This is a genomic window from Nocardia cyriacigeorgica NBRC 100375 (assembly GCF_000308555.1).
Classification (GTDB): Bacteria; Actinomycetota; Actinomycetes; order Mycobacteriales; family Mycobacteriaceae; genus Nocardia; species Nocardia cyriacigeorgica.
In genome coordinates this window covers 1-57,671 of record NZ_BAFY01000117.1, presented here as the reverse complement: position 1 = coordinate 57,671, position 57,671 = coordinate 1, and the positions used below count along the sequence as shown (strand labels likewise).

Annotated in this window: 51 protein-coding genes, 2 pseudogenes and 1 riboswitch (1 of these 54 running past the window's edge); of the genes and pseudogenes, 28 read left to right on the top strand and 25 right to left on the bottom strand. The window is 68.4% G+C overall.

Annotated elements, in window-relative coordinates:
* Nucleotides 1-440, top strand: the 3' portion of a protein-coding gene (locus RJ05_RS11050) for a TetR/AcrR family transcriptional regulator (RefSeq protein WP_036536460.1). The gene continues 208 nt to the left of window position 1, outside the view; only the last 440 of its 648 coding nucleotides appear in the window; its start codon lies off the left edge, out of view; its stop codon occupies nucleotides 438-440.
* A gap of 77 nt (nucleotides 441-517) precedes the next feature.
* On the opposite strand, the gene RJ05_RS11045 is transcribed toward RJ05_RS11050, so the two are convergent.
* From RJ05_RS11045 to RJ05_RS11025, 5 genes and pseudogenes are all read right to left on the bottom strand, one after another.
* Nucleotides 518-1,273, bottom strand: a complete 756-nt coding sequence (locus tag RJ05_RS11045) for a type 1 glutamine amidotransferase domain-containing protein (protein ID WP_051016425.1) — start codon at nucleotides 1,271-1,273, stop codon at nucleotides 518-520.
* A 326-nt stretch (nucleotides 1,274-1,599) separates the two neighbouring features.
* A pseudogene (locus RJ05_RS11040) lies at nucleotides 1,600-1,917 on the bottom strand (acyl-CoA dehydrogenase family protein); the annotation flags it as partial.
* 1 nt (nucleotide 1,918) lies between these two features.
* Nucleotides 1,919-3,517: a succinic semialdehyde dehydrogenase gene (locus tag RJ05_RS11035; RefSeq protein WP_036536457.1), complete on the bottom strand. Its 1,599-nt coding sequence runs from the start codon at nucleotides 3,515-3,517 to the stop codon at nucleotides 1,919-1,921.
* Nucleotides 3,518-3,553: 36 nt separating this feature from the next.
* The gene (locus tag RJ05_RS11030) at nucleotides 3,554-4,474 is read right to left on the bottom strand and encodes an acetoacetate decarboxylase family protein (RefSeq protein WP_036536456.1); all 921 of its coding nucleotides are present in this window, start codon (nucleotides 4,472-4,474) and stop codon (nucleotides 3,554-3,556) included.
* 87 nt (nucleotides 4,475-4,561) lie between these two features.
* Entirely contained in the window at nucleotides 4,562-5,656 is a 1,095-nt protein-coding gene (locus RJ05_RS11025) for a saccharopine dehydrogenase family protein (protein WP_036536454.1), read from the bottom strand.
* A gap of 113 nt (nucleotides 5,657-5,769) precedes the next feature.
* On the opposite strand from RJ05_RS11025, the gene RJ05_RS11020 reads away from it, so the two are divergent.
* From RJ05_RS11020 to RJ05_RS11005, 3 genes are all read left to right on the top strand, one after another.
* Nucleotides 5,770-6,471: a TetR/AcrR family transcriptional regulator gene (locus RJ05_RS11020; protein WP_217999000.1), complete on the top strand. Its 702-nt coding sequence runs from the start codon at nucleotides 5,770-5,772 to the stop codon at nucleotides 6,469-6,471.
* Nucleotides 6,472-6,722: 251 nt separating this feature from the next.
* Entirely contained in the window at nucleotides 6,723-7,685 is a 963-nt protein-coding gene (locus tag RJ05_RS11015) for an alpha/beta hydrolase (RefSeq protein ID WP_081597276.1), read from the top strand.
* Nucleotides 7,686-8,133: 448 nt separating this feature from the next.
* Complete coding sequence (locus RJ05_RS11005; RefSeq protein WP_036536445.1) at nucleotides 8,134-9,126, top strand: NAD(P)H-quinone oxidoreductase; 993 nt, start codon at nucleotides 8,134-8,136, stop codon at nucleotides 9,124-9,126.
* Here RJ05_RS11005 and RJ05_RS11000 read toward each other — a convergent pair whose 3' ends face one another.
* Nucleotides 9,127-9,747, bottom strand: a complete 621-nt coding sequence (locus RJ05_RS11000; RefSeq protein WP_036536442.1) for a TetR/AcrR family transcriptional regulator — start codon at nucleotides 9,745-9,747, stop codon at nucleotides 9,127-9,129. It lies immediately after the preceding gene.
* Nucleotides 9,748-9,977: 230 nt separating this feature from the next.
* Between RJ05_RS11000 and RJ05_RS10995 the strand changes: the two genes are divergently transcribed.
* The 3 genes from RJ05_RS10995 to RJ05_RS10985 all read left to right on the top strand — a co-directional run bounded on the left by RJ05_RS10995 (nucleotide 9,978) and on the right by RJ05_RS10985 (nucleotide 13,372).
* Complete coding sequence (locus RJ05_RS10995) at nucleotides 9,978-10,862, top strand: hypothetical protein (RefSeq protein ID WP_036536492.1); 885 nt, start codon at nucleotides 9,978-9,980, stop codon at nucleotides 10,860-10,862.
* 282 nt (nucleotides 10,863-11,144) lie between these two features.
* Nucleotides 11,145-12,719, top strand: a complete 1,575-nt coding sequence (locus RJ05_RS10990) for an LVIVD repeat-containing protein (protein ID WP_051016424.1) — start codon at nucleotides 11,145-11,147, stop codon at nucleotides 12,717-12,719.
* The gene (locus RJ05_RS10985) at nucleotides 12,716-13,372 is read left to right on the top strand and encodes a DUF305 domain-containing protein (RefSeq protein WP_036536438.1); all 657 of its coding nucleotides are present in this window, start codon (nucleotides 12,716-12,718) and stop codon (nucleotides 13,370-13,372) included. The genes RJ05_RS10990 and RJ05_RS10985 overlap by 4 nt, the downstream gene beginning before the upstream one ends.
* A gap of 10 nt (nucleotides 13,373-13,382) precedes the next feature.
* Here the strand turns inward: RJ05_RS10985 and RJ05_RS10980 are convergent, their stop codons facing one another.
* Together RJ05_RS10980 and RJ05_RS10975 are read right to left on the bottom strand one after the other, a co-directional pair.
* Complete coding sequence (locus tag RJ05_RS10980) at nucleotides 13,383-14,225, bottom strand: MHYT domain-containing protein (protein WP_036536437.1); 843 nt, start codon at nucleotides 14,223-14,225, stop codon at nucleotides 13,383-13,385.
* 155 nt (nucleotides 14,226-14,380) lie between these two features.
* Complete coding sequence (locus tag RJ05_RS10975; RefSeq protein WP_036536436.1) at nucleotides 14,381-16,072, bottom strand: hydrogenase maturation protein; 1,692 nt, start codon at nucleotides 16,070-16,072, stop codon at nucleotides 14,381-14,383.
* Between the two features lie 284 nt (nucleotides 16,073-16,356).
* Here RJ05_RS10975 and RJ05_RS30840 point away from each other — a divergent pair, with 284 nt between their 5' ends.
* Both RJ05_RS30840 and RJ05_RS32885 read left to right on the top strand, forming a co-directional pair.
* Nucleotides 16,357-16,497, top strand: a complete 141-nt coding sequence (locus RJ05_RS30840) for a hypothetical protein (protein ID WP_156090818.1) — start codon at nucleotides 16,357-16,359, stop codon at nucleotides 16,495-16,497.
* A 27-nt stretch (nucleotides 16,498-16,524) separates the two neighbouring features.
* Complete coding sequence (locus tag RJ05_RS32885) at nucleotides 16,525-16,677, top strand: helix-turn-helix domain-containing protein (protein WP_162140631.1); 153 nt, start codon at nucleotides 16,525-16,527, stop codon at nucleotides 16,675-16,677.
* A gap of 491 nt (nucleotides 16,678-17,168) precedes the next feature.
* Here the strand turns inward: RJ05_RS32885 and RJ05_RS10965 are convergent, their stop codons facing one another.
* Entirely contained in the window at nucleotides 17,169-17,495 is a 327-nt protein-coding gene (locus RJ05_RS10965; RefSeq protein ID WP_138445544.1) for a hypothetical protein, read from the bottom strand.
* A 520-nt stretch (nucleotides 17,496-18,015) separates the two neighbouring features.
* Between RJ05_RS10965 and RJ05_RS10960 the strand changes: the two are divergent.
* A pseudogene (locus RJ05_RS10960) lies at nucleotides 18,016-18,309 on the top strand (MarR family transcriptional regulator); the annotation flags it as partial.
* Between the two features lie 134 nt (nucleotides 18,310-18,443).
* Here the strand turns inward: RJ05_RS10960 and RJ05_RS10955 are convergent.
* Nucleotides 18,444-19,460 (bottom strand): helix-turn-helix transcriptional regulator, encoded by a 1,017-nt coding sequence (locus RJ05_RS10955; protein ID WP_036536430.1) that lies wholly within the window; start codon nucleotides 19,458-19,460, stop codon nucleotides 18,444-18,446.
* Between the two features lie 62 nt (nucleotides 19,461-19,522).
* Between RJ05_RS10955 and RJ05_RS10950 the strand changes: the two genes are divergently transcribed.
* A complete protein-coding gene (locus RJ05_RS10950) occupies nucleotides 19,523-20,098 on the top strand; it encodes a DinB family protein (protein ID WP_036536428.1) in 576 nt (191 codons plus the stop codon).
* Nucleotides 20,099-20,338: 240 nt separating this feature from the next.
* Here RJ05_RS10950 and RJ05_RS10945 read toward each other — a convergent pair whose 3' ends face one another.
* The gene (locus RJ05_RS10945) at nucleotides 20,339-22,519 is read right to left on the bottom strand and encodes a malate synthase G (protein WP_036536426.1); all 2,181 of its coding nucleotides are present in this window, start codon (nucleotides 22,517-22,519) and stop codon (nucleotides 20,339-20,341) included.
* A gap of 272 nt (nucleotides 22,520-22,791) precedes the next feature.
* On the opposite strand from RJ05_RS10945, the gene RJ05_RS10940 reads away from it, so the two are divergent.
* The 6 genes from RJ05_RS10940 (at nucleotide 22,792) to RJ05_RS10915 (ending at nucleotide 29,096) form a co-directional block, all read left to right on the top strand.
* Nucleotides 22,792-24,084, top strand: coding sequence for an acyl-CoA dehydrogenase family protein (locus RJ05_RS10940; protein ID WP_036536424.1), 1,293 nt, complete (start codon nucleotides 22,792-22,794; stop codon nucleotides 24,082-24,084).
* A gap of 184 nt (nucleotides 24,085-24,268) precedes the next feature.
* On the top strand, nucleotides 24,269-25,402 hold the full coding sequence (locus tag RJ05_RS10935; protein ID WP_036536420.1) for an acyl-CoA dehydrogenase family protein: 1,134 nt from the start codon (nucleotides 24,269-24,271) through the stop codon (nucleotides 25,400-25,402).
* A gap of 255 nt (nucleotides 25,403-25,657) precedes the next feature.
* Entirely contained in the window at nucleotides 25,658-26,191 is a 534-nt protein-coding gene (locus tag RJ05_RS10930) for a DM13 domain-containing protein (RefSeq protein WP_036536418.1), read from the top strand.
* 320 nt (nucleotides 26,192-26,511) lie between these two features.
* A complete protein-coding gene (locus tag RJ05_RS10925; RefSeq protein WP_036536487.1) occupies nucleotides 26,512-27,060 on the top strand; it encodes an HNH endonuclease in 549 nt (182 codons plus the stop codon).
* A gap of 28 nt (nucleotides 27,061-27,088) precedes the next feature.
* Entirely contained in the window at nucleotides 27,089-27,337 is a 249-nt protein-coding gene (locus tag RJ05_RS10920) for a WhiB family transcriptional regulator (RefSeq protein ID WP_036536416.1), read from the top strand.
* 88 nt (nucleotides 27,338-27,425) lie between these two features.
* Entirely contained in the window at nucleotides 27,426-29,096 is a 1,671-nt protein-coding gene (locus RJ05_RS10915; RefSeq protein WP_194985576.1) for a substrate-binding domain-containing protein, read from the top strand.
* A gap of 250 nt (nucleotides 29,097-29,346) precedes the next feature.
* Here RJ05_RS10915 and RJ05_RS10910 read toward each other — a convergent pair whose 3' ends face one another.
* On the bottom strand, nucleotides 29,347-30,204 hold the full coding sequence (locus RJ05_RS10910) for a Vgb family protein (protein WP_051016423.1): 858 nt from the start codon (nucleotides 30,202-30,204) through the stop codon (nucleotides 29,347-29,349).
* Between the two features lie 126 nt (nucleotides 30,205-30,330).
* Here RJ05_RS10910 and RJ05_RS10905 point away from each other — a divergent pair, with 126 nt between their 5' ends.
* Entirely contained in the window at nucleotides 30,331-30,918 is a 588-nt protein-coding gene (locus RJ05_RS10905; RefSeq protein WP_036536411.1) for a TetR/AcrR family transcriptional regulator, read from the top strand.
* A gap of 176 nt (nucleotides 30,919-31,094) precedes the next feature.
* On the opposite strand, the gene gcvP is transcribed toward RJ05_RS10905, so the two are convergent.
* The 7 genes from gcvP to RJ05_RS10870 form a co-directional block, all read right to left on the bottom strand.
* A complete protein-coding gene (gcvP, locus tag RJ05_RS10900; RefSeq protein WP_036536409.1) occupies nucleotides 31,095-33,902 on the bottom strand; it encodes an aminomethyl-transferring glycine dehydrogenase in 2,808 nt (935 codons plus the stop codon).
* Between the two features lie 157 nt (nucleotides 33,903-34,059).
* Nucleotides 34,060-34,156, bottom strand: a riboswitch (glycine riboswitch).
* A gap of 313 nt (nucleotides 34,157-34,469) precedes the next feature.
* Complete coding sequence (locus RJ05_RS10895; RefSeq protein ID WP_014350797.1) at nucleotides 34,470-35,027, bottom strand: MerR family transcriptional regulator; 558 nt, start codon at nucleotides 35,025-35,027, stop codon at nucleotides 34,470-34,472.
* 228 nt (nucleotides 35,028-35,255) lie between these two features.
* Nucleotides 35,256-35,729, bottom strand: a complete 474-nt coding sequence (locus tag RJ05_RS10890) for a bifunctional nuclease family protein (RefSeq protein ID WP_036536407.1) — start codon at nucleotides 35,727-35,729, stop codon at nucleotides 35,256-35,258.
* A gap of 158 nt (nucleotides 35,730-35,887) precedes the next feature.
* Nucleotides 35,888-36,700 carry a transcriptional regulator FtsR gene (ftsR, locus tag RJ05_RS10885; RefSeq protein WP_036536405.1) on the bottom strand — a complete coding sequence of 271 codons (813 nt, stop codon included), beginning with the start codon at nucleotides 36,698-36,700 and terminating at the stop codon, nucleotides 35,888-35,890.
* Between the two features lie 54 nt (nucleotides 36,701-36,754).
* Nucleotides 36,755-37,240, bottom strand: a complete 486-nt coding sequence (gene odhI, locus RJ05_RS10880; protein ID WP_036536402.1) for an oxoglutarate dehydrogenase inhibitor Odhl — start codon at nucleotides 37,238-37,240, stop codon at nucleotides 36,755-36,757.
* Between the two features lie 166 nt (nucleotides 37,241-37,406).
* Nucleotides 37,407-37,805 carry a glycine cleavage system protein GcvH gene (gcvH, locus tag RJ05_RS10875; RefSeq protein ID WP_014350793.1) on the bottom strand — a complete coding sequence of 133 codons (399 nt, stop codon included), beginning with the start codon at nucleotides 37,803-37,805 and terminating at the stop codon, nucleotides 37,407-37,409.
* Between the two features lie 63 nt (nucleotides 37,806-37,868).
* Nucleotides 37,869-38,459: a CDP-alcohol phosphatidyltransferase family protein gene (locus RJ05_RS10870; RefSeq protein ID WP_036536484.1), complete on the bottom strand. Its 591-nt coding sequence runs from the start codon at nucleotides 38,457-38,459 to the stop codon at nucleotides 37,869-37,871.
* A 196-nt stretch (nucleotides 38,460-38,655) separates the two neighbouring features.
* On the opposite strand from RJ05_RS10870, the gene RJ05_RS10865 reads away from it, so the two are divergent.
* From RJ05_RS10865 to RJ05_RS10855, 3 genes are all read left to right on the top strand, one after another.
* On the top strand, nucleotides 38,656-40,065 hold the full coding sequence (locus RJ05_RS10865) for a DUF2252 domain-containing protein (protein ID WP_036536398.1): 1,410 nt from the start codon (nucleotides 38,656-38,658) through the stop codon (nucleotides 40,063-40,065).
* A gap of 134 nt (nucleotides 40,066-40,199) precedes the next feature.
* Nucleotides 40,200-41,081, top strand: coding sequence for a nuclease-related domain-containing protein (locus RJ05_RS10860; protein ID WP_249040457.1), 882 nt, complete (start codon nucleotides 40,200-40,202; stop codon nucleotides 41,079-41,081).
* 34 nt (nucleotides 41,082-41,115) lie between these two features.
* Nucleotides 41,116-41,784 (top strand): phosphatase PAP2 family protein, encoded by a 669-nt coding sequence (locus RJ05_RS10855; RefSeq protein WP_036536393.1) that lies wholly within the window; start codon nucleotides 41,116-41,118, stop codon nucleotides 41,782-41,784.
* A 150-nt stretch (nucleotides 41,785-41,934) separates the two neighbouring features.
* Here the strand turns inward: RJ05_RS10855 and RJ05_RS10850 are convergent, their stop codons facing one another.
* Nucleotides 41,935-43,866: an acyl-CoA dehydrogenase family protein gene (locus RJ05_RS10850; protein ID WP_036536391.1), complete on the bottom strand. Its 1,932-nt coding sequence runs from the start codon at nucleotides 43,864-43,866 to the stop codon at nucleotides 41,935-41,937.
* A 179-nt stretch (nucleotides 43,867-44,045) separates the two neighbouring features.
* Between RJ05_RS10850 and RJ05_RS10845 the strand changes: the two genes are divergently transcribed.
* From RJ05_RS10845 to RJ05_RS10835, 3 genes are all read left to right on the top strand, one after another.
* On the top strand, nucleotides 44,046-45,608 hold the full coding sequence (locus RJ05_RS10845) for a threonine/serine exporter family protein (RefSeq protein WP_211357597.1): 1,563 nt from the start codon (nucleotides 44,046-44,048) through the stop codon (nucleotides 45,606-45,608).
* 148 nt (nucleotides 45,609-45,756) lie between these two features.
* The gene (locus RJ05_RS10840) at nucleotides 45,757-46,440 is read left to right on the top strand and encodes a biliverdin-producing heme oxygenase (protein ID WP_036536478.1); all 684 of its coding nucleotides are present in this window, start codon (nucleotides 45,757-45,759) and stop codon (nucleotides 46,438-46,440) included.
* A gap of 341 nt (nucleotides 46,441-46,781) precedes the next feature.
* Nucleotides 46,782-48,812, top strand: coding sequence for an SDR family oxidoreductase (locus tag RJ05_RS10835; RefSeq protein WP_036536388.1), 2,031 nt, complete (start codon nucleotides 46,782-46,784; stop codon nucleotides 48,810-48,812).
* An 18-nt stretch (nucleotides 48,813-48,830) separates the two neighbouring features.
* Here RJ05_RS10835 and RJ05_RS10830 read toward each other — a convergent pair whose 3' ends face one another.
* From RJ05_RS10830 to RJ05_RS10815, 4 genes are all read right to left on the bottom strand, one after another.
* The gene (locus RJ05_RS10830) at nucleotides 48,831-49,484 is read right to left on the bottom strand and encodes a cutinase family protein (protein WP_051016426.1); all 654 of its coding nucleotides are present in this window, start codon (nucleotides 49,482-49,484) and stop codon (nucleotides 48,831-48,833) included.
* Between the two features lie 240 nt (nucleotides 49,485-49,724).
* Nucleotides 49,725-50,555, bottom strand: a complete 831-nt coding sequence (locus RJ05_RS10825) for an IclR family transcriptional regulator (protein WP_036536473.1) — start codon at nucleotides 50,553-50,555, stop codon at nucleotides 49,725-49,727.
* A gap of 118 nt (nucleotides 50,556-50,673) precedes the next feature.
* Entirely contained in the window at nucleotides 50,674-52,137 is a 1,464-nt protein-coding gene (locus RJ05_RS10820) for a serine/threonine-protein kinase (protein WP_249040456.1), read from the bottom strand.
* 123 nt (nucleotides 52,138-52,260) lie between these two features.
* A complete protein-coding gene (locus RJ05_RS10815) occupies nucleotides 52,261-52,722 on the bottom strand; it encodes a thioredoxin family protein (RefSeq protein ID WP_036536385.1) in 462 nt (153 codons plus the stop codon).
* A gap of 297 nt (nucleotides 52,723-53,019) precedes the next feature.
* Here RJ05_RS10815 and RJ05_RS10810 point away from each other — a divergent pair, with 297 nt between their 5' ends.
* Both RJ05_RS10810 and RJ05_RS10805 read left to right on the top strand, forming a co-directional pair.
* Nucleotides 53,020-53,649, top strand: coding sequence for a maleylpyruvate isomerase family mycothiol-dependent enzyme (locus RJ05_RS10810; protein ID WP_036536382.1), 630 nt, complete (start codon nucleotides 53,020-53,022; stop codon nucleotides 53,647-53,649).
* A gap of 173 nt (nucleotides 53,650-53,822) precedes the next feature.
* Nucleotides 53,823-54,344, top strand: a complete 522-nt coding sequence (locus RJ05_RS10805; RefSeq protein WP_036536379.1) for a DinB family protein — start codon at nucleotides 53,823-53,825, stop codon at nucleotides 54,342-54,344.
* A 173-nt stretch (nucleotides 54,345-54,517) separates the two neighbouring features.
* Here RJ05_RS10805 and RJ05_RS10800 read toward each other — a convergent pair whose 3' ends face one another.
* Nucleotides 54,518-56,284, bottom strand: coding sequence for a 2-isopropylmalate synthase (locus tag RJ05_RS10800; RefSeq protein WP_036536377.1), 1,767 nt, complete (start codon nucleotides 56,282-56,284; stop codon nucleotides 54,518-54,520).
* A 175-nt stretch (nucleotides 56,285-56,459) separates the two neighbouring features.
* Here RJ05_RS10800 and RJ05_RS10795 point away from each other — a divergent pair, with 175 nt between their 5' ends.
* Together RJ05_RS10795 and RJ05_RS10790 are read left to right on the top strand one after the other, a co-directional pair.
* Nucleotides 56,460-57,131: a FadR/GntR family transcriptional regulator gene (locus RJ05_RS10795; protein WP_036536374.1), complete on the top strand. Its 672-nt coding sequence runs from the start codon at nucleotides 56,460-56,462 to the stop codon at nucleotides 57,129-57,131.
* Nucleotides 57,128-57,671 (top strand): ABC transporter ATP-binding protein (locus RJ05_RS10790; protein WP_036536372.1); only part of this gene is annotated, 544 nt, incomplete at its 3' end. The genes RJ05_RS10795 and RJ05_RS10790, both read left to right, overlap by 4 nt.

Sequence of the window (57,671 nt, the reverse complement as noted above, 5' to 3'; positions counted from 1 at the left end):
GCGAGCTGTGGGCGGCCTTCATCGCCGACCTGTCGCTGCGCGAACCAGGTACCGGACCGCTACTTCGAACATTGCAGGCCGGCCTGCTGGCGGCACTGGATCAGATGCCCACCGATGGTTGGGCCGACCGAGCCGCGCGCTGTCACCATCTCGCGCAATCCACCCCGTCGATGGCCGCCAACAACCTGCAATTCTGCGACCGGACCATCCGCGACGCCCTCGAGATCCTGCGCGACCGCTTCGCCATCGACTCGCGCACCGATCGTCGCCCGCGCCTCGCCCTGGACATCATCGTCGCCGCCTTCCATTGCGCCCTCGACACCTGGAGCGCCGGCCCCGAGTCACCCGACACCGCCACGCTCACACTCCATGTCCGTGACGCGTTCGCCGCCATCCCCGCGGCGCTCACGATGGCTCCGCCGGCGCACCCGAAGCGCTGAGCCGGCTTCGGGCCGTATCCATGGTCCAACGGAGCGACCAATCCGTTGCACTCATGCGGATCCGGTCTTCTGATCGCTCACATGAGTACGGAACGCTCGATCCCTTTTATGCGGGGTTCTTTCGGGAATCGACCGTCGCCGATTTCGTCGACGAGCCTACGTGCCAATTTCTCCGACGATTGCGGATTCTGCCCGGAATACACATTCCGGTCGACAACCACATGGGGCCGCAAGGGAATCCACCCTTTGGAGTAGTCGACACCGGCTTCCTTCAGCCTGTCTTCGAGCAGCCACGGCGCTTTCCTCGCGAACCGGTTGAGCAGTTCCTCACGATTGGACAATCCGGTCATCCGGTAACCGGCGAAAGGAGAGGTGCCGTCCGGCCCGGAAGCGGCGAGAATGGCCGCCGGGGCATGGCACAGCAGGGCGAGCTTCTTACCGGAGGCCAGCCGGTGCGCGAGCAGCGCGCCGGAGGTCTCGTCGTAGGCGAGATCTTCCATCGGACCGTGCCCACCCGGGTAGAACACCAGGTCGAAATCATCGGCGTCGACCGAGTCGAGCGGAACCGGCGTGGCCAGCACACTCTTGATACCGTCCAGATACCGCTCGACCTCGCGCCGTTTCCAGGGCATCCCACCGGCGATGCCGAGGCTGAGACGATCCAGGGTCGGCGCCTTGCCGCCCGGAGTGGCGACGGTGATGTCCCATCCGGCTTCGGAGAAGATCCGGTGCGGAAGCGCCACTTCCTCGGCCCAGAAGCCCGAGGGATGCACTTCGCCGTCGTTCAGCGTCCAGCGGTCGGCGGCCGATATCACGAATAGCACCTTCGTCATTTCTGCGCCCCGCTTCCCAGTGGTATGGATCTCGGATTCGCCCGGCTCACATTCGTCACGTCCACGATAGGACCGGATCTGGTGCGGGGGCGAGAAAACCGCTCCGGCACCCAATGTTTCTGCCGCTTACATTAACGGCCGAGTCGCCCCGCGTCAATGGCCGGTTGCCAGGAAGATGCGTGGTGGCGAGCCATTTCGCGAAAGCGCTTCGAACACTTCTTCTCGGCTACGCTCCCCTGCCGATTCCCGCCAACCGTGCCAGCGGTGTCGGCAGGCGCGAAGGCGTGCCCTCGACTCGGCGTGCGGATCGCGCTCGGTCCGGCCACTCATGCGTCGGCCTTCTGACGGTACTTGCCGAGTTCCAGCCGGGCGACGACGCCGCGGTGCACGTCGTCGGGGCCGTCGGCGAACCTGATCGCGCGCGCTTGCAGCCAGGCCGCCGCCAACGGCAGGTCTTCGGACAAGGCGGCGCCACCGTGCAATTGCATGGCCATGTCGATGACCTGCTGCGCCATCATGGGGACGGCTACCTTGATCTCGCTGACGGCGCCGTAGACTGCCATGTCGCCGGTGTCGAGCAGCCAGGCCGCGTGCAGCACCAGCAGACGAGCCTGGTTGATGGCGACCCGCGCGTCGGCGAGCTGGTTACCGGGCACCCACCGCTTTCAGCGACCGCAGCGCGAAGGTCAGAGCCGCAGCCCAGGCGCGATGCGGCACGCCTGCCGGTGCGTTGAATCCTTGAAGTCGCTGGTGGGCAACCGTTTGCGGTTCGGTGTATTTCAGGATGCCGTCGGCGCCGTGGCGTCGGCCGAGGCCGGAGTCACCCATGCCGCCCATCGGCGAGTCGATGCTCCCCCATGCCGCGGCGTAGGCGTCGTTCACATTCACCGTGCCCGCGTGCAGGCGCGCCGCGACCGCTCGGCCCTTGGCGCCGTTGCGGGTCCAGACGCTGGCGTTCAGGCCGTAGGGGGTGGCGTTGGCACGGGCGATGGCGTCGTCGAGATCGTCGAAGGAGTAGATAGACACGACCGGACCGAAGGTCTCCTGGTCGTAGAGCGTCATGTCGGGCGTGACGTCGGTCAGGATGGTCGGTTCGTAGAACAGCGGCCCGAGATCCGGCCGGGCCCGGCCCCCGGCCAGAACGGTGGCGCCCTTGGCGACGGCGTCCTCGACGTGCGCGGCGACCGTCTCCAGCTGGGACCTGTTGGTCAGGCAGCCGACATCGACGCTGTAGTCGTAGGCCGCACCGATCCGTAGGTTCTTGGTGCGGGAAACGAATTCGGAGACGAACTCCGCACGGATCGACTCCGCGACATACATGCGCTCGATCGACACACACAGCTGGCCGGTCGAGGGAAAGCAGGCGTTGACGGCGCCGTCGGCGGCGCGGCCGATATCGGCGTCGTCGAGCACCAGCATGGCGTTCTTGCCGCCGAGCTCCAGGGAGGATCCGATGAGCCGCTGCCCCGCCTCGCGCGCGATCGTGCGTCCGCTGGCGGTGGAACCGGTGAACATCAGGTAGTCGGCGTTGTCCATCAACGCGCCGCCGATGGAGCTGCCCCGGCCCACCACCATCTGCCACACCCCGGCGGGCAAACCCGCCTCGTGCATGAGATCCAGCGCCCACAGCGCCGTCAGCGCGGTCTGCGTATCCGGTTTCTGCACCACCGCGTTGCCGGCCATGAGTGCCGGAATGGCATCGCCTGCCGCCATGCTCAACGGACAATTCCACGGCGAGATCACGGCAACGACGCCCTTGGGATGGCGCAACTCGGTGGTGTGGGTCAGCAACGGGATCGCGCCGCGGCGACGTGTGGGCGCAAGGAGTTTCGCGGCAGTGCGCCCGTAGTACCGAGCGGTGATCGCGATATCGCTGACCTCGAGAAACGCGTCGCGACGGGTTTTTCCGCTCTCGGCCTGCATCAGATCGAGCACTTCGTTCTGCCGCGCCAGCACCAGATCATGGAAGCGGAGCATGATCTCCTTGCGCTCGCGCAGCGACCGCTCGGCCCACGCGGCCTGCGCTCCGCGGGCGCGGGCGAACGCGGTCTCCACATCGGCCGGCGTGGAGACCGGGAGGCCGGTCAGCGGGGCGCCGGTGTACGGCGCGGTCGTCGTCACGCGGTCGGCGTCCGGCGCTGCGGTGACGCGGGCGATCAGACATTCGAGTAGCGCGGAGCCGATCGAGGCCGGCAGGCCGAAGCCGGCAGCGGTGGTGGGCCGGGTGGTGTGGTCGGTTGTCATAGCGGCTCCGTGAATGTCTCGGTCGGCGGATTATGGCTACTGGCTGGGTACCGGCATCGAGATCGGGACCGGCATGTGCAGGGCGAGTTGGGCTTCGGCGGTGACGTCGAGGCGGATGGTCTTGATCGGGTCGAGCGCGGTGAGGTCGTCGGCCATGCGCCCCTGCCCGACTTGAAGATCGACGGCGCGCGGAAAGCTCGCGGTTCCCGTCGAAAGCACGTTGGTCTGACTCAGCGTCGAATGCCATACGCCGTCGATGCAGGTGTAGGAGGTGAGACTCGACACGCGCTCGCCCGAGGGAAACCTGGACTGGACGGGGGTTGCCACCGACAGCGCCAGATCCAGACCGCCGGTGTCGTTGGCGACGCGCGCCGTGGTTCGATCCTCGCCGATTTCGACGTCGAGGTCGGTCACCCATTTCGGGAAGCCGTAACCGTCGTGGCCGCGGACCTGGGCGATGTCGGAACTGACCGGCAGCGACAGCACATAGGAATCGAGATGATCGTTGGCGAGACCGGTGACGAGATCGAAGAATCCGAGCCGCCCGTGCCGCGCCGGCCGCACCGCCACACCGACCGCGGCCTCGGTGTAGAAGTCGATATCGCAGACGTCGTACCGGAAGAACATCACCGACACCAGACCGAGGCCGGGCGCGACCTGCAGCGGCGCCAGTTCCCGCGGCAGCCGCTCGCGGATCGCCCCGGTGCGGGCGAGCATCGTGAGCCGCGCGGTCGAGATCCGGTAGTAGAAGTTCGGGGTGAGCGTCTCCCCGATCGGCGAATCCACCCTGGTCTTACGCAGGTTCCGGAAGAAGTCCACGCTGCTCACCCGCGGGTCACGAGCCACCTCGTCGAGATCGGTGTTCATCCGGAACCGGTCGTACAGGCCGCCTTTCGGCACCGCGACGGTGCGGCCACCCAGGTCGACCTCGACTGTTTCCTGGTGAATCGGTGACATCGGCACAGCTCCCTCGCCTCTTATGTACTCAGTGCTTACATCAGGCTAACGGGGTATGTTATCGGTGTCAACATACCCCGGGGTCGGTTACACCGGAATCAGGCCGGCGTCCGCGCAACCGTCGCGCAGCGTCTCGAATCCGAACGCGCCCACCGGCCCGACCACCCCAGCGGTGCGGACGGGGGCCGATGCCAGCCGCTGCGCCGCCCAGGCCATCAGCTCGCCGGTCAAGCTGTACGCACTGGGACCTTCGACGTGCACTTCGGACGACTGCCCGGAGGCGTCCGTCGCGACCGCGACGACATGCGAGCGCGTGCTCGCGCGCTCGGCGGCATCGGGCCCGCCGGCCGGACCGATCATGGGACGAGAGACTATATCGATCAGCTTGCGGCCCACGGCAATTCGCGATAGTTGGGCGGTCATGGCCGACATGACCACCATCGGACGGGCGAGCGCAGGAAACCAGCCGTTGTAGACGGTAACCGCATCGACCGTGGGCAGATCCTCGGGCAGGAACAGCACCTCGGTCCCCGAGACGAGGGTGGCGTTCTTGCGCTTGCCGCGCACATCGAAGGCACGGACCTTCGATCCCGTGCGCGCGTCGACGAGCCGGCCACCGGACCACCGCGGCGAGGGCAGGGGGAGGCCGTCGCGCATGGTGATGCGGGTGCCTTGACTCAGACCCTTACTCAGCGGGCCGGTGGCGAGGTAGCCGACGTCGATCGACCGCACCGGCGCCTCGGCCTGCCGCGCGGCGAGGTGTGCGGCGAGAATGCCGGGCACGTAGTCGTAGCCGAAGGCAGGCACCATCAGCGACCCGGTCTCACGGGCCCGCTCGTGCAGCCGACGGCGCAGCTCACGCACGAATCCGACTTCGCCGGTGGAATCGATGTAGTGGGCGCCGGCCTCGGCAGCCGCACACGCCACCGGATATCCATAGCGCTCGAACGGGCCGACGGTGCTGATGAGCACATCCCCGCTGTCCACGAGGTTCGCGACGCTCTCGGGATCGGTGACGTCGGCGATCCGGTAGTCGAGACCGCCACCGCGCCCGGCCAGAGCCGCCAGGGCGTCGCGATTGCGGCCCGCCAGAACCGGCGCGAGCCCCCGCCGCAGCAGGGCGTCGAGGACGATTCCGCCGGTATAGCCGGTGGCTCCGAGTAGAACGATACGTCCGGACATCGAGGGATTCTCCTTCGGGAAATGGTGCCCGGCGGATGGCGCGCACGCTGGGCAACCAGGGAGATGACCAGTGGTCATATGACTGGTGGTCACTGTAGGATCGGATCGACACCATGTCAATCGCCCACCGGACAGGAGGCCGGCGCTTGCCGACAGGAACATGGCAGCGGCTACCCGAAGGCCGCCGCGCGGCCGTGGTCGCCGCGGCGGAAGCGGAGTTCGCCGCACGCGGGTTCAGCGGCGGCAGCCTGAACACGATCGCGCGTGAAGCCGGGGTTGCCAAAGGCAGCCTGTTCCAGTACTTCACCGACAAGGCTGATATGTACGTCCACCTCGCGCGGCTGTCGAGCCACCGCATCCGCACCGCGATGGAGTCGGCGGCGAGCGAACTCGACTGGGACGCCGACTTTTTCGCTGCCCTGCGGACGCTGACCGCGGCGTGGGTGCGTTACTTCTACGATCATCCCCTCGAGCGCGCAATGACCGCGGCCGCCAATCTCGAACACGATCCCGTCGCACGGACCGCGGTTCGCGAGGTCGTCAACGACGACTACCTCGCAGTGCTACGCCCGTTGATCGAGCGCGCGGTCGACACCGGACAACTATCGCGCGAGACCGATACCGACGCATTGCTGTCGCTCCTGCTGGTGACACTCCCCCACATCGCCCTGGCGCCGCATATCCACGGCCTGGATCCGCTGCTGGGATTGGCGGACGGCGATGCCAACCATGCCGTCGAGAACGCACAGCGGCTCATCACGTCTCTGCTACAGCCGCACCGCACCGATGAGCAAGACCTTCGAACCGTCATATAGCGCACCGCTCAAGTCCGGAAAACCTAGCGCCCAATTGGTGAATTACTTTGCCAGTTTCCTCCGTCTGGCAAACCATTCCGCCACGCGGAAGAACCTATGCATCGACATGACTATTTAGTTGATCAATAAACTGCGTGGTCGTCGAATACATTCGCGCACAGCGATTTTCGCCGACGTGTTGCCAGCGTTAACATTGCCGGGCTAGCGTGATTGCGGCACCGCACACATTCTCGTGATGGGAGCTGATGTCCATGGCAACGAACGAGCACATCCAACCTGTTCTCGAACCCGAGGCCGCCGAATTCTGCAAGGCCACCGATACGCCGCCCTTCCTGTACCAACTGCCGCCGGAAGAAGGCCGCAAGGCCGTGGACGAGGTCCAGTCCGGCGATATCGACAAACCCGAGATCGACGAAGAATGGATCACCGTCGAGGGCGGGCCGACCGGATCGGTACCCGTGCGCATCGTCAAACCCGCAGGTGCCACCGGGCCATTGCCGGTGGTCTTCTACATTCACGGCGCCGGGTGGGTGTTCGGCAATGCCCACACCCACGACCGCCTCGTCCGTGAACTCGCGGTCGGCGCCGAGGCCGCGGCGGTCTTCCCGGAATACACCTTGTCGCCGGAGGCCAAATACCCCACCGCGATCGAACAGAATTATGCGGCCGCGCAGTGGGTTGTCGCGCACGGCGCCGAGAAGGGGCTCGACGCACCGCGTTTCGCGGTCACGGGCGACTCTGTCGGTGGCAATATGTCCGCGGTATTCACATTGATGGCCAAGGACCGTGGCGATATCAGCATCGCCCAGCAGGTGCTGCTGTACCCGGTGACCAATGCCGACTTCGACACCGGTTCCTACCATCAGTTCGCCGAGCACTACTTCCTCGCACGCGAGGGCATGAAGTGGTTCTGGGACCAGTACACCGAAAACGAGGCCCAGCGCGAGGAGATCTACGCCTGCCCGCTACGCGCATCGGTCGAACAACCTTCGGGGCTGCCGCCCGCGCTGGTGATCACCGCCGAGGCCGACGTCCTGCGCGACGAAGGCGAGGCGTACGCGGCGAAACTGCGTCAAGCCGGCGTTCCGGTCACCCAGGTGCGCTTCGGCGGGATCATCCACGACTTCATGATGATCAACTCGATGCGCTCCACCCATGCCGCAACCGCCGCCATCAAGCTGGCACAAGACACACTGCGGTCCGCACTGCACTGACATCGGGGCTGTTGATCGTCAACGCAGTGACGCCGACGGCCGTCATGGCGAACGTGCTGTAGAGGAACAGGGCAAGAGGCCGGTCGATGTGCACGTCCAGGACCGCGCTGACGCCGATCAGCGCGCCCGAGCACGCTGCGGCGGCCACCGCCATGGCGCCCTCGGCGAACTACTCACCGTGGACCCGGAGACGCTCACCGTTCTGCGCCTCTACATCCATCATCCGCCGCCTCGCCCGCGCCGACGAGCTGCTACCGAAACCCATGGCCGACAACATTGTTGCGATCGCCGCCGCCTTGGCGGTGCTCCACTGGCGCGGAGAGCCCCTCGGCCGTCGAGACAGCCAGGCCGGCGGGTGCGATGAGTGTGACATCGGCTCCATCTCGTTGACCACACCGTCACGCCGAGTAATGTAAGCGTTGTTTACATCGTCGACGGAAGGAACGCCATGCATGCGGTGACGCTGAACGGTTACGGAGGGCCGGAGGTCATGACCTGGGGCGAGGTCGACGACCTGCCCGCCCCCGGACCGGGAGAGGTGGCGATCGAGGTGGTCGCCGCCGGGGTCAACCGGGCCGACATCATGCAGCGGTGGGGCGTCTATCCGCCGCCGCCGGGTGCCAGCGAGGTCCTCGGCCTCGAGGTGTCGGGGGTTGTGGCCGACGTCGGGGCCGGCGTCACGCAATGGCGATCCGGTGATGCCGTGTGCGCGCTGCTGGCCGGTGGCGGCTACGCCGAGCGGGTGAATGTGCCTGCCACCCAAGTGCTGCCCGTTCCCGAAGGAGTGGACCTGACGGCCGCTGCTGCCCTGCCCGAAGCGGCCGCCACCGTCTGGTCGACCGTGGTGATGGCCGGTGGCCTGCGGCAGGGACAGACCTTGCTGATCCACGGTGGCGGCAGCGGCATCGGTACGCACGCGATCCAGGTGGGTAAGGCGCTGGGGGCGCGGGTCGCGGTGACCGCCGGCTCGCAGTTCAAGCTCGACCGCTGCCGTGAGCTGGGCGCGGACACGCTGATCAACTACCGGGAACAGGATTTCGTCTCCGTCGTCACCGACGAGTACGGGGGCGCCGACGTGATCCTCGACATCATGGGCGCGGGCTACCTCGCCCGCAATGTCGACGCGCTGGCCGAAGACGGCGACCTGACCATCATCGGATTGCAGGACGGCGCGGTCGCCGAGCTGAACCTCGCGACGCTACTGAGCAAGCGTGGATCGGTGCACGTGACCAACCTGCGCCGCCGCCCGGAACAGGGTCACGGCTCCAAGGCCGACATCATCGCCGAACTGCGGCGGGAACTGTGGCCGCGCATCGCCGAAGGTGCGGTGCGGCCGGTCGTGTCCGCCGAGATCCCGATCGCCGACGTCGCCGATGCGCACCCACTGCTGGATTCAGCGCAGACGGTCGGCAAGGTGCTGCTCACGGTGCGCAAGCCCTGATCAGGGGTGTGGCCGAACAGCCGCGCGCGCGGTTCGCCGTGGCCGTGGGCGCACCGCGGGGCCGAGCACCGAACCGACCGCCGCGCGCACCGTCTCCCCGGGCTCCCCCGGCGCGTCGGCGTCGAACTTGCCGTGCAGGAACAGGAATGCCAGGCCGTGCACCATCGACCACATCGCGGTGGCCAGCGCTTCGGCGTCGGCATCCGGAAACGCCTGGCGCACGATCTCGCGTACGTATTCATGAATCGCGGCGGTGGCGGCGACACGGTCGGGACTGGTGGGATCACACGGCTCGGAGAACATGGCCCGGAACAGGCCCGGACGCGCGAGAGCGAATCGGACGTAGGCGATCGCGATATCGGAAAAGTCCTCGGCCGTTTTCGGCGCCGGGTTCGCAGCGGCGAGCGCGGACGCCAGCTCGCGATAACCCACCGCGGCCACCGCCGACACCAACGCTTCCCGGTCGGCGAAATGCCGGTATGGCGCGGCCGTGGAGACACCGGCCCGCCGGGCAGCCGCACGCAGCGACAACTCGCCGTTCTCCTCGAGGAGTTCCATCGCCGCGCGAACCAGCGCGGCGGGAAGATCGCCGTGATGGTACGGCGTATTCGACGTTGCCATGGCACCACCTAGCAATAGTTAACGGCGCTAATATTATCGCTGCTCACGATAATAGCTGCGCTTGGCGGTACCGATGCCCGGCCTTACACGTGGGAGACGGCCGCGCCACCAGCGGCCGGATTGCGCTACCACGCGTCGAGCATTCTCGCCGAGCTCGTCTCGGTCCCCGCGAATCGGTGCGGGACAATGGCGGGGTGAGTACGCGCGCCAACCTCGAACACGTCATCGACCTGCGGGTATTGTCGCCGGTCGAGTGGCGGAAGCGGGCGCGGGCGCATCGGGAGCGCATCGATGAGCTGGTCGGGCCGTACCTTCGGCGCCGGGCCGACGGGGCCGCTCATCCGGTGATCGATTTCCTGTTCACCTATTACGGACACAAGCCCGCACAGTTGCGGCGCTGGCATCCCGGTTTCGGGGTGGGATTGGCCGGCGCCGCCGAGTACGACGGGGCTCGCGGCTATCACCAGGTGAGCGTCGACGGCGCCGGGGTGATCGTCACGGCCGATCCGGCGTTTCTGGCGAAGCGACGGGACACGGTGACGTTCGTGGCTCGGCTGCTGCGCGCGACGGCGGCGCGGCCCGCCCAGCTGTCATGTTTCGGGTTGCACGAATGGGCCATGGTGTATCGCTCCGATGAGGTGCGCCACGGTGCGGTGCCGTTGCGTCTGGGCCGGACCGAGACCGATGCGGTGGTCGAGTCGATGTCGTTGCGCTGCACGCACTTCGACGCTTTCCGGTTCTTCACCCCCGATGCCGTCGGCCGCAACGCACAGGTGCTCACCCGCGACGATCAGCCGCTCCGGGAACAGCCGGGGTGCCTGCACGCGAATATGGACCTGTACAAGTGGGGTTTCAAATTGGTCCCGCTCATCGGTTCGGACCTGCTGCAGGAGTGCTTCGAACTCGCCTGCGTCGCACGAGAACTCGATATGCGGGCCAGCCCATACGATCTCAGCGAGTACGGCTACGACCCCGTTGCCATCGAGACGCCTGCCGGGCGCGCCGAATACGCACGCGCTCAAGCCGCGCTCGCTGAGCGGGCCGCACCGTTGCGGGCGCAGCTGCTCGCGGCGTGCGACGAATTGCTCGACTTCGCCGACCGACGCAACTCCTGAGCCCGACGACCCAGACAGAACCACGCCGGGCAATTCATAGCGCACCGCTACCGACGCCCGTCGCCGCCCGCTGTCATCGGGCCCGAATCCGGCCACATTGCCAGGCATTTCGCTGGTCACCGACCCGCTGCGACTGTGTCGGCCGACAATTCCGCGAAAACACTCCCGAAGCACCGCCCGCTTATTAAACTCCGGTCAGCAACGTCCGCCCAGGTGTCTGAGACGCAAGTCCCGCCCCCTGTGCGCCGGCGTGCCACGACAACAAGGAAGTTGGGGGATGCGATGAGGCGTCCGTTGATGCTGCGCCGTGCCAGGCCGTTCGCCCTTGCCGCGGCGGCACTGATCGCCACGATGATGTTGCCCGCGGGCGCGTCGGCCGACCTGCAATCCGATATCGCCAATGGCGTGCGCGAATTCCTCGACGTCGGCCGCACGTCGGTGCCGCGCGCGGACTGCGGGCCCGGCTCGATGCCCGAACCCGGCCTCCAGGGCGATGTTCCGGCGGCCGATCGCGACAGCGGGCGCAGCACCCAGGGCTATCGCTGCAATATGTCGATGGTCGGCCAGTTCGCCGGGCGCGGCGCGGGCATCACCTCCACCAGCTTCGAGCATTGCGCGTACATGGGCTCGTTCTTCCCCGGCAATCTGCTCGGTGAGGGCCGCGGCGTGCAGGTGCTCGACGTCTCCGATCCGGCGAACCCGCGCCCGACCGCCACCCTCACCGAACCGGCGATGCTCGCGGGCACGTGGGAGAGCCTGAAGGTCAACAAGGAACGCAAACTGCTGGTCGGCACCGGTGTTCCGGTGGGCATCGGGGTCGGCTATCTGTCGGTCTACGACATCTCCGACTGCGCGCATCCGCGCCTGCTGAACCCGGGGCCCGGCACGAATCTGGCCATGCCGCTGCCGATCACCACCCATGAGGGCGGGTTCTCCCCCGACGGGCGCACCTACTGGGCCTCGGGCATCGCTCCCGGATTCGTCAGCGCCGTCGACCTCACCGATCCGTCGAATCCGCATGTGGTGTGGCAGGGCCTCACCGGCATCGAGGCGCACGGGTTCGGCATCAGCCCCGACGGCAACCGCATGTACATCTCCGCGCTCGGCGGCTTCACCGTGCTCGACATCAGCGCGGTGCAGCGGCGCGACCCGAACCCGCAGGTCCATCACATCGGGCGGGTGTTCTGGACCGACGGCTGGGCGACCCAGCACAGTGTCCCGGTCAGCTACGACGGCAAGCCCTACCTCTACACCGTCGACGAGGGCGGATCCGGCGGCGTCAAGCTGATCGATATCTCCGATGACACCGCACCGAAGGTGGCGGCCAAGCTCAAGCTCGAGATCAATCTGCCCCAGCACGTCGACAGCAATATCGGTTCCTCGATGGGCGGTTCGGCCTTCGCCTACGAATCCCACTACTGCGCCGCCGACCGGCAGGCGAACCCCACCGCCCTGGCCTGCGGCTGGATCTCCTCGGGCATCCGGGTCTTCGACGTACGGGACCCCGGAAACATCCGCGAGATCGCCTACTTCAATCCACCCGCCCGCACCGGACGCAACCTCGAGCTGTGGAACTCACCGCACGCGCTGGCGTCCATCATCGGCGTGCCATTGATGAGCGCGCCGAACGCCGTCCGCGCGGTGCTCGAGGGCCAGTTCAACCCGATGGACGCGCTCACCCCGCGCACCGGGCGACTCGCCTTCGGCGACGTCTCCACCGACTGGTGTTTCTCCCCGCCGGAATGGCGTGGCGACAAGCTGTATGTGGCGTGTTCGGACAACGGCTTCATGGTGCTGGAGCTGAACAACGGCGTGTACACGCCGCCGCCGAATCAGTCCTCCATCGTCGGATCGTGAGCATGCCACGCGGAATGCGGATCGCCGGGTACACGGCGGTCGCGGTGCTGCTCCTCGTCCTCGGGGCGGCGCTGCGTCCACTGTTCATCGATGACGACCGGTCGGCGGATCCGATCCTCGGTGAGGCCGAAATCGGCTTCGTCCAGGACATGACCGCCCACCACCAGCAGGCGCTGATCATGGTGCAACGACTCGATCCCGCGGTCGATCCCGCGATCACGCGGCTGGCCCAGCAGATGGCCGACACCCAGCGCATCGAGATCGGCACCATGCTCGGCTGGCTGCGCCTGGCGAACGCGTCGCCGTTGTCCCCACAGCCGATGGCGTGGATGCACGCAGCCGCCGAACCAGAGCATCGGCATTCGGGAGCGGCGGAGGCACATACCCCGGCCGGCCACAGCATGCCCGGCATGGCGACCATGGCCGAGCTCGATGCCTTGTCCGCCGCCCGGGGCCGCGCCGCCGAGGTCCTGTTCCTGCAGCTCATGCTGCGCCACCACCAGGGCGGGGTGGCGATGGCGCAGGCGGCCGATCAGCTCATCGAGTCCGGCCCGGTCAAGGAAACCGCGCGGTCGATGATCCACTCCCAATCTCAGGAGTCGGGGGTGATGGCCGCTCTGCTCGGCCAGCGCGACGCCCGGCCGCTGCCATGAGCGACGACGATCAGTGGTCGATCGGCTGACGCGGCCATTCCCGGGCGCTGCTCACCAGCGTCGTCGGATCGGTGGTGGCCAAGGTGGTGGCGACGGGGCGGTCCGATTCCAGTGACGCCGCGGCGGCGGCCGTACTGCGGACCTCCAACTCGGCGACGCCGACCAGCACGACCAGGCCCACGACGACCAGCGCGACAGTCGTGATCAGCGGGGTCAGCAGATCCACCGGCGTAAGGCCCTCCGGTGCCGCCTGGTGCTCACCATGGTGTGCACTCATCGCCATCATGCCGGTGTAGTGCATACCGCAGACCGCCAGACCCATGATCACCGCCGCGCCGACCGTGTTGGCCCAGCCGCGCACATGCACCATGAACCAGAACGCGGCGGTGGCGGCGACGACCGCGATAACAATGGACAGGGCCACCAGACCCGCGTCGTACTCCATCGCGGCGCCGCTGTTCATCGCCGCCATGCCCAGGTAGTGCATGGCCGCGACACCGAAACCGGTGATCGCGCCGCCCAGTGGCAGGGCGATCGCCTCTCGATGTCCACGCACCACGATCGCCAGCCCGACCAGCACCACGACGATCGCGATGGCGGCGCTGAACAGCGTCAGCGGGACGTCATAACGGATGTCCACGCCGTCGATGGCGAACCCGAGCATCGCCGTGAAGTGCATGACCCAGATTCCCGCACCACCAAGCGCCACCGCCGCCGCGACCAGCCAACCGGCCGGCGACTTCGCGGCGCGCGCGTGCGCGGCGCAGCGTAGACCGAGGACCGACCCGATGAAGGACATGAGGTAGGCCAGGGCAGGGGTTACCCATCCATTGCTGAAGTGCTCGAGATGCACGTCTACTCCGATGTTGCTAGTCGATTTCCGATCCGCGATCGGGTGCACGAGTGTGCGAACCACCGAAATGAGGATTTCAAGGTGAGAAGTTCACCACGGATGCGCTGGGCGTCGCCAATCGGTGTCTCTACTGCGCCACCGGGTGGCCCGCCCGGTCAGCCGAGTAGATACGCAGGCGTAGCGGCGGGGACGACACCGTAGACGAACTCACGCCGCAGCCGGTGATAGGGCTCGCCCTCGCCGTAGAAGTTGCGGCGCATTTCGGTCAGCTCCTCGGCGCGGTAGTCGGCCAGCGGTTTGCTGAGCTCGTCGGCTTCGCGTCGCTGCTTCTTGGCCACCAACCGCGCCTCCAGCTCCGGTGAATCGGCGAGCGCCGCGGCCTCGCGGCGCACCCATTCGCGGAAGGCCGCCGTGCTGCCCGGCGCCACCCGATCCACCAGACCGATCTCGGCCGCCGCCGTGGCACCCACCGGCAACGTCTCACGGGTGAGCCGGGCGGCCTCGGATTCACCGACGCGGCGCGGCAGCGAGTAGGTCCAGTACTCCGAGCCGTAGAGCCCCATCAGCCGGTAGTGCGGGTTGAGCACCACCGATTCCCGGCACCACACCTCGTCGGCGGCCAATGCCAGCATCACCCCGCCCGCCGCGGCATTGCCCGCCAGCGCCGAGATGACGATCTTGTCCGTGGTGGTCAGGATCGCCTCGACCACGTCGTTCATCGCATTGATGTTGTGCCAGGACTCCAGCGCCGGATCTGCGGCCGCCTCGATGACATTGAGGTGGATGCCGTTGGAGAAGAAGTCGCGGGCGGGCCCGAGCACCAGCACGGCCGTCGGCCGGGCGCAGGCCTGCCGGTACGCGGCCAGCAGGCGCTCGCATTGGCCGGTGCTCATCGCTCCGCCGCCGTAGGCGAATTCCAGATACCCGACCGCGCCGTCCTCGCGGTAGCGCAGCTCGGACCAGGTGTCGCGCGCCGCCGCCTCGGCCGGGGTCACCGGAACCTCGGGGACGTCCGGCAGGTCGGCGCCCAGCGCGTCGACGGCCGGGCGTTTGAACGTCGCCGGACCACCGGGAACCCGGCGTGGCCGCAGCTGCGGCAGCCAGACCGCACCGTCGACGGTGGCGCGGCAGATCGCGCCGTCGCGGGTGGCGATCACCTCGCCGGGAGCGCCGCGCAACTGGTCCTCGTTGTGCCCGCCGTGTACGAAGTACTCACGGCCGAACAGCTCGTCGAGCACCCCCGGCTGAGAATCGGCCGCACGCAGTTTGCGCAGCACCGCGATGGTGGGGTCGGCGGACCAGTCGATGCGGCGGTACTGCTGAGAGTGGTACGGCCGAAGCTCGCCCCGCACGTCCGGGCGGCGGTAATCGAGCGGCTCGGGCTCGAACGTCCCGCCGGCGAAGCGCTCCACCGCCAGCAACACCGCCGCCACGGCCGCATCCGATACCTCATTGCGATACAGCTCGCTCTTGCCGCAGGCGGGCACCTCGAACGGCACGGACGCCCAGATCGGCCCCGCATCCATTTCCTCGACCGCCTGCAACACGGTCACGCCCCACTCCCGGGCGCCGGTGGCGATGGCCCAGTCCAGCGATGATGGCCCGCGATCGCCCTTGGGGCCCGGGTGCACGATCAGCACGGTGTGCTCGGTCCAGATGTCGGCGGGAATCGCGGTGGTGAGCATGGGCGCCACGATCAGCTCCGGCCGGAAGTGGGCCACCCGCGCGCGCAGCAGATCGTCGCCGAGCGCCAATTCGACCCCCACCTTGTGTCCGCGTGCCCGCAATTCGGTGTGAACGCGCTGGGTGAGACTGTTGAAGGCACTGGCAACTAGCAGGACGCGCACGATTTCCCCTCTACCGGCGGATGAGCTGGCTCACCCCTGAAGCGATCTTGATGTCGGTGACCAAGCTAGCGTGCGGGGATGCGGGCCGCAGCGGAGGACCCATGGGCCATAGCGAGAGTCACTGTGCGCCAAGCGGACCGACCCGCCCGCGCCGGTGGCCGTGCCTCACGCACGCATGGCCCCGACCGAAGCGGGACCGGGCCATGCGAGCAAGAAATGCCCCCTGGGCTCGGCTCGGACCCATTTCGGAGCCGGCCGCTCGCACCGTCGGGCACGAGCAGGTGATGGCATTCGTCGACCTCCACCTGACCGACCCCGGTCTCGATGTGGCGGCCATCGGGCGCGGCTGCCGGATATCGCGGCGGCGAGTGCACCGGCTTCTGGCCGACGCGTGGGGCGGGCCGATGACACTGGTGCGGCAATGACGGATCCGGCGCGCCCGCGCACTACTGGTGGACCATCGGGACCAGACGGTGGCTTCCATCGCACATGCGTGCGGGTTCGGCGGTGACGGCAACTTCTTCCGGGCATTCCGCGTCGAGACCGGGCAGAGCCCAGCGGACTTCCGGGAGCGGGCGCCGGCCGACCGATCCGGGCTCGGCTGACGAGACCGCTGCCGGCCGGTGGGTGATCCGGCCGGTCACCGTCAGACACTGATCCAGGGCCAGGACGTCCACGAGCGCTTCGGCCAGGCCGACGTCGTCGGCCGCCGACCCATAGATCGAGATCACCAGCCCGGGCCTGGCCGGCGCGGAAACCGTCACCGATTCGGCCACGACCGGGCACACGGCGTGCAGGGTCAGGACGGTGGCCAAGTCGTCGCCGAGTGCCCGGCCGGTCACTTCGATCCCCGCGGCGACGCCCTCGATCACGTCGATCGGACAGCGCGCCCCTGGCGCCAATCCCGCGAGTTCGATGGCGGACCAGCGATGCAACGCCGCGAGTCCGCCGGCGTTCACCCGTCTGCGCCAGCGGTGACACGCCCGTTCCAGCAGTTGGGACACCCGCGCCGCGCAACGAGTCGGATCACGCACGACGACCAGCATGTGCACGGGACACTCGGCGGCGGTGGCACCGGTGCACAGGTCTGCCGCGGTCATCGCGCGACCCTGCCGGCGATCCGGTGTCCCCGCATCGGGTGGCCCACAGCGTCAACCGACGCCACCTGGACGGGAGTCGAGGCAGCGTCGGCGCGTACATCGCTCGAACGGGTCCGCCGCCATGCCACGGCGAACATCACCGCCGCGCTACCCGATGCCAGCACGGTCGCGAGGATCCCCAGACCGAGCGACCACGCCGGCGCGGTCGCGCCCAGTACAACCCCATGACGATGCATCAACATCGCCGCGGCCACCGGACCTGCCAGGGCCGCGGTCGCGGCCAGCAGTACCAGCGCGCCGGTGACGAGGTCCACGGCCGCCAACGGCCGTCGGCTCCTCGTCCGGACCGCGCTATGGCGTCCACTCAGCGAATCCCGCTCTCCCCTGATCGCGACCACGGCTTCCCCTTCCGTCTTCCCTGCTAGAACGCATTAGAACCGGAGCCTGAATCGTAGGACGAAACGCGGAGCCAGCAGGAGAATGAGATCAAAAGGTAGCCGAGACGTCCTCAGCAATCACGCAGCGACTATTTGTGCCGGGCGGGAGCGACGCTTGATCGCGCGCGGTTTCGAGTCGCGATTCTCGCGGTCGCCGAGGAGCAGCCCTCAGCCCGCGTCGCCGACACGACTGATGCCCTCCGCAGAACTACGGGCCTCGCCCCTGCGGTTCAGGGAACGGCGGTGAACAGCTCGTAGCTGTGTCCGTCGGGGGCGTGCACGTAGACCCCGCGCCCTCCGGCCAAGTGGTTGATCCGCCGGTCCCACCCGTGCTCCGGGCCGGAGCCGTACTCCAGGTCAGGCCACTTCGCGAGCCTTCGTCGAAGCCGTCGCCGCCGCGCTTCGGGCGAACGCGGAAGCGGCGGTCACCGACGTCGCCGAGCAGCTCGGTCTCGACCACTCCGGCGCCAGCCGCATGGTGCGTGACGCCGTCACGGCCGGATACCTCGCCCGCAGCGACTCCACCCGCGACCGCCGCCGGACCGTCGTACGACTCACCGACAGCGGACACGAGCTGTTGGCGGCGTCCCACGACTGGCAACGCCGCTGCTTTGACCAGCTCACCGCGGCGTGGAGCGAACACGACCGCCGCCGATTCGCCGGCTACCTACAACGCCTCGCCGACGAGCCGCTCCGATGAATCGATCGCCGGGCGAGAGCCGCGAATCTGGTGAGCGACAATGCCCCGAACCGAATCCGTTCGAAACCGGCCAACTACGCCATCCGCGCGAACTTCGGCCGATACCGCCGCGCCCAGAGATGAACCCGCAATCCTCACCCGGTCGCCGGGTTCGCTGATGGTGGTGCGCCGGCGGAACCCGCCGCCGACAGTCGCTGCCCCAGTACGCTGCAACGCTCGGCGAGCTCGGGCGGGTCGAGCACCTCGAAATCGTGGCCCAGCAACAGCACACGCACGAGGGCCGCGTCGAGTCCTGTGTCGGCGCCGGTGCGGATTTCACACCGATCGGGCCCGCGCGGGCGTACGACGGCCGCTGACGCGGGGATCTGCGCACGCACGGTGTCGGCCGGGGCGTGCAGGAGGAACCGCGCCCGGTGCGGGTAGACCCGGCTCGCGACACCTTCCTGCACGAACGCGGCGGCATCCGGCGCGGCGCGCGGCTGGAAATGCCAGGTCCGCGCGACGACATCGCTCATGCGATCCACACGGAAGGCTCGCCAGCCGTCACGGTCGAGATCGTAGGCGAACAGGTACCAGCGACGGTCGGAGGCGACCAGGCGGTAGGGCTCGACCCGCCGCCGTCGCACCGCGTTCCCGGCCCCGCCTCCGATCGGGTAGTCGAATCCGGCCTCGACGTCGTCGAGGCAGGCCCTGGCCAGGGTCATGAGAGCCTTGGGGTCGGCCGTCATGCCACCGTGACCGAAGAACTCCACCGAGCCGGACAGCGCCCGCACTCGGTGCCGCAACCGCGTGGGCAGCACCCGGTCGAGCTTGGCCAGGGCGCCCAGCCGCGCATCGCCTGCGCCCGCAGCCCTACCTGCGGCGCCCGACAGCAGCGCGCCCACGGTGGCGATCGCCTCCTCGTCGTCGAACAGCAACGGCGGCAGGTCCCGCCCGGGGCCGAGCCGATATCCGCCGCCGACACCTTGACCGGCGTGCACCGGGTAGCCGAGGGCGCGCAGCCGCTCGACGTCGCGGCGCACCGTCCTTGGTGTCACCCCGAGTCGCCGCGCGAGCTCGGGCCCGGTCCATAACGGGTGCTGCTGCAACAGCCCGAGCAGGGCGAGCACCCGTTCCGTCGTGCTGCGCTGGTCGCCGTCTGCCGTATCCATGTCATCCACCCTGCCGTTGAAAGCGGACCGATCCTGTCCGCCAGCGGTGTCACGGTAGCCGCATGCAAGCAGATCATTTCGACTGGAACCAGACCTTGCGCGCGCAACTGGAGGTGCACTGGAGCCATCAACTCCGGGACCGGCTCGACGGCCTGACCGACGGCGAGTATGCCTGGGCCCCGGTGCCGAACGCCTGGAGCGTGCGACCGCGCGGCACCTCGACGGCGCCGGTCCGGTTGGGCGCCGGGGATTTCACGATGGACTACGCGGTTCCGGTGCCCTCCCCCGCACCGTTCACCACGATCTCCTGGCGCCTCGGCCACGTCATCGCAGGCGTTCTCGCCGCACGCAACGCCGCGCATTTCGGGGCGCCGGCCGCGTCGTACGACACCTGGGAGTTCGCCGGTGACGCGGGCACCGCGCTCGACCAGCTCGACGCCCAGCTCGACTGCTGGCTGACCGGGGTACGCGGCCTGGACGAGGCGGGTCTGCGGGCGCCGATGGGCCCGGCGGAGCCGTTCCCCGACGCACCGATGGCCGACCTCGTCCTGCACGTCAACCGCGAGCTGATCCACCACCTGTCCGAAGTGAGCCTGCTGCGCGACCTCTACCTACACACCCACAACCGGCGCCGCTGAGTACTCACGCAGACCGCCCATCCCGCGCGCACGGCCGCATAGTTTCGGGGAGCGCCTCGACCTGTAGGACAGGCCTTCTCGTCGACCACGGTGACACATCTCGATGTGTGGCCGTCTCGAGCGTGACGGACCGTTATTCGAGCTGATCCCCACTGACGGCAAAAGCCCCGCACCGGAATGTATCGGGTACGGGGCCTCCGCCGAAACAGCTGCTGGGAGCTACTTTTCACGCACTGCAGATTACTTGGCAGCCAGCGCCTTCGCCTCGCGACGACGACGGTGCAGGATGGGCTCGGTGTAGCCGTTGGGCTGCTTGGTGCCCTCCAGGATGAGCTCCTTGGCGGCCTGGAAGGCGATGCTGCCGGCGAAGTCGGGCGCCATCGGCCGGTAGTTCGGGTCGCCGGCGTTCTGGCGGTCGACCACCGGGGCCATCCGCTCCAGGCTGGCCACCACGTCGTCGGCGGAGACGATGCCGTGACGCAGCCAGTTGGCCATCAGCTGGCTGGAGATGCGCAGTGTGGCGCGGTCCTCCATGAGCGCGACGTCCTTGATGTCGGGCACCTTGGAGCAGCCGACGCCCTGGTCGATCCAGCGGACCACGTAACCGAGGATGGACTGGGAGTTGTTGTCCAGCTCCTGCTGCTTCTCCTCGGCCGACCAGTTGATGTCGGCGGCCAGCGGGATCTCCAGGATCTGGTCGACGGTGGCGCGGGGGCCGCCCTTGGCCAGCTCGGCCTGCCGCTTGAACACATCCACCAGGTGGTAGTGGGTGGCGTGCAGGGTGGCGGCGGTGGGCGAGGGCACCCAGGCGGTGTTGGCGCCGGCCTTCGGATGGCCGATCTTCTGCACCAGCATGTCGGCCATCAGGTCCGGCATGGCCCACATGCCCTTGCCGATCTGCGCCTTGCCCGGCAGGCCGGTGGCCAGGCCGGTGTCGACGTTCCAGTCCTCGTAGGAGGCGATCCACTGCTGGGCCTTCATATCGGCCTTGCGGACCATCGGCCCGGCCTCCATGGAGGTGTGGATCTCGTCGCCGGTGCGGTCGAGGAAGCCGGTGTTGATGAAGACCACGCGGTCCTTGGCGGCGGCGATACAGGCCTTGAGGTTGACCGTGGTGCGGCGCTCCTCGTCCATGATGCCGACCTTGAGGGTGTTGCGCGGCACGCCGATGACGTCCTCGATGCGGCCGAACAGCTCATTGGTGAAGGCGACCTCGTCGGGGCCGTGCATCTTCGGCTTCACGATGTAGACCGAGCCGGTGCGGCTGTTCTTCAGCTCGGTGTCGCCGCCCAGCGAGTGCTTGGCGATCAGCGAGGTGATCAGGCCGTCCATGATGCCCTCGGGCACCTCGTTGCCCTCGGCGTCGAGGATGGCGTCGGAGGTCATCAGGTGGCCGACGTTGCGCACGAACAGCAGCGATCGACCGTGCAGCACCAGCTCGGAGCCGTCGAGCGCGGTGTAGACGCGATCGGGGTTCATGGTGCGGGTGAAGGTCTTGCCGCCCTTGCTGACCTCTTCGGCGAGCGTGCCCTTCATCAGGCCCAGCCAGTTGTGGTAGCAGAGCACCTTGTCCTCGGCGTCGACAGCGGCGACCGAGTCCTCGAAGTCCATGATCGTGGTGACCGCGGACTCGAGCACCACGTCCTTGATGCCCGCGCTGTCGGTGCTGCCGATGGGCGATTCGGGGTCGATCTGGATCTCGATGTGCAGGCCGTTGTGCTTGAGCAGGATCGAGGACGGCGATTCCGGGTCGCCGAGGTAGCCGACCAGCTGCGAGGCGTCGGCCAGGCCGATCTCGGTGCCGTCTTCCAGGCCGACCTCGAGCTCACCATCGACGATCTTGTAGGAGGTCGAGCCGATGTGCGAGCCGGTGATCAGGGTGACCGAATCGTCGAGGAAGTTGCGCGCCCACTCGATGACCTTGTCGCCGCGGACCTTGTTGTAGCCCTTGCCCTTCTCGGCGCCGTTGTCCTCGGGGATGGCGTCGGTGCCGTAGAGGGCGTCGTAGAGCGAACCCCAGCGGGCGTTGGCGGCGTTGATCGCGAAGCGCGCGTTCATCACCGGCACCACCAGCTGCGGACCGGCGGTGGTGGCGATCTCGTCGTCGACGTTCTGGGTGGTGATCTGGAAATCGGCCGGCTCGGGACGCAGGTACCCGATCTCGGTCAGGAAGTTCTTGTAGGCGGCCTTGTCGTAGTTCGCGCCGGGGTTCTCGCCGTGCCAGGCGTCGAGCTTGCCCTGGATCTCGTCGCGCTCGGCCAGCAGGGCCCGGTTGCGCGGGGCGAGATCGTTGATCACCTGTTCCGCACCGGCCCAGAACGCGGCGGAATCCACGCCGGTACCCGGAAGCGCCTCGTTCTCTACGAACTCGTGGAGAACGCGTGCCACCTGTAGCCCGCCGACCTGAATCCGCTCTGTCATCTAAGCCTCACTTGTCGAGAAACGAGTAGGAAAAGTCGCAGCCATGTTACCCGTCGGTAGTGCTACGACGATGCGTCGGGGTCAACACCGGCACCGGCCGGTATGTTCCGACGCCACCAGACCCTACCGGGCGTTTTACCGCGCACCGACGGGTAGTCGGAGGTCCCGGCGCCCCTTGCTGGGCTCCGCGGCGGTGGATAGTGTGCTCTACGCACCACCCGCGATCCCCGAGGTTGCGCGGGCGCAGCGCCGACGCCGACGAAAGGCCGACCATGGCTTGGGATTTCGAGACCGATCCGGAGTACCAGGCGAAACTGGACTGGGCCGCCGACTTCGTCCGCACCGAGGTCGAGCCGCTGGACCTGATCTACCCGAACCCGTACGACCGCACCGACACCGAGGCGATGGCGTTGATGCGCCCGCTGAAGGAGAAGGTGAAGGAACAGGGACTGTGGGCCTGCCATCTGGGTCCCGAGCTGGGCGGGCCCGGGTTCGGGCAGATGAAGCTCGCGCTGCTCAACGAGGTGCTCGGCACATCGGTCTGGGCGCCGTCGGTGTTCGGGTGCCAAGCGCCCGATTCCGGCAATGCGGAGATCCTCGCCCACTACGGGACCGAGGAGCAGAAGAAGCAGTACCTCGAACCGCTGCTGGCGGGCGAGATCGGTTCCTGTTACGTGATGACCGAACCCACCGGCGGTTCTGACCCGACGCTGTTCACGACCCGCGCCGTGCGCGACGGCGACCACTGGGTCATCAACGGCGAGAAGTGGTTCAACTCCAACGCCCAGTTCGCCGCGTTCCACATCGTCATGGTGGTGACCAACCCGGATGTCAGCCCGTACCAGGGCATGTCGATGTTCATCGTGCCCGCGGACACACCGGGACTCGAGATCGTCAAGAACTTCCACGTGCACGGGTTCAGTGAGCACGAGGGCCACCTGCGGTTCACCGATGTCCGTGTGCCCACCGATCATCTGCTCGGCGCGGAGGGTCAGGGCTTCATCGTGGCGCAGACCCGGCTCGGCGGCGGACGGGTACATCACGCGATGCGCACCGTCGCGTCGGTACGCAAGGCCTTCGACATGATGTGCGAACGCGCGGTATCGCGCCCGATGCGCAAGGGCCGCCCGCTGGGCAGCTTGCAGATGACCCAGGAACGGATCGCCGACAGCTGGATCGAGATGGAACAGTTCCGGCTGCTGGTGCTGCGCACCGCCTGGCGCATCGACAAGGAGCAGGATTATCTGAAGGTGCGCAAGGACATAGCCGCGATCAAGGTCGCGATGCCGAAGGTGATGCACGATATCGCCCAGCGCGCGCTGCACCTGCACGGCGCGATCGGCGTCAGCCAGGATCTGCCGTTCGTCGACATGATGAACTACGCCGAGGTGATGGGCCTGGCCGACGGGCCGACCGAGGTGCACAAGATCACCCTCGCCAAAGAGGTGTTGAAGAATTACCCGCCCGGCGATCCGGTGTACCCCTCGGGGTATCGGCCGGCGTTGCGCGAGCAGGCCCGCGAGCACGTCGCACGGCGGCTGGAACACATCGTCGGCAATCTCTGAGGGATACCTCTGGCGTCGGTCCGGCCTGCGTCGGGTCGCCCGATAACAGCACCTCGGCCCGGTCGAACAGCGTCCCGAGGACGACGGTGATCCGAAGGTCGGCCGATGACCTCGGGCGCGATGCCGGACCGGGCGGCGACAAGACAGATCGAACCGCGGGCGGGCCACGCTCGTAGCTTCGTCCATGACTGTCACCACAGACCTCCTCGACACCACCGACTGGATCGCCCGAGCCCGCGAGGTCGGCGAAACACTGCGCCCCGGCGTCGCCGAACGCGACCGCAGCGGCCGGTTGTCCACTGAAGCCTTCGATCGACTCCGCGCCGCAGGTCTCACCGCCGCGCTGGTCCCGCGCGAATTCGGGGGCGGCGGCGCCACCCACCGCGAGATGGGCGCGATCTTGCGCGAGCTCGGCCGCCACGATCCCGCGACCGCCGTCGCGTTCGCGATGCATTCGCATCTGGTGGCCGCGCAGGTGTGGCGGCACAAGCACGGTATGGACGCCGGCGTGGTCTTCGGCAAGGTGGTTTCGGGTGCGATCCTGGTGAGCACCGGAGCCTCGGACTGGGTGGAATCCAACGGCCGCGCCCACCGGGTCGACGGCGGCTACCTGGTGAGCGCGCGGAAGGCACCTGCCAGCGGCTGCGAGGTCGGCACGGTCGCGGTGACCAGCATCCGCTGGGACGACGCTCCCGATGGCCCGCGGGTACTGCACTGCGCGATCCCCATGAACGCGCCCGGCGTGCGGATCGAGCAGACCTGGGACACGCTCGGGCTGCGGGCCAGCGGCTCGCACACCATCGTCTTCGACGAGGTGTTCGTCCCCGACGCCGCCGTGGCGATGATCCGGCCCGCCGACACCTGGCCGCCGATCCTCAACACCGTGATCGGCGCCGCGATGCCGCTGGTCATGTCGGCCTATCTCGGCATCGCCGACGCCGCCGTCGAGCTGACCGCCGCACTGATCACCGGCCGGGCGGACCCGCACACGCTGCAACTGGCCGGCGAGATGATGAACGCGCACACCACCGCCGAGGACCTGATCGCGGCGATGTTCACCGCATCGGACAACCTGGAATTCGCCGCCACCGAGCCGTACGCGGCGCGGATTCTCAGCCGAAAGACCGTGGCGGCGAACGCGTTGATCGACACGGTGCGGCTGGCCGTCGAGACCGTCGGCGGTGTGGGCTACTCGCGCACCTGCGAGCTGGAGATGTACTACCGCGACATCCACGGCTGCCTGTTCCATCCGTTGCCCCGGGCCAAGCAGACCCGGTTCACCGGGCGGGTGTTGCTCGGGCACGGCCCGATGGGATGACGCCCTGGTCGATGCGGCTGCGCCGCGGGTCGTCGGTTCGGGCGATCAGGCCGCACCAGGGCGGCCGCCGACCTCATCGCAGGTCGGTTCCGGTGGCAGGTGTCGCGGTGGGTGGCCCCGCGAGGATGCCGAACCAGGGCACCCTGCCGGTGCGACCGAGAGCCTCCATTTCGGAAGTGTGCCCCTGGGGCCCGGGAGGAGTTGAATGGTAGGCGGCGCCCGCCCTCGTAGCGCAGCGGGCAGACACCGAGGGAGATGGCCGTGAAACGACTCGCCCGTTCGCCCCTGACCTGGATTCTGGCGCTGATCGTGGCGACCGGTGTCGGAATCGGGCTGGCGTACTTCCAGCCGTGGCGGCTGTTCACCAGCACCACCCTCGACGAGGCCGCGCCGACCGTCGATGCGCCGCTCACCCCCGGTGCGCCGCCCGCCGAACCGCAGGTCCTCGCGCGCGGCGCGCTCATCTCCCATGAGCACGACACCTCCGGCACCGTGGTCGTCCTGCGTCTCCCCGACGGCAGCCGGATCCTGCGGCTGGAGAATCTCGACACCTCCGACGGCCCCGACCTGCACTTGTGGCTGTCGGACGCGCCGGTGCTGTCCGGTCGAGATGGGTGGGGCGTCTTCGACGACGGCGCCTACCACGACCTGGGCAAGCTGCGCGGCAACAAGGGCAATCAGAACTACCCGATTCCGGCCGAGGTCGACCTGACCCGGCTGACCAGCGTGTCCATCTGGTGTGACCGGTTCAACGTCTCCTTCGGTGCGGCGCTGCTGCAACAGGCGTGAAGGACCACCGGCCTGGGTACGACGGCCGAAAAATGGCCCGACAACACCACATCCGGTGTGTCACCATGATCCGACGCTGATCGACCGCATCCGGCGGTGATCGACGAGAACTCAGGAGAGGAGGAGGTGGCTTTGTACTCGACGCAGAAACCCGTGCGGTTGTGGGCTCCGGTCGTATGCGCCCAGTCGCGGCTCATGCTGGGCATCGCGAGCGCGGAACTCGAGTCCGGTCGCCTCCAGGACGGCCGCTGATTCCCAGCCCCGCTCCCCCATTCCTCTGATCGATCCCCTTCTCGCTCTGCCGAAACATGGTGATACCCATGCCGATACGCCACGCCACCGCCGTGGTGGCCCCGTCTGCCGACAACTGGATACACACCCCGGTGCTGGTACTCAATGCCAGCTACGAGGCGATCGACGAGATCGCCGCCGACCGCGCGGTGGTGCTGTTGCTCAGCGGCGCCGCCGAGTCGATCGCCGAGCGGGAGCCGCGCTTCCCGATTCGCTCCAAGCATCTGGAAATCGTTCTGCCCGAGACGATTCGACTGCTTCGCTACGTCTACCTCGAGCATGTGACCCAGGTGCGCGACGAGAGCCGGGCCACCCTGGCAGGTGTCCTGCGCCGCGACAAGCACCGGTGCGGGTACTGCGCGGGGTGGGCGCGCACCGTCGACCACATCCGTCCGCGCAGCCGCGGCGGGCCCAACACCTGGGCCAATCTGATCGCCTGCTGCGCGCCGTGCAACACCAGCAAGGCCGACCGCACCCCCGAGGAGGCGGGGATGCGGCTGCTGTGGCAGCCGAAGGCCCCCGATCCGCTGGCCAAGCGGCAGCGCCACATCTGGAAGCAGCTCGCTGCCACCACCTGACCGGATCCGCAGAAAGGAGAGGATCGCCATGACCATCACCACCTTGACCGACCTGCTCCCGCTGTCGGACAGCCGGGAGTGGCATCGCGCCGCCTGCCGCGGCGACCCCAACCATGAGGCGTGGTTCCCGTACCCGTCGCAGGATTTCGCCTACGCCCGAGAAGTCTGCGGCGGCTGCCCGATCCGCGCGGCCTGCGGCGACTTCGCCGAGCGCACCGGACAGTCCGGTGTGTGGGGTGGGCACGAATTCGATCGCGGACGGGTCATCCGCGAATAATGATCCGCCAGTTGTGGCCCGTCCCCGTCCTCCGGAGGCGGGCCACAGCCCGGGTGTGGCGGCACACACACGCATACACTCGTGCCTCGTGGGTACACATCGCAGCCATTCCAGGTCACGGGGGATCAGCAAAGGTCCGGTTATCGCCGTGGTGGCTGTGCTGTTACTCGTCGGCGCGGTGTTCGGCTGGTTCCAGTTACGCGACCGCTCGAGCAGCGACAGCAGCGCGGCGGCCGCGGAGTGCGTGGAGGGCGACACCGTTCTCAACGTCACCGTCGATCCGTCGATCGAAACGCCGGTGCGGACGATCGCCGATCGCTACAACGCCACCGAGCCGATCGTCGGCGATCACTGCGTGACGGTGGCGGTGCAGGGCAGGCCGGCCTCGGCGGTGGTCGCGACGTTCACCGCGAACGCCCCGTGGGATCCCGCGCTCGGCCCGCAGCCTGCGCTGTGGATCCCCGAGTCGATGCGCCAGATCGAATCGGTGCGGATGCCCGGGCTCATTCAGGGCACGCCTGCGCCGGTGGCGGTCAGTCCGATCGCCTTGGCGGTCCCCGGTGAGCTCGGCGCGGCGTTGCAGCGTGCGGGCATCACCTGGGCGGATCTGCCTCGGCTGCAACGCAGTTCGCTCGATGAGCTGCAACTGCCGTGGGGTGGGCTCGCGATGGCGATGCCGCCCGGCGATGCCACCCTGGCCGCCGCGACCGCCGTCGCGTCGGGGGTGTCGGGGACCGAGCCGCTCACCGAGGAGGCCGCACGGTCCGGTCAGGTGGTCGCGGCCGTGTCCGCTTTGGCCACCAGCGCACCGGAGGTCGCCGACACCCGCAGCGCACTCGGAGCTCTCACCTCCGCTCCGCCCGCGGCCGCCGCCCTGCACGCGGTAGCAGCTACTGAGCAGCAAATCAACGCGCACGGCGGGCTCACCACATTCGTGCCCGCCGGCGCCGCGCCCGTCGCCGATTATCCGGCGGCCATGATGACCGGCCATTGGGTCGACACCGCCCAGAACAGGGCCGCCGGCGTTTTCGTCGACTATCTGCGCGCCCCGCAGCAGGCCGCCGTGTTCGCCGCCGCCGGCTTCGGCCCCGCCCCCGCCACCACCACTGCGGTGCCGACGCGCGCCGCGCTCGACAAGGTCCGTGCCACACTTGACGATCCGGTGCTCGGCGTCTCGGCGACCGTGCTGCTCGACGTGTCCGCGTCGATGGCGGGCACCGACGGCTCCACCACTCGGCTCACCAATACTCTCGGCGCATTGCGGTCCACCATGAATGTCATGCCCCCCGATTTCGGCCTCGGGGTCTGGACATTCGGCAAGAACCTCGACGGCACCACCCCCTATCGGGTGCAGGCGGCCACCGCGCCGCTGGCCGCCGAACACCGCACCGAGGTCACCGCATCACTGAACACCATCCGGCCCTCGGACCTCCGGGCCGATCAGTGCTATCCCGCGCTGCTGGCGGCCTACCGTGCCGCCGTCTCCGGGTACACCAGCGGCCGCACCAATTCGGTGCTGCTGATCACCGATGGCCCCGAGGACGATTCCGCACTGACCGGTGCGCAGCTGCTCGCCGATCTGACCGCCGCAGGCGATCCGGCCACCCCGGTGCGGGTGGATGTGATCGTCATCGGCTCAGAGGGCACAGACACGCTGCGTTCGGTCACCGAGCGCACCGGCGGCACCTACACCCGCGTGCCGACGTCCAATGACATCAGCTTCGGTACGGCTATGGTGCAAGCCCTGACCACGACCTAGGTCCGCTGACAGGTACAAGCGCCGCAGCCGGCCGGACGGCAGTCCAGCAGGCGAACCCGTCGCGGTCCGCGCGATCCGGCGGTGCCGCCGAGTACAACATCATGCATGTGGTCGGGCCGCTCAGCTGTTCTGACCGCGGGCACCAAGATTCACCACTGCCGATCCGTCGGAGCGGACTGCGGCACAGCCGTTGGCCGAACCAGGCCTACCCCGCGACGGAAATGGTTCAGGCGGCCGGACACCCCGCGCCTCAGGACAGCGCGTTGACGGGAACCCGCGCGAGGACGCCGGATTCCATTGCTACCGTGATGATTCCATCGGTACCGGCCGCCAGGCCGTGCGGCTCGGCGCCCGGCAACTCCACGCTGGTGATCTTGCCGTCCGTGGTGATCCGGCCCAGTCGTCCGGCGCCCCATTCGGTGAACCACAGCGCCTGGTCGGGACCGGCGACGATGGCGTGCGGGCGCGCGGCGCGGTCCGGCAGCGGGAACTCGTCGATGGCACCGTCGGTGCTGATGCGGCCGATCTGTCCGGCTCCGATTTCCACGAACCACAGTGCGCCGTCGGGGCCCGCGGTGATACCGACCGGGTTGGCCGCCTCGGTGGGCAGCGGGTAGACGGTGATCTCGCCCGCGGTGGTGCTGCGGCCGATCGCATTGGCCTGATTGAGGGTGACCCACAGTGCCGCATCGGGACCCGCGACGATCATCGACGGCATGCCCTGCACCGGGAAGCGAGCGGTCTCGCCGTCCGCGCCCAGCCTGGCGATGTGCCCGGCTTGCAGTTCGGTGAACCACAGTGTCCCGTCGGGACCGACACACAGACCGTACGGCGCGTCGGCGGCGACGCTCGTCCGTTCGCCGTCGGCGGTGATCCGGCCGATCCGGTTGCCGCGGAATTCGGTGAACCATATCGCCGCGTCCGGGCCTTCGATGATGACGGTCGGCTGTCCGTCGGCGGGATCGAGGCCGAAGGTGTCGATCGCGCCGGCGCGGTAGCGGCCGATGGCACCGGTGGTCGCCATGGAGAACCAGGTCGCGCCGTCGGCGGCGATCGTCACGCCGTAGGGGGCGCCGGGTACGTCGATCGTCTGGATGTTGTCGGTCAAACTTGTGGGTTCCCTTCTCGGCTTTCCTCGCCGCGCCCGTAGCTCGTGGCCGAGGACGGATTCCAATTGCAACTTGTGTAGCCTTAAGCTACGACACTAGTGGATCTAACGCAACAGGAGTTGTCTTTGGAGGTCAAGAAGCGGCCGGGCGGACGCAGCGCGCGTGTGCGCGATGCGGTGCGCGCAGCGACCATCGCCGAACTGGCCGAGCATGGCTATCCAGGCCTGACCATGGAGAACGTCGCCAGACGTTCCGGGGTGCACAAAACCACCGTCTACCGGCGCTGGACCGATCCGGAAGGGCTCATCGCCGATGCGCTCGACCTCGCCGCCACCGAAGCGTGGCCGATCCCGGACACCGGCAGCCTCGATGAAGACCTGCGCGCCATCGTCGAGCTGGTGCGCACCGGCTTCGCGGATCCGCAGGCCGGCCCGATCTCCACCGCGTTCATCACCGCCGCCATGCAGAATCCCGCGGCGGCAACAGCATTGAACGCCTTCTTCACCGCGCGCCACGCGCAGTCCGCACAGGTGATCCACCGCGCCGTCGCCCGAGGGGAACTGCCTGAAACCGTCGACGCACACGCCGTGATCCGCTTCGCCGTCGCCCCGATCTACTACCGGCTGTTCATCTCACACGAGCCGGTCACCGCCGACGCCGCCGAAGCAGCCGCCCGCGCCGCGATAGCCGCCGCCCGCGCCGGCGCGCTCTGACGCCGGCCGGTTGCGCGTCGTCCGACCTCCACGGCGGGGCTGTTCGACGTCCGCGACAGGGCCTGGTCATCTACGACGAGGTCCACCAGCTGCCCGCGTCGGCAAGGTGCACGATTGACGAATACCCCGATCGCCAGGACATTTCACGATCCGCGGCGACGTAGGCCCGGTATCCGTCAGTCGGTGTAGGCGTCCAGCGGTGGGCAGGAGCACACCAGGTTGCGGTCGCCGAAGGCGCCGTCGATGCGGCGCACCGGCGGCCAGACCTTGGCGCGGGCATGCCCGAGACCGCGCGGGTAGACGGCGATCTCGCGGCTGTAGGGGTGGTCCCACTCCCCGACCAGGCTCGCGGCGGTATGCGGCGCACCGCGCAGTGGATTGTCGGTGACCGGCCAGACGCCCGCGCCGACCTGGTCGATCTCGCGGCGGATGGAGATCATCGCCTCGATGAAATCGTCCAGCTCCGCGAGGTCTTCACTCTCGGTGGGCTCGACCATCAGCGTGCCCGCCACCGGGAAGCTCATCGTCGGCGCGTGGAAACCGTAATCCGCCAAACGTTTTGCCACATCATCGACGGTGACGCCGGTCTGCTTGGTGATCTCGCGCAGGTCGAGGATGCATTCGTGGGCGACCATACCGTTCTCGCCGGTGTAGAGCACCGGGAAGTGGTCGTTCAGCCGGCGGGCGATGTAGTTGGCCGACGCGATCGCCGACAGGGTCGCCCGGCGCAGGCCGTCGGCGCCCATCATCCGGATGTAGGCCCAGGTGATCGGCAGAATCGAGGCCGAACCGTACTTCGCCGCCGACACCGCGTGCGAACCCGGCTCCAGCGGATCGCCGGGCAGGTACTGCGCCAGATGCGAACGCACCGCCACCGGTCCGACACCGGGTCCGCCGCCGCCGTGCGGGATGCAGAAGGTCTTGTGCAGGTTCAAATGGCTGACGTCGCCGCCGAATCGGCCCGGCCGCGCGAGTCCGACCAGCGCGTTCAGGTTCGCGCCGTCGATGTAGACCTGTCCGCCCGCCTCGTGCACCAGCTCGCACAGCTCGGCGACCTCGTGCTCGTACACGCCGTGCGTGGACGGGTAGGTGATCATGATGCAGGCCAGCCGGTCGGCGTGGTCGGCGACCTTGGCGCGCAGATCGTCCAGGTCGACGTCGCCGTTGTCGCGGCAGGCCACCACCTCGACCCGCAGGCCCGCCATGGCGGCCGAGGCCGCGTTCGTCCCGTGCGCGCTCGAGGGGATCAGGCAGGTGTCGCGATGGGTGTCGCCGCGATCGAGGTGGTAGCGGCGAATCGCCAGCAGGCCCGCGTACTCCCCTTGGCTGCCTGCGTTGGGTTGCAGGCTCACCGAGTCGTAGCCGGTGATCGAGGACAGCCAACCCTCCAGATCTGCGATCAGACGCAGCAGCCCGGGCGCGTCCTCGACCGGCGCGTACGGGTGCACCCGCGCGAACCCGGGCCAGGTGATCGCCTCCATCTCGGCGGTGGCGTTCAGCTTCATGGTGCAGGAACCGAGCGGAATCATGCTGCGGTCCAACGCGATGTCCTTGTCGGAGAGCCGACGCAGATAGCGCAGCATCGCGGTCTCGGTGCGGTAGCTGGTGAAGGCGGGATGGGTCAGGAACTGCGAGGTGCGGGTCTCGATCGACACCGGCTCGCCACCCGGCTTCTCCGAAGGCAGTGCGGTACCGAAGGATTCGAGCACCGCCGCCACGTGCGCCTCGGTAGTCGCTTCATCGCAGGCGATGCCGACGCGGTCGGCGTCGACCAGACGCAGATTGATGCCACGCGACTTGGCCTTGCCGACAACGGCTTCCGCACCGCCGGGCACATGCGCGAGCACGGTGTCGAAGAACCGCTCGTGCACCACGGCACCATCCAGGCCCGCGGCGATCGCGGTCGCATGCCCGTGCACCCGGCGCGCGATCGAGCGCAGGCCGTCCGCACCGTGGTAGCTGGCGTACATGGCGGCGACGATGGCCAGCAGCACCTGCGCGGTACAGATGTTGGAGGTGGCCTTCTCGCGCCGGATGTGCTGCTCACGGGTCTGCAGAGCCAGCCGGTAGGCGGGCGCGCCATCGGCGTCGACCGACACACCCACCAGTCGACCGGGCAGCTGCCGCGCATGCTTGGCGTGCACCGACAGATACCCCGCGTGCGGACCGCCGAAGCCCATCGGCACGCCGAAGCGCTGGGTGGTGCCGAAGCAGGCATCGGCGCCCTGCTCACCCGGCGGGGTGATCAACGTCAGCGCCAGCAGATCGGCCCCCACAGCCACGAGCGCGCCCCGCTCGTGCGCGGCCTCGATGATCGGCGCCATGTCCACGATCCGGCCGGAGGCACCCGGAACCTGGGTGAGCACACCGAAGAAGTCACCGTCGGGCAGCTGGCCGGTGGCCAGGTCGGCTTCCACGATCTCGATGCCGAGCGGTTCGGCGCGCGTGTAGAGAATGGTGCGGGTCTGCGGAAACAGGTCGGTGTCGATGAGTAACCGCGCGGACTCGGAACGGTTCGCGCGCCGCAGCAGCGTCATCGCCTCGGCGGCGGCGGTGGCCTCGTCCAGCATGGACGCGTTGGCGACCTCCATGCCGGTCAGGTCCGAGACCATGGTCTGGAAGTTGAGCAGCGCTTCGAGCCTGCCCTGGCTGATCTCCGGCTGGTAGGGGGTGTAGGCGGTGTACCAGGCCGGGTTCTCCAGCAGGTTGCGCACCAGCACCGGCGGCGTCAGCGTGTCGTAGTAGCCGAGCCCGATCATCGAGGTCGCGACCGTGTTGGACTCGGCGAGCGCGGCGAGTTCGGCCAGCACCTCGTGCTCACTGGCAGCCGGCGGCAACCCGGCGAGCGCGGAGCCGTCGAGGATCCCGGCGGGAATCGCAGCGGCGGCCAGATCATCGAGCGACTCGACGCCGACGACGGGCAACATCCGGTCGAGTTCGGCGCGGTGGGGTCCGATGTGGCGGTCGGCGAAGGTGCGGCTCACGGCATACTCCCAGGTCGGGCGGGTCGACCGGGCGGTCGACGGGTTCCAGCCCTCCCCCTCTGTCGTGGCGCCTGAGAGATTCGGTGGCGACGACCGGTCGGCCGTACCCCTTTCCCCATGGGCGGGCAGCCCGCAGCCACCGCTTTCCAGAGGCGCCGAAGCCCGTACGGTCCCTGTTGCCTGAGAGATTGACGGGGAGGTGCTGCTCCTTCGGCGCCCGGACTCGAGGCCCGGAACTCTCCCGCACGGCGGCGACGCTCTGCCATTTTAGGCCGCCGCCGTGGCGCGGCGGGTTTTCGGCCCCCTCATGCCGCGCGGGTGCGCGGCCACGACTCACGCCCGCGGCGCATGTGGCGCGTCCATGCATACCCGTGCGGAACCGGAAACAACGAGATCTACCTGCGGGTTCGCGGCCTCCTGGCCGGAGGCGGCCAGGTCAGGGCAGCGCGCGGTGTGATCTTGATATGTGCTCAAGAACACGGTGGTCCCGGCGCATCCCCGGCGTCGGGACCATCGTTTCGGCACGGTCGGGAGCCACGACCATGTGCAGGCTCGCCCGGACGGGCGCTACCCCGTCTTACGGTTCATCCGCGCTTTTCGGCGGTAGGCCAACTCGTCTTCGGGTCGGTCGGAGGCCGCGGTGGCGCGTTCGGCCGGGAAGTTGGCGATTGCGCCGGTCAGCTCACGCATGGCACCGCTGACGGCGATGCCGAACACGCCCTGCCCGCCCTGCAGTAAATCGACGACCTCCTCGGGCGAGGTGCACTCGTAGACCGAGGTGCCGTCGGAGAACAGGGTGATGCCGGCCAGATCCTGGACGCCGCGGCTGCGCAGGTGGTCGACCGCGATGCGAATGTTCTGCAACGAGATGCCCGCGTCCAATAGTCGCTTGACGATTTTGAGGACCAGGATGTCCTTGAACGAGTACAACCGCTGGCTGCCCGAGCCCGCCGCACCGCGGATCGACGGGACGACCAGACCGGTGCGCGCCCAGTAATCGAGCTGCCGGTAGGTGATCCCGGCCACCTGGCATGCGCTCGGCACGCGGTAGCCAACCAGGTCATCGGGCACCGAGTCGTCCGGGAACAGTCCTGGCTGTACCTCGTCCTGGTAATGCTCTGCCACTGACCACTCCCTTGTTTCGCCGACGCGTTCTCAGCCTCATCGATGACCCGGCTCCGTCACGGCCACGAATCGAGTACCGGTACCCCGGCGCGACCCTGCCGAAACGGACGTGGCCCAACTATCGAGATTACTCTTCTCGATTGTCTCGGGAGCGGTCTCGTCGGACCAAACGCGACGCGCGGTAAGAGTCTCGACCTGTACTTAAGGTCTAAAAAATAGTTTCCGCGCTCAGCTGTCGGTGGCCTTGAAATCGTCGGGCGAGACCGACTCGAGGAACTCCTTGAACTTCTCCACCTCGTCCTCGCGCTCGTCCGGCATCACCAGACCCGCCTCGTCGAGCACCGCTTCTTCGGCGTAGATCGGGCAGCCGACGCGTAAGGCGATCGCCACCGAATCCGACGGGCGCGCGGAGATGCGCAGATCGTTGTCGAAGACCAGATCGGCGTAGAACGTGCCCTCCTGCAGATCGACGATCCTGACCTCCTTCAGGGTGTGCCCGAGATCGGTGATCAAGATCTTGATCAGGTCGTGGGTGAGCGGGCGGATCGGCGTGACGCCTTCCTGCTCCAGCACGATGGCGGTGGCCTCGGCCTGCCCGATCCAGATGGGCAGGTACCGGTCACCGGATACCTCCCGGAGCAACAGCACGGGCTGGTTCTGTGGCTGCTCGACACGGATGCCGATCACGCGCATTTCGCTCATCGCACTGCCTCCCAATACTCGCCGACAGCCCGCCGTGTCCCTACCCGAGCTCGCCGTAACACGAGTCTAAGCGAATTCCCGACGGTGCCGCGATGGCTGAGTTCACGGCGTTGCGCGGCCTTCGGGCCCGGCCGGGGGGCGTCTCGGCCGCGGTCGGATCAGTTGCCGAGGGAGGCCCGCACCGAGGCCTTCACCAGGCTGGTGTGCAGGGTCAGCGACAGCGCCGCCAGCTCACGCACGGTCTCCTCGGCACGGGCGCGCGCACCGGCGTCGCGGCTCTTGGCGATGGGTGCGGCGATCTGCGCGACCAGGGCGGCCTCCCGGTCGGCGGCGAGTTTGAACGCCCGCAGATGCCGTGCCTCCAAACCGAACTCCGACATGGCGCGCGCGGTTTTGGCCAGCGTCACCGCGTCGGCGTCGAAGAATCCGGCGGCGCCGGGGGTGATCAAATTGGCCCGGATCAGGTCGGTGAGGAATTTCTCGTCGATCCCGGCCTGCTCGAGCAGGTCGGCTCGGGTGAGCCGGACCTCGTGGTCGAAACGCAGCTCATCCGGGGAGATCTCGCCGGGCACTACGCCGAGCCTGCGCGGGGCCGCGGCCCGCTCCCCCGCCGCGGCGCGTTCACCGTCGCCGGAGGCGCGTTCGGGTTCGGTGCGCACGGAGTGCGCCCGGGCGCGGGCTTCCCGCACACCGAGCGTCGCCGCACCACTGTCGATCGCTTCGAGCTGTTCCTTGATCACCTTCAGCGGCAGGTACTGATCCCGCTGCGCGGTGAGCACGAAACGCAACCGCTCGCAGTCGGCCACCGAAAATCTGCGGTAGCCCGACGGCGTGCGTTCGGGCCGGATCAGCCCCTCCGCCTCCAGGAAACGAATCTTGGAGATGGTGATGTCGGGGAAATCCGGCCGCAGCAGGTCGAGCACGGAGCCGATCGACATGCCTCCGCGAGCCCACTGCGCCGCGCCCGTCATGACATCGAGTCTTTCATGTGAGAGCGCCGATCACGTGTACCGGCGCACCGCCTGTCACAAGCTGCCCGCACCCGCCGCCGAATCGGTGGTCTGGGCGCGCGGGCCGGTGAGGAATACCAGACGGAACTTGCCGATCTGGACTTCGTCACCGTTCTGCAGCTCGGAGGAATCGACCGGCTCACGGTTGACGTAGGTGCCGTTGAGGCTGCCCACATCGACCACCTGGAAGGAATCCTCGTCCTGGCGGAACTCGGCATGACGGCGGCTGACGGTCACGTCGTCGAGGAAGATGTCGCTGTCGGGGTGACGCCCGGCCGAAGTGGTCGGCTGGTCCAGCAGGAAACGCGAGCCCGCGTTCGGACCGCGCTTGACCACCAGCAGGGCCGCGCCGACGGGCAGTCCCTCGACACCCTGGACCGGCTGCTCGCCGGTCGCCTCTCCGGAGCGTGACGCGTCGACCTCGTTCAGGAAATCCGCGCGGAAGACCGACGTCGTCTCGGCCGCGGTCTCCCCGTAACCCGGGTCTTTGTTCTCGCTCACCGTTTCTCTCCTCCTCGAACCTGATAATCATGCAGGCAGCTGCTGCCTCGACCGCCGCGACCTCGAGTCGCGGCCGCACAACCCACCAGCGGCCGGCAGCACATCCGTTGGCATTGACCGTACCCTGCCGGGGCGGACCCGTGCAGGGAGAACTGGGAAGGCCGGGTCAGCCCCCGATAACTCCTTGATAACCTGCGGCATCGAGCAGTTCACCGAGTGCGGTGTCCAGCGCCGCGGCATCGCTCACCTCGAGCTCGAACAGCCACCCCGAACCGTAGGGGTCGGTGTTCAAGGTCTCCGGTGCATTCTCCAATTCCTGGTTCGCCCCAACAACTTTCGCGTCCAGCGGAGCATAGATGTCGGAGACGCTCTTGGTCGATTCGACCTCGGCGATGCTGTCGCCGGCCGCGACATCGGCGTCGACGGCAGGCAACTGAACGAACACGACGTCACCGAGCTGGGACTGGGCGTAGTCGGTGATGCCGACCCGGACCCTGGAGGGGCCGATCCGACGCACCCACTCGTGCTCTTCGGTGTAGCGCAGGTCCTCGGGCGTCTGGGTCACAAGGCATCCTTTCGTTGTGCACGGTGCACGCAACTCTATAGCGAGCGCCCACCCGGGCGCGGGTCAGTGGTCGGTCCTGCGCGGGATCGCCCGTGCTACGGCGATGGCCTTCCCGGTGTAGAGAACCCCGGTCCAGACATAGACCGCGGTGCCCCAGACCAGTAGTGCCCCACCGAAGGCCCGGCCGAAACCATCGCCCGGCCAGTCCATCTGCCCGGCCAGCAGCCACGGGAGCGCCGACATCAGCGCGAAGGTGGCGGCCTTGCCCAGATAGATGACCTCGGGCGGGTCCAGATCGCGGCGCCGGTACACCGACAGGGTCAGGGTCAGGATCAGGTCACGGCCGATCAGCAGGGCCGCCACCCACCAGGGAATCAGCCCGCGGATCACGAAGGCGGCCAGGGTGGTCACCAGGTACAGCCGGTCGACGAACGGGTCGAGCAGGGCGCCCAGCTTCGAGGACTGGTCCAGCAGCCGGGCCAGCTTCCCGTCGAGGAAGTCGGTGACGCCGCTGACGACGAGCAGCGCGAAGGCCCAGCCGTCGGCGTGCTCGACCAGCATCAGCCACAGGAATACCGGCACGCCGATCAGCCGGAGCACGCTCAGCGCGTTGGGCACGGTCAGGATGCGGTCGGCGAAGACGCCGCCCAACACCTCGCGCCCGGTCCCCTGGCCGGATTCGGTCGTCCCCGATTCGCTTGTCACAGCCCCGTGCATACCGCATCGGCGCCGTGACGCGCCATCCGGCCCGCACCTCGGGCGGCGCGCGGACCACCATCCCGGGTACTGGGCCGGCTACTCCCCTACCGGGCACCCGTACGGGAGGCCGGAGTCGGTAGCGTACGCGGTGATGAGCAGTCGAATCGACCTCCGCAGCCACGTCAGCGCCGATGACGTCCGCGCAAGCGGCGCGGCCCTGCGCGAACAGGTGCCCTTCGGTGCCCGCGATCGCGAGGCCGCCGCCCCGGATCGCCCTGGCGTGCTTCCGTTCGTGGCGGCGAGCAACGCGGGCCGGCTGGCCCATCTGGTGCCGCTTCGAATCGGACGGATGACCACCTCACCGTTCACCTTCTATCGCGGCGCCGCCGGGTTGATGGCCGCCGACCTCGCCGCCGGACCGGTCACCGGGCTCACTGCCCAGCTGTGCGGCGACGCCCACGCGGCCAACTTCGGCCTCTACGGCACCCCACACGGTGACATCGTCATGGATATCAACGACTTCGACGAAACCGTGGCCGGGCCCTGGGAGTGGGATCTGGAACGGTTGGCGGCGAGCCTGGTGCTGGCCGGACGCGAGGGCGGCTCCAGCGAGGACGACTGCCGCGACGCCGCGCGTGACGCGGTGCGCTCCTACCGTCGCACCATCGCCGCGCTGGCCGAGATGCCGTTCATGGAGTCCTGGACCGCCCTACCCGACGAATCGATGATCAGTAAGGCCAAGGCCGACGATCTGCTCGACGACTTCAAGAAGGCGGCGAAGAAGGCCCGCAAGAACACCAGCGCGAAGGTGGTCGCCAAATGGACCGAGCACCTCGACGATCACGAAACCGGCATCCGTAAGCAGCGATTCGTCAACGACCCGCCGATTCTGACCCACGTCGACGAGGCGGTGGCCGAGGCCGCGATCGATGCGCTGGAAAACTACGCGGGCACACTGCGCGAGTCCCGGCAAGGCCTGCTCGCGCGATTCTCGGTGTCCGACATCGCGTTTCGCATCGTCGGCACCGGTAGCGTCGGACTGCACAGCTATGTCGCGCTGCTGCACGGCAACGACGGCGAAGTACTGGTGCTGCAATTGAAGCAGGCCAACCCCTCGGCGCTCACCCCATTCGTCCAGCCCGCCCGACCCCGCCATGAAGGCGAGCGAATCGTGCAGGGTGCCAGGCTGGTTCAGGCCGAGACCGACATCCTGCTCGGCTGGACGAGCATGCGCGTGCCCGCGACCGCCGAGGAGCCCGAGCGGGAACTGCCGTTCGTCGTACGTCAATTCCGCAACCTCAAAGGCGGAATCGACCCTGCCGAACTGGATTCGAAGGATCTCGACGATTACGGCCGGCTCGCGGGCGCGCTGCTGGCCCGTGCCCACACGCGGTCTCTCGATCCCCGCGCCACCGCCGGATATCTCGGCGACGACGAACGTTTCGAGGAGGCGGTCGCCGATTTCGCGGTGCGCTACGCCGACCGCACCGAAGCCGACCACGCCGAGCTGGTCGCGGCGGTGCGCGCCGGGAAACTTCCCGCGGAGCCCGCGGACGGGTAGCCTTCGGACCGGCGCCGCGCCCGTCCGCCCCGGACACAGCGCGGAGCCGCAAATCTCGGGTCGGCGCCGACCCGCCTCGTATCCTGTCCGGTACCGGGTGTCGACGTGAAGGGCGGTCGCCAATGCTCGTGCGAGTGCAGAACAGCGCAGGCACCAATGCCGAACGGGCATTGATCGACTGGTTGCGCACCTGGAAGGACCCGGGTAGCCCGCATGGCGTGGCCACCATCAATTGCAGCCTGTTCCATCAGGACACCCTGCATCAGTTCGACGCGGTGATCTGGACACCGACCAGCTGTGTGGTGATCGAGGCCGAGGCGCTGATGGCGCGCCAGGAGGGCGTGCTGCAGATCCCGCTCAACGGCGCGTGGACGGTCTCGGGTGAGCCTGCGGTCTGGGAGAACAAGGACCGGCGCACGCCGCTGGAACGCTCCCGCGACCACACCTTCGCGCTGCAGAACTGGCTGGCGGCCCGTGGGCTCGGCCAGCGCGCGGTGCACGGCGTCGCGCTGATCGTGCCGATGCGCGGCGCCCGGATCCAGCTCGAACAGGCGTGGAGTGACCCGAGTTTCGACGCCATCCTCGGCGACGATCCGGAACGGCTACGGCACTACTTCGACACCCTCGCGCAAGCGGAAAACCATTTGTGGACCGCCAACGACGTCGCCGTCGCCTTCCGCGGCCTCGGCATCCTGCCGTATCTGCCCGCCCCGCAGGAGTTGCTCAACGAGGGGTTCCTTGGCCCCATCGACATCACGCTGTGGCACGGCGGCCCGGCCCAAGCGCAGGCCGAGGCCTACGCCGAGGAGCTGGCGCAGGCCGAGCGTGAGGCCGCCGCCAAGTCGAAGGTGCTGCAAGCGCCCTGGTACAGCCCGTGGAAGTTGTATCCGCCGGAACGCGGCGACGTCGATTTCGGGCGGGCGTTCATGCGGTCCACCTTGGCGGTCGGCATGGTTATCGCCTTCGCCTGGGTGCTGTGGATGGTCATCACCGCGATCCTCACCTACGGCCCGTAGGCGCTTGCCGGCGGCGGTGACTATCGTCGTTGCGGTGATCGCAGCACCCGGAACGGGCGAACCCGCCGCGCGTGGACCGGATACCGCACCCGACGCGCCGATGCCCGATCAGGCCGGCGCGTGGGGTACGGCAGCGGCCGCGGGTGCGGTCACCGTCGCGATTCCACTGAGCTTCCCACCCGACGGCGGCCCGACCGGCCTCGATCAGCGCATCGGCGGACCGATCAGCGCCGCTCTCGATCCCCGGCCATGGGTCGCCGAGGTGCTGGCACTGGCGAGCAATACCTGGGTGGTGATCGCGTTGATGCTGGCCGGGGCCGCCTGGTTCGGCTGGCAGCAGCGCTGGTGGCGCGCCGCGACCATGGTGGCGGTGCCGGAGGTCGCGGCCGGGCTCAATACCTGGGCGCTCAAACCCTTCTGGGGACGGCCACTGCACGACTATCTGGCCTATCCGAGCGGGCACACCGTCCACCTGGTGGCGGTTGCGACGACGTTTCTGGTGCTGATCGAATCCACCAGGGCACGGGCGGTGATCGCCGGCTGCGCGGTGGTGGCGTGGGTGTCGGCGGCGATCGGCATGATCGCCCTCGACTATCACCACGCCACCGACATCATCGGCGGGGCCGGTGCGGCCGTCGCGCTGTCGGTGCTGCTGTGCTCGGCGATCGCGCAGCTGCAACGGCGTACGACTCCGGCCGCCTGATTGGAACCCGTCCGAGGTGACTACCGCACGTCGCGGGCAAGTACGGCCGACCGAGGGGTACAGCGCGACCCTGAGCCCAGCGGAGCATGCCGAGCAGACCGCCCGCACCGGAGGAAATGCCTCCACTCGCCGCGGGCGAGATCTGCTCGATTACTCCCGTTCGTAGACGCTCGCGTCGTCGAGCATGGCCGCGCGCAGCATGGGTTCGGGCACGCCCATCGCCTCGATCAGGGTCAGCGCGTCCGGGCGCAGCCGGTCGACGAGTTCGTTCACTCCGCGCCGCACCGCCTTGCCCCGCTCCACCGACATGAACCGGTGCATGATGTACCAGGACAGGTTCTCTTCGAGGGTGGCGTAGACGAACAGATCGCACATCGTTTCCGCCAGCGCCCTGGCGTCGGGGTCCTCGATTCCGCTGATGCCCTCGATGAACGCCTCCAGCACGAGCCGATCGATATGGGCCGAACCCGCGGCCAGAATGTGGTCCTGGGCGTTGTTGAACGCCTCGAACGGGCTGGTCTCCTCGGCCCGCGCGCGCAGCCGGTGCGCGGCGGTGCGGACCAGATAGTCCTCGCGGTCGGCGAACAACTGCAGCTGAACCGCGCGCTTGGACAGATCGCCCTCGTCGACGGATTCGTCGCCGCGATCGCGCAGGGTCTGGATCAGCTGACGCACCCCCGAGCGCTTGCGCACCACGTCACCGGCCATGGTGGCAGCGAAGCGCACCCACCCCAGCGCGTCCAGATCGCGGACCTCGTCGGAGTAGGCGGTCAGCAGTTCCTTCGCGACCAGCTGGGTCAAGACGACATTGTCACCTTCGAAGGTGGTGAACACGTCGGTATCGGCCTTGAGGGTGACCAGCCGGTTCTCGGTCAGGTAGCCCGCACCGCCGCAGGCCTCGCGGCATTCCTGGATCGCCCGGGTGGCGTGGCGGGTCTGGGCGACCTTGAGGCCCGCGGCCCGCTTCTCCAGCGCGCGCTGGGCACCCGGGTCGAGGTCCTGGCCGGTCTGCACCAGGTGCATGCGCCGCACCAGGTCGTTCTGCGCGAAGGCCAGCGCGTAGGAGCGCGCGATCAGCGGCAGCAGTCTGCGCTGATGATTGCGGTAGTCCAGCAGCAGGATCTCGCCGCCGTCGTCGGGGTCGCCGAACTGACGCCGTTTCAGGGCGTACCGGCCTGCGATGCTGAGCGCCACCCGCGCGCCCGCCGCAGCGGCCCCGCCCACACTGACTCGACCGCGGACCAGGGTGCCGAGGGTGGTGAAGAAGCGGCGGCTCGGGTTCTCGATCTCGGAGCTGTAGGTGCCGTCGGGCGCGACGTCGGCGTAGCGGTTGAGCAGGTTCTCCCGGGGGACGCGCACGTGATCGAAGACGATGCGGCCGTTGTCGACCCCGGGCAGCCCGCCCTTGAGACCGCAGTCGGAGGTGGTGACGCCGGGCAGGTCGTTGCCCTGCTCGTCGCGGATGGGCACCAGCAGGCAGTGCACACCGTGGTTGCCCGCCGGGGTGATGAGCTGCGCGAAAACCGCTGCCATCCGGGCGTGTTCGGCCGCGCCGCCGATGTAGTCCTTACGCGCCGAGGGGGTCGGGGTGTGCACCACGAATTCCTGGGTCGCCGGATCGTAGGTCGCGGTGGTCTCGAGATTGGCGACGTCGCTGCCGTGGCCGGATTCGGTCATCGCGAAACAGCCGAGCAGATCCAGCGAGATCAGCTTTTTGATGAATTCGCGGTGCCGCTCGGTGCCGAGATTTTCCACCGCACCGCCGAACAGGCCCCACTGCACGCCCGATTTCACCCATAGCGACAGGTCGGTGTAGGCCAGCATTTCCAGCCCGACGACGGCCGCGCCCGGTTCGCCGGTGCCGCCGTTCTCCCGGCGGAAGCCGCGCTCGGCCAGGCCCAGCCCGGCCAGCGTCCGCATCTGCTCGAGCACCCGGGCCCTGGCGGCGCGGTAGTCGAGTCCGGGATCGCCGGCGAACCGGTCGCCGGCCAGTTGCTCGCGTGCCTGTTGCCTGACCTCGCCCCACGGTCCGTCCAGGGCTTCACGTAGGTGATCTGCCGTCGATGCGCTGCCGGTAGCCATGCCCCGACCATAGCCGTATCCGTCGGCGCCGGGCCGAAAGAACGCGGCGCGAGATCGGTCACCACACCGGCGATCGCCACCGTGGCGCGACGGTCGTCACCGCCGGGCATCCGGCGCTCTGCCTGCGGTTGCGGGTATCACGATGCGCGGGTCCGGTCGGGGTGACTACCTTCACGGCTATGGCTATTGGCGCGCCCTCGGGAGGAGACATCGGCGAATCACGCGTCGAAGATTTCGCGGCGCGCGGTCCACGGCGGCGCAGAATCCTGCGGCTGCCCGTGGTGACGCAGGCCTTCGGGCGCCTGGTCGGCGATCGGCAGGCGACGGCCGACACCATCGTCGCCGCCCCGACGCCGTTGCAGCCGATCGATCTCACCGACGACGCCAAGGTCGCCGAGGTGCTCGACCTCGCGGTACGCATGGGCGAGGTCGTGCTCGCCTCCGGGACGTCGGTCAACGACACCACCACGACGGTGCGGTTCATCGCCGCCACCTACGGTCTGGCGCGCTGCGATGTCGACGTCACCTTCGACGCGATCCGCATCTGGGCCGACCGCGGCCGCTCGCTGCCACCGGCCAGCAGCATGCGGATCGTGCACTACCGCGGCATGGATTTCACCCGGCTGGCGGCGGTGGACCGGCTGACCCGGCGCATCCGCACCCAGGTCGTCGATCCGGAGGACGCGCGCGCCGCCCTCGACGCCATCACCTCCGCGCCGCATCCCTACCCGCGCTGGATGGCGACCTTCGGCTGGTCGCTGCTGGCCGCCGCCATCGCGGTGCTGCTCGGGGCGGGCGCGCTCGTCGCGGTGATCAGTTTCGCCGCCACCGCGGCGATCGACCGGGTCAACCGGATCCTCAATCGGTACGGGCTGCCGTTCTTCTTCCAGCACATGGCCGGCGGCGCGATCGCCGCCACCCCGGCGATCGTCCTGGCGACGCTGGCCGAACCCTTGGGCATCGACGTGGATCCGACGCTGATCATCGCGGCCGGAATCACTGTGCTGCTCAGTGGCCTGCAATTGGTCGGTTCGGTGCAGGACGCCATCACCGGCAGTCCGATCACCGCCGCGGCCCGCATGCTCGAGGTGGTGATGATGACCGGCGGCATCGTCGCCGGGATCGCGCTGGCGCTGCGGGTCGGCCAGATCCTCGGGGCGACCTCACCGCCGCTGGACCTGACCCCCGCCCGGGTCTTCACCGATCTGCCGGTCAAACTGCTCGCCGGTGCGGTGGCCGCGCTGGCCTACGCGCTGGCCTGTTACGCCGAGCGCCGGGCGTTGGCCGCCGCCGCGCTCAGCGGCGCGGTGGGCACGGTGGTGTTCCTGCTGGTGCAGCACGCGGGGTTCGGGCCGGTGGTGTCGTCCGGGGCCGCGGCTACGATCATCGGCCTCGCCGGTGGTCTGATGGCGCGTCGTGCGTTGACTCCGCCGTTGATCGTCGCGGTCGCCGGCATCACCCCGCTGCTGCCCGGTCTCAGCGTCTATCGCGGCCTGTACGGAACGCTCAACGACGAGCTGCTCATCGGGGCCAATCAATTGCTGGCCGCGCTCGGTGTCGGGTGTGCGCTGGCCGCGGGCGTCACCCTCGGCGAATGGTTCGACCGGACGGTGGTGCGTCCGCCGGTGCTTCGCCGCTTCGGCAATCTGCGCCGGCCGATCGTGCGGCGCCGCCGCAGGCCCGCCGGACTGCCGCCCTACCTGCGCAAGGAGATTCCGCCCTACCTGCGCAAGCAGAAGTGAGCCCATCGCGGGAAGATCGGTGAGCCGGTATCGTCGAAGCGATCGGTCCGCCGCTGCGCGGTCGGGCCACGGCATCCGGCCCGCGGCCGGTCGAGCCGACGGTTCCAGTGAGGGTGAGGTGGTTTCGGATATGTCGCACGGTCCGAATGTGTCGGAGACCGATCACGCCGCCGCGGACCCGCTACCGTTCTCCGCGCAGATCCGTAGCGCCACCGCCCGGCAGCACGAAGAGGCGGAGAACTCCTCGTTCATCTCCGACATGCTCGGCGGCGAACTCGGCGTCGAGTCCTACCTGCGCTACACCGGCCAGCTGTGGTTCATCTACCGCGCGCTGGAAGGCCGCTGGGACGCCCTGGCCGAGGACCCGATCGCCGGGCCGTTCATCCGCCCCGAGCTGGCCCGCACCGCCGAACTCGAACGCGACCTGGCTCATCTGGCCGGCCCACGGTGGCGCGAAGGGCTCGAACCGCTGCCCGCCACCGCCGCCTACGCCGCCCGCATCGACGAGTGCGCGCGCGAGTGGCCCGGCGGCTATATCGCCCACCACTACACCCGCTATCTCGGCGACCTGTCCGGCGGCCAGGTCATCCGCGGGACCGCCGAGAAGCTGTGGAATCTGCCGCATCGGGGTGACGGCGTGCGTTTCTACGTCTTCGACGGTGTCGGCAACCCGGCCGCGTTCAAACGCGAATACCGGGCGCTGCTGGACCGGATGCCGCTCGACGATCTGGAGCGGCGCCGCGTCCTGGACGAGGGTCAGCGGGCCTTCGCGATGAATACCGCGGTGTTCGCGGAACTGGCCGAGGAATTCCCGACCCGTCGGCCGTCCTGATCCCCGTCCGGCTCATCTGGTCAAGCGACCGATCAACGCACGCGCGGTTACGCGGCGGTTATCTGTCACTCCCGGTTTCATATTCCTTGTCTGAAAACTGTTGTAACACACAAAATCCCCGCCGACGCGGTCGTGACCATTCCCACAACGACTCGACGCCGATCCGGCTTGCTACCGACGGGTAACCCCGATTACTGTTCCGGTCAGTCAGGACGAAGGTGTTCCTACTTTCGGCCCGGCGAATCTTTCGGGGGGTCGAAATCTTCGATTGTCCGCATCCACCGCTGCATGCCGGACAGCTCTGTGCGACAACGGCTTCGAGTGAACAGCAGGGGTAGACAGTGGTTTCTTTTATTGTGACAGGCGGTACCGGCTTTCTGGGTCGTCGCGTCGTGCAAGGAATTCTGGACAGTGCGCCGGACGCACAGGTGCATGTGCTGGTGCGCGCCGAATCGCTGACCAAGTTCGAGTCCCTGGCCACCCGCTGGCGTGGCAGCGACCGGGTGCACCCGCTGGTCGGTGACCTCACCGCGGACGGCCTCGGACTCACCGCGCCCGCACCGGCCGCCGATCACATCATCCATCTCGGCGCCGTCTACGATATGACCGCCGACGAGGCCACGGCGCACGCGGCGAATGTGCGCGGCACCAATTCCGTTCTGGCGCTGGCGAAACAACTCGATGCGGTGCTGCATCACGTTTCTTCGGTAGCGGTGGCCGGTGATCATCGCGGTCAATTCTTCGAGGAGGATTTCGATCTCGGACAGCGCCTGACCTCGCCCTACCATCGCACCAAGTTCGCGGCCGAGAAAATGGTGCGCGAATCCCAGGGCGTGCGCTGGCGGGTGTATCGGCCCGCGATCATCGTCGGCGATTCGCGCACCGGCGAAATGGACAAGATCGACGGTCCCTACTACTTCTTCCCGGCCATTGCCGCGCTCGGCGGGCTGCCCGCCGAATTGCCGCTGCCGCTGCCCGATCTCGGCGCGACGAATGTGGTTCCGGTCGACTACGTCGCCGCGGCCATGGTCGAACTGGTGCGCAGGCCGGGCCTGGACGGGCGCACGTTCCACCTGGTGAATCCGCGTCCGCAACCGTTCGGTGAGATCTACGGCGCGCTCGCCGCCGCGGCCGGCGCGCCCACGGGCGTTGGTCCGTTGCCGGGCAGCCGTGCCGCGTTGAGTGGGCTGGCGCATCTGCCGGGTGTGCCCTCGGTGCGCGATTTCCTCTTGGAACGGCTGGGCATTCCGGCCGCGGTCGCGCCGCACGTGTCGTTCTCGGCGGAGTTCGTTTCCGATTCGACGCGCGCGCTGGTGCGCGGGCTGCCGGTGCCGGAGTTCGGCAGCTACGCGGGACGGCTGTGGGAGTACTGGCGCGCCAACCTCGATCCGGACCGTCATCGCCCGGGCTCCGCCGAGGAGATCTTCACCGGCCGGATCGTCCTCATCACCGGTGCGTCGTCGGGAATCGGGCTGGCCACCGCGCATGCGGTGGCACGTCGCGGCGCGACGGTGCTGATGGTGGCGCGTGGCCGCGCGGAATTGGAAGCCGCGGCGGAGGCGGTGCGCGCCGACGGCGGTGACGCGCACGCCTACGCGTGCGATATCACCGATGCCGAGGCCGTCGACACCTTGGTCGCCACGATCCTCGCCGACCACGGTGGGGTCGACTATCTGGTGAACAATGCCGGCCGGTCGATCCGGCGATCGGTGGTCAACTCCACCGACCGCATGCACGATTTCGAACGGACCATGGCGGTCAACTATTTCGGCGCGGTCCGGCTGATCCTGGCGCTGCTGCCGTCGATGCGCGAGCGCCGCTTCGGCCACATCGTCAATATCTCGTCCATCGCGGTGCAGACGAAGGTGCCGCGTTTCGCCGCCTACGTCGCCAGCAAGTCGGCGCTGGACAATTTCAGTGAGATCGCGGCGGTGGAGAATCGCGATGCGGGCATCACCTTCACCTCGGTGCGGATGCCACTGGTGCGCACGCCGATGATCGCGCCGACCGATCTCTACCGCTCGCTGCCGGTCCCCGATCCGGCGCAGGCCGCGGCCATCGTGGTGCGGGCGCTGGTCGAACGGCCCGACCGGATCGACACGCCGGTCGGCACCTTCGCGCAGGCGGTGGAGCTGCTCATGCCGTCGGTCAAGCGCTCCATCATGCATCAGGGCTACCGGATCTTCGGTGAGTCCAAGGCCGCCGCGGGTGTGGCGCCGCGGCCGGAGGGTCCGGGCGCCGCGACCGCCGATCAGCTCGCCGAGCAGCCGCGCAGCCCGTTGACGGCGTTGTCGCCGGTGCTGCTGCCGCTCATGGCATTGCCCGGTCCGGCGGCACGGATGGCCAGGGTGGTGCCGGGCCTGCACTGGTAGTTCTGGTCATTCGGCAGCTCACAGCAGGTGGGCAGCGAAGTCGGCTGCCGCGGCGATGGTGTCGCGGTAGCCGACGTGCGCGTCCGGATTCATCGCGCCGAGTTCGCAGATCGGATCGCCGGGTGCGCAGAAGTTCCTGGTCCGGCCCGCATACATATCGGTGACCGACCACGCATTGAGGCGCAGCGGGTCACCGAACAACAACACCGCGGCGATGTGTGGCGCGATCGCGGGCGGCAGCTGCCGGATTCCCGGCATCAAGGCCATGACTCCGGTACCCAGCGCACCGTGCACGACGAGGGCGCCCTGCGAGTACCCGGCGATGATGTAGCGCTGTCCGGGACATCGGGCGGATCGGGCGATGAGGTGATCGACCAGATCGGTGGTGCCCGTGCTCACCGACGCCGGGTCGAGCAGGTCGGCGGGATAACGCACCGCGTAGGCTCCGACGCTCACCGTCACCGTCTCGGACACCGCGGCATACAGCGGATCACCCACCACCGCACCGAGATACCCCGGTTCGTGGGTGCCGCGCGCGACGACCAGTTCCGCGGCCGCACATCCGTCTGCCCTGGCTGCGTTACTCCAGCACCCGATTCCGAGCGCCAGCAGGATTGCCGCGAATATCGGTGCCGCAGCACGAATAATGGTCCGACCACAGTGTCCGGCCATCGTGATCACCGCCGTTCACACCCGAAAGTGCCTGCCGGGGCGTCGGTGTCGGCGGCACCGGCCCGGCCGTATCCGCGAAGGTACGAACGGTGGCCCACCGGGTCAAGCCGGATGCGCCAACCGATATCGACTCAACGCCCAACCGTGTCCTGATCCGTCAGGCAACGAGAACCGCGGCGCCGACGAAACGTCCGTGCGCGAGGTCGCCGAGGACGCGGTCGGCGCAGACGATGGCCGCACTCAGAAACGAGCCGCCAGCAAGTCCGTGGCCTCGCGCGCCAGGCCCATCAGCATGCGGGCCTGACTGCTGATATCGGTCGCGGATCTATCCGCTCCGACCCGGGTGCTCAACGACAGCGCCGCCACTGCCATGCCGCGCCTGCGCACCGGGACCGCGACGCAGCCGATTCCCGGCACCGATTCCTCGTTGTCGACCGCCACGCCTTGGCGGTGCCGAATCCGGTCCAGTTCGCGGTGCAGTTCGACGCGGTCGCCGATGGTACGTGCGGTCAACTGCGGCAGCCGGTCCCGGAACGAGGCATCGACCACGCTGGGCTCCATCGCGGCCAGCATGGCCTTGCCGAGGGCGGTGCTGTGCGCCGGCATCCGGCCGCCGAGGCGGGTGGGGACGCTCGCGGTATATCTGCCGCCCACCTTGTCCAGGTAGAGAACCTCGCGCCCGTCCAGCACACCGAGGTGCCCGACGAGTTCGAGGTCGCTGCGCCGGCACAGGTCGTGCAGCAGCGGACTCACCGCGTCACGGATCTCGTTGTGCCCGGCGGCCAATCCACCGAGTTCGAGCACGCGCAGACCGAGCCGGTAGCCGCCGGGCGCGTGGGCGAGCCAGCGCAGCCGGATCATCTGATCGAGGATGCGGTGCACGGTGGAGCGGGGCAGGCCGGTGCGTTCGACCAGTTGGTGCAGGGTCAGTGCCGGGGTCGCGCCGTCGAAGGCGTCCAGGATGAGCGTCATCCGCTCGATCATCGAGACCGGAGGCTCGGGGCGTGGCACCGGATCCTGGCCGGCCCGCAACGCACCGGTCCCGGGGTGAGTCGGCACCTCGACCGTCAAGATCAACCTCCATCGTGCAGCGGCTACAGCTTAGGAGCGGTGCACGCACCGCAAGCACGGATTCGGCCGGTCGAGACCACGATCACATACCGTTTGGTCTCGGCATCGAGCGTTGCCCTCAGTTGGGCAGCAGCGGGGTGACGAGCCTGCTGCACAGCCAGCGGCCGTCGACCAGCTCCATCCGGGTGGACATCGAGATCTGCTCGGTCTCCTCCGGCTTGCTCGGCGGTGAGTTGATCTGGGTGAGCAGCACATCCACCTCGGCGACGGAGTCGGCCTCGCTCATGGTGGCGCTGCATTCCGCGCCGGCGGCGCGCGAGCGGACCGGATCGGAGGCGACGAGCACCCCGACCATCGGCAGCACGCCCTGCGCCTGGGCTTCCCATTCGCCGGTGGCGCCGTCGTGGACGCGTCGCTCCCAGCCGTCGGGGTCGTCGTAGTCGTAGGTGGCCATCAGCTTGCTGTACTCACAGGCCGCGTGTTCGGCGGCGGCCTGTGCGCCTGCCGGTGGGGTGGGCGGTGCCGGCGTCTGCGGGTCGTCACCGCCGCGCAGCACCACTGCGGTGACGGCGGCTGCGGCGAAGATCGTGAGGGCGATGGCTGCTGCGGCCAGCGGTCTGCGTGCCTTGCGCCATCTCGACACCGGTGGCCGGCTCGTAGCGGAGGTGGTGACGGCAGAGCGTCCGGGTGCAGCGTTCGGAGACAACGAGGCCGGGCCGGTCGAGGCCGGCGCCGGAGTGCGAGGTGCCGTCAACGCCCGGCGGGCCGCGGCCGCCAATTCACCGCAGCTGCCGTATCTTTCGTCGCGATTCTTCGCCATGGCTCGCGCGATGACGTCGTCGAAAGCGGGCGGAACCGCCGGGTTGCGCCCGCTGGGACGCGGCACGGGCGCGTTGAGGTGGGCGGCGATGAGCTGCCCGGTGCTGGCCCCGGGGTAGGGCAGTTCACCGGTCAGCATGTAGTAGAGGGTGCAGCCGAGGGCGTACACATCGGCACGGTGGTCGGTGTCGGCACGCAACTCGAACTGCTCGGGCGCCGCGTAATGGAAACTGGCGTAGAGCTCCCCGGTCCTGGTCAGGCCGTCGGTGCGGTCGAGGGCCTTCGCGATACCGAAATCGGTGAGGTAGACCTGCCGTTGCGGTCCCCATTCCAGCAGGATGTTGGCGGGCTTGACATCTCGATGCAAAACACCGAACCGGTGCGCGTGGTCGAGAGCCTTCGCGGTTTCCTCGGTGATCCGCACCGCGTCGGCGGGCCGGATCGGCCCGTCCCGCAGCGCGGTCGCCACATCGGTGCCCTCGATGTACTGGATCGCCATCCAGAGCCGATCCTGCTCCTGCCCCCTGGCGTACACCGCCACGATATTCGGATGCGCCAGCCGCGCGGCCGTATCGGCCTCCCGCAGAAACCGCGCCCGCACCTCCCCGTCGTCCCCGATCACCGGGCTCAGCAGCTTCAACGCGACCATCCGGGGCAGGTCCCGGTCATGCGCCAGATACACCTGCCCCATGCCGCCCTCCCCGAGCAGCCGTTCGATCCGATAACCGGCGAACTCCTGCCCCACCGCCAGCCGTCGATCCACCCGCTATCCCTCCACGAAAACTGCCGCATACCTTAGCGGATGGGCGGTGTCCCCCAACTGCCATGACTTTTCGTGGCCCCGGTCGGGTTATGCAGCCTTGGCTCACGCGCGACCTGGTTCAGCTCAGAGCCCCGGCCAGCCGTAGCGGACGGAACCGGGCGCCAGGCCCGCGAGCCGGGACTGGGTAGCCGGTTGCGGCGCGGGTTGAGGCTGGGAAACCTGGGTTTGGGCGGCGTCGGCGAGGGTGCGGCGGTAGGCATCCATGTCCATCCAGCGGATCTGCTGGATGAGTTCTTCGAGGTGGGCAGCGGGCTGATAGCCGGCTTGCGAGTACACCAGCAGACCTTCGCGGAAGCCCATCAGCCACGGGTAGCTGTCGACTTGGGCGGCCGCGACCAGGGCCGGTTCGGCTTCGCCGTCGACGGTGGCGTGCACGATATCGGGATGCGTTTCGGCGGAGGATCGGTAAACCGGCGCGAAGCGGGTGCACCAGCCGCACCAGGACGCCCAGAACTCGACCAGCACGATGTGGTTGCTCGCGATGACCTGGTCGAAGGTCTGCTGAGTCAGTGCTGTCGTAGGCATCGGTGTTCCTCCCGGCGATCGGCTCCGACCCGAATCGCTCCTCGCGTGCAACCGACCTCGAATCCTCGCATAGAACTCGGTCGATCGCGCGCCGGTGCACCACCTCCACAGCACAGCACGGTCGGGCGATTTCCCCGGGCAGGGGCCGTGGGGTTCCATCTACATCGTGCGGTGGCGCTCAGCCTGATACCGCCGTGGACGGCGGTGAGCTCACCGATGAATTCCGGCGCTGCACCCCGTCCTATCCGTGAGGGGCCGGTGTGCGCAGTCGGCCGAAACGGCGAACAGGAGTGGACGATGACCGATGCCGACGTCCGGGCGGTGGTCGCCGAGCAGCGGCGATACCTGACCGAGGTGCTGGGCGGGCTGGACGAGCCGGGCTGGGACTCGCCGACGTTGTGCGAGGGGTGGCGGGTGCGCGAAGTCGTCGCGCACATCACCATGCCGTACCGGATGTCGCTGCCCGGGTTCGTGCTGGGCATGATCAAGGCGCGCGGCAATTTCAACCGGATGTCGGACCGCAGCGCCCGCGCCGACGCGGCGGAACTCACCTCCTCGCAGCTGCTCACCTGCCTGCACGACAACGTGAATCATCCGTGGAAGCCGCCCGGTGGTGGGTTCGTCGGCGCGCTCAGCCACGACGTGATCCACGGTCTGGACATCACCGTCGGTCTCGGCCTCGACGACGTACTGCCCGAGCATCGGCTGCGGCCGGTCCTGGAGTCGGTGCGGCCGAAGCAGGTGAAGTATTTCGGCGTCGACCTCACCGGTGTCCAGCTGCGCGCCGACGATCTCGACTGGACCTTCGGCACCGGCACCCCACTCACGGGACGCGCCCAGGATCTGCTGCTCGTCTTGTCCGGCCGCACTCTCCCGGCCGGCCATCTGCGCGGGCCGGCAGCCGATCGGTTCAGTGCCGTCGGGTAGTCCGGTCAGCTCGGAACTCGGCATCGCTGCCACTGCCGGCCGGCGGGCGTCGCGTCGACCAGGCCGGTCTCGCCGGTGGCGACGGGCCCCCGAACCGCATCAGGTAATCCCGGCGTCCGGCACGGCGGAAATTCATCCCACGCATGCACCGCCCGCGCGGTACAGTCCCCCGGGTGGCATGGATAGCCCCCGAGATCGATCGGATCGAGACGTTGTCCGTGGCCGATGAGCGGCCGATGTTGCAGTCGTGGCTGGACTACCACCGCCAGACCCTGCTGCTGAAATGCGCAGGCCTGAACGCCGCCCAACTCGCCCAGCGCTGCGTAGCCCCCTCCAAGATGTCCCTGCACGGCCTCATCCGCCACCTCACCGAAAGCGAACGCGGCTGGTTCCGCGTCACCGCCGCCGGCGAATCCCTCGACTACCTCTACTGCTCCGAAGCCAACCCCGACGGCGACTTCGACGACATCCCCGACGCCGACCCGGCCACCGACCTCGCCACCTACCACCGCGAACGAACCCTCGCCGACGCCGCCGTCGCACCCCTGCCCCTCGACCACCGCTGCCACCACCCGGTAACCGGCACCGAATACACCCTCCGCTGGATCTACCTGCACATGATCGAGGAATACGCCCGCCACAACGGCCACGCCGACTTCCTCCGCGAACGCATCGATGGGCGAACGGGGCAGTAGCCGAGGTTTCACCCCGCCGCTCCGCCCCAACTGGACGCTGCCCGCGCAGATCGAACCGTGCGCAGCGACCGGCGGGTCCGTCCCCGCTGGGTGCCGACGGGATTCCGCGTGGTGTTGGACCGGCCGAACCGGGCGGTGCGGTGATCGCGGTCGTTCACCGCACCGCCGGATCGTCAGACTGCCGACGGCGTCATCGTGTTCGCGGCGCGGACGACGGCCTGCATCGTCGCGGCGACCACCGAGTCGCTGCGGCCGCAGGACCAGCCCGTTCGGCCGTTGATTCGATATTCGACGTAGGTGATCGCCGGGCTCGCGTTGCCGGCGATGAGGGACTGCTGGTGCAAGGCCAGGACTTCTACCGGGCGGCCGATTTCTCGCAGCGCCGACGTGAGGGCGTCCACCGGGCCGATGGCACGGTGTTCGCTGGTGTGCGTGCGGCCATCGGCGGTGAGCGTGACGGCCGTCGCGGACTCGTCGGTCTGCCAGTGGTCGAGTCTCACGGCGCCGGAGCCGGAGCCCATGTACACCCGCTCGAACAGTTCGCGCAGTTCGGCCGCGGTGATTTCCGCACCCGTTCCGTCGGTGTGCTCCTGCACATGCCGGGCGAAATCGATTTGCAGGCGTCGCGGGAGGTCCATGCCGTATTCGGTGTGCAGCAGGTAGGCGATGCCGCCTTTGCCTGATTGGGAATTCACCCGGATCACGGCGTCGTAGCTGCGGCCGAGGTCGGCGGGGTCGATGGGCAGGTACGGGACCTGCCAGTCGAGGTCGCGCTCGGGGCGACCGGTGGCGGCGGCGCGGGCGCGGTGTTCGGCGAGGCCCTTGTTGATGGCGTCCTGATGGGTGCCGGAGAAGGCGGTGTGCACCAGGTCGCCGACGTAGGGGTGGCGTTCGGGGACGGGCAGGCGGGTGCAGTATTCGACGGTGCGGCGGATCTCGTCGATATCGGAGAAGTCGATCATCGGATCCACGCCTTGGGCATGCAGATTCAAGGCGAGAGTGGCGATGTCGACGTTGCCGGTGCGTTCGCCGTTGCCGAACACGCAGCCCTCGACTCGCTGCGCGCCGGCCAGTATGGCCAGTTCGGCGCAGGCGATGCCGGTGCCGCGGTCGTTGTGCGGGTGCACCGACAGGATGACGCTGTCGCGCCGGGCCAGCGTGCGATGCATGTATTCGATCTGGTCGGCGTACACGTTCGGCGTCGCGACCTCGACCGTCGCGGGCAGATTCAGAATGACCGGCCGCTGCGGGGTCGCGTCCCACAGGTCCGTCATCGCGTCGCAGATATCGCGCACGTAGCCGGGTTCGGTCAGGTTGAAGACCTCCGGTGAGAACTCGAATCGCACGTTGGGCAGATCGCCGGCGAACTCGAGCACATCGCGGCCACCGTTCAGGATCAATTCACAGAGTTCGCGAGTGTCCTTGCCGAGCACGATGTTGCGCCATACCGGCGCGGTCGCGGTGTACATGTGGATGACGACCTCATTGCGCAGACCCCGCACCGACGCGACGGTTCGTTCGATCAGATCGCGTCGGGCAGGGGTGAACACCACGATCGCGACATCGGGAGGCGCGATATCGGTGTCGGCCAGCAGCCGCACGAAATCGAAGTCGGTCTGCGAGGCCGACGGGTAGCCGACCTCGATCTCCTTGTACCCCATGGCGACCAGCAGTTCGAAGAAACGCCGTTTGCGTTCGGGATCCATGGGTTCGGCCAGCGCTTGGTTGCCGTCGCGCAGGTCGACCGGCACCCACAGTGGCGCCTGGGTGATCTGCGCGGAAGGCCAATCACGGTGCACGAGTGGCACTTCCACGCGCTCGTAGATATTCCGATAGCGGTGCGACGCCATCTGCGAATGCCGCTGCCGATTCCAGGCGGGGGCCTGCGACGGGATGGCGCCCGACGGGGTGTCGATGGTGGGGAATGCACGCGAGGTCATTGTTCTGCTTCCTGGCCGTTCGGCCGTCACGACAAACGAGGTGACCGGCCGACGACGAAACCCCACGGCGGGGTGGCCGATCGGTCAGGCCCCGCCGTGGCGGTCGAGGAGCAGGCGGTGAGCGAGCATGGCCTAGACTATACACAACTCCTCAGACAAGTAGAGAGGTCCGGGAATGGACAGCCAGGTACGGCGGCACCCGCTGGCCGAGCAGGCGGCCGAACTGCTGCTGGCCCGCATCCGTGGCGGCGAATGGCCGCTGGGGCACCGACTCCCCGGCGAGACCACCTTGGCCGCTCAACTGGGCGTCGGCCGCTCGACGGTTCGGGAAGCGATCCGCGAGCTGGCGGGCAAGGGTGTGCTGGCCAGCCGCCAGGGTGCGGGAGTGTTCGTCACCGCGCTCGACGTCAGCGAGGAATGGGACATCGTGCTGCGTCGCGCCACCATCGCCTCGGTGATCGAGGCTCGCATCGCCATCGAAGCCGAAGCGGCGGCGCTGGCCGCGCATCGGCGCACCCCCACCGACCTGCGGGCGATCCGGCGTGCGCTGGCTGCCCGGAGTGTGGCGGGTCAGACGGTGGCCGAGCACGTCGATGCCGATATGGAATTCCATCGCGCGGTCCTGGTCGCCGCGCACAACGACATCCTGGTCCAGCTCTTCGACGCGTTCCTGCCGCGCCTGCGATTGGCGATGATCGACATGCTCGAGATCCGCCCGGTCCCCTCCGAGCGCGCCGACCACGCCGCCCATGAACAGCTCGCCGACGCGATCGCGGCCCGAAATGCCACGGCCGCAGCGGAGTTCAGCCGCACCCATCTCACCGCCCTGAAGGAGGCCTTCTCGTGACCGCACCCGTGCTCGACCTGACCGAGGTGACCTTCCGGCGCGAGGGCAAACAGATCCTCGACGGCATCTCCCTGACCGTGCATGCCGGCGAGCATTGGGCACTGCTCGGGCCGAACGGTGCGGGCAAGAGCACGTTGCTCGGTTTGTGCGGCGCGCTCACCCACCCCACCTCCGGGACGGTCCGGGTGCTGGGTGAGCAGCTGGGCCGAGTGGAGTTGCAACGACTGCGCCGGTCCATCGGCCATGTGAACCCGCGTCATCCGCTGCGCTACCCGCTGACGGTCCGCGAGGTCGTGCTCACCGGGCTCACCGGCACCATCGACACCCCGATGCGCTGGAGCCCGTCGGCCGACGACCTGGCCCGCGCGCACGCCATGATCGACACCGTCGGCCTGTCCGGTAAGGCGGACGAGGTGTGGCCGACGCTGTCGCAGGGTGAACGCGGGCGCACCCTCATCGCCCGTGCGCTGATCGCCGAACCGCGCCTGATGCTGCTCGACGAGCCATCCACCGGTCTCGATGTCGCCGCCCGCGAACAGC

What these genes read in the sequence shown, in the direction of transcription:
- RJ05_RS10990 (WP_051016424.1), top strand. Translation starts at nt 11,145, where the DNA reads ATGAGGCGTCCGTTGATGCTGCGCCGTGCCAGGCCGTTCGCCCTTGCC.
- RJ05_RS11020 (WP_217999000.1), top strand. Translation starts at nt 5,770, where the DNA reads ATGTCAATCGCCCACCGGACAGGAGGCCGGCGCTTGCCGACAGGAACA.
- RJ05_RS11025 (WP_036536454.1), bottom strand. Translation starts at nt 5,656, where the DNA reads ATGTCCGGACGTATCGTTCTACTCGGAGCCACCGGCTATACCGGCGGA.
- RJ05_RS10945 (WP_036536426.1), bottom strand. Translation starts at nt 22,519, where the DNA reads ATGACAGAGCGGATTCAGGTCGGCGGGCTACAGGTGGCACGCGTTCTC.
- RJ05_RS10810 (WP_036536382.1), top strand. Translation starts at nt 53,020, where the DNA reads ATGACCGATGCCGACGTCCGGGCGGTGGTCGCCGAGCAGCGGCGATAC.
- RJ05_RS10800 (WP_036536377.1), bottom strand. Translation starts at nt 56,284, where the DNA reads ATGACCTCGCGTGCATTCCCCACCATCGACACCCCGTCGGGCGCCATC.
- RJ05_RS10795 (WP_036536374.1), top strand. Translation starts at nt 56,460, where the DNA reads ATGGACAGCCAGGTACGGCGGCACCCGCTGGCCGAGCAGGCGGCCGAA.
- RJ05_RS11045 (WP_051016425.1), bottom strand. Translation starts at nt 1,273, where the DNA reads ATGACGAAGGTGCTATTCGTGATATCGGCCGCCGACCGCTGGACGCTG.
- RJ05_RS30840 (WP_156090818.1), top strand. Translation starts at nt 16,357, where the DNA reads ATGGCATTCGTCGACCTCCACCTGACCGACCCCGGTCTCGATGTGGCG.
- RJ05_RS10950 (WP_036536428.1), top strand. Translation starts at nt 19,523, where the DNA reads ATGCAAGCAGATCATTTCGACTGGAACCAGACCTTGCGCGCGCAACTG.
- RJ05_RS10925 (WP_036536487.1), top strand. Translation starts at nt 26,512, where the DNA reads ATGCCGATACGCCACGCCACCGCCGTGGTGGCCCCGTCTGCCGACAAC.
- RJ05_RS11030 (WP_036536456.1), bottom strand. Translation starts at nt 4,474, where the DNA reads ATGTCACCGATTCACCAGGAAACAGTCGAGGTCGACCTGGGTGGCCGC.
- RJ05_RS10850 (WP_036536391.1), bottom strand. Translation starts at nt 43,866, where the DNA reads ATGGCTACCGGCAGCGCATCGACGGCAGATCACCTACGTGAAGCCCTG.
- ftsR (WP_036536405.1), bottom strand. Translation starts at nt 36,700, where the DNA reads ATGACGGGCGCGGCGCAGTGGGCTCGCGGAGGCATGTCGATCGGCTCC.
- RJ05_RS10865 (WP_036536398.1), top strand. Translation starts at nt 38,656, where the DNA reads ATGAGCAGTCGAATCGACCTCCGCAGCCACGTCAGCGCCGATGACGTC.
- RJ05_RS10935 (WP_036536420.1), top strand. Translation starts at nt 24,269, where the DNA reads ATGACTGTCACCACAGACCTCCTCGACACCACCGACTGGATCGCCCGA.
- RJ05_RS11000 (WP_036536442.1), bottom strand. Translation starts at nt 9,747, where the DNA reads ATGGCAACGTCGAATACGCCGTACCATCACGGCGATCTTCCCGCCGCG.
- RJ05_RS10955 (WP_036536430.1), bottom strand. Translation starts at nt 19,460, where the DNA reads ATGGATACGGCAGACGGCGACCAGCGCAGCACGACGGAACGGGTGCTC.
- RJ05_RS11015 (WP_081597276.1), top strand. Translation starts at nt 6,723, where the DNA reads ATGGCAACGAACGAGCACATCCAACCTGTTCTCGAACCCGAGGCCGCC.
- RJ05_RS10930 (WP_036536418.1), top strand. Translation starts at nt 25,658, where the DNA reads ATGGCCGTGAAACGACTCGCCCGTTCGCCCCTGACCTGGATTCTGGCG.
- RJ05_RS11005 (WP_036536445.1), top strand. Translation starts at nt 8,134, where the DNA reads ATGCATGCGGTGACGCTGAACGGTTACGGAGGGCCGGAGGTCATGACC.
- RJ05_RS10940 (WP_036536424.1), top strand. Translation starts at nt 22,792, where the DNA reads ATGGCTTGGGATTTCGAGACCGATCCGGAGTACCAGGCGAAACTGGAC.
- RJ05_RS10890 (WP_036536407.1), bottom strand. Translation starts at nt 35,729, where the DNA reads ATGAGCGAAATGCGCGTGATCGGCATCCGTGTCGAGCAGCCACAGAAC.
- RJ05_RS10830 (WP_051016426.1), bottom strand. Translation starts at nt 49,484, where the DNA reads ATGGCCGGACACTGTGGTCGGACCATTATTCGTGCTGCGGCACCGATA.
- RJ05_RS11035 (WP_036536457.1), bottom strand. Translation starts at nt 3,517, where the DNA reads ATGACAACCGACCACACCACCCGGCCCACCACCGCTGCCGGCTTCGGC.
- RJ05_RS10920 (WP_036536416.1), top strand. Translation starts at nt 27,089, where the DNA reads ATGACCATCACCACCTTGACCGACCTGCTCCCGCTGTCGGACAGCCGG.
- RJ05_RS10845 (WP_211357597.1), top strand. Translation starts at nt 44,046, where the DNA reads ATGGCTATTGGCGCGCCCTCGGGAGGAGACATCGGCGAATCACGCGTC.
- RJ05_RS10815 (WP_036536385.1), bottom strand. Translation starts at nt 52,722, where the DNA reads ATGCCTACGACAGCACTGACTCAGCAGACCTTCGACCAGGTCATCGCG.